The sequence below is a fragment of the Clostridioides sp. ZZV15-6383 genome, from assembly GCF_020657735.1.
In the GTDB taxonomy this organism is placed as follows: domain Bacteria; phylum Bacillota; class Clostridia; order Peptostreptococcales; family Peptostreptococcaceae; genus Clostridioides; species Clostridioides difficile_D.
In genome coordinates, this window is sequence record NZ_JAGWCV010000023.1 from 1 (window position 1) to 53,600 (window position 53,600).

Annotated in this window: 53 protein-coding genes and 1 riboswitch; of the genes, 52 read left to right on the forward strand and 1 reads right to left on the reverse strand. The window is 29.3% G+C overall.

The annotated features are described in order from the left end of the window. Positions 1-140: 140 nt before the first annotated feature. Complete coding sequence (gene murC, locus KGF42_RS10005) at positions 141-1,493, reverse strand: UDP-N-acetylmuramate--L-alanine ligase (protein WP_227826240.1); 1,353 nt, start codon at positions 1,491-1,493, stop codon at positions 141-143. A gap of 218 nt (positions 1,494-1,711) precedes the next feature. Between murC and purR the strand changes: the two genes are divergently transcribed. The 52 genes from purR to atpC all read left to right on the forward strand — a co-directional run bounded on the left by purR (position 1,712) and on the right by atpC (position 53,299). Beyond that, a complete protein-coding gene (gene purR / locus KGF42_RS10010) occupies positions 1,712-2,590 on the forward strand; it encodes a pur operon repressor (protein ID WP_054275364.1) in 879 nt (292 codons plus the stop codon). A gap of 154 nt (positions 2,591-2,744) precedes the next feature. Continuing rightward, on the forward strand, positions 2,745-3,023 hold the full coding sequence (gene spoVG / locus KGF42_RS10015; protein WP_003421453.1) for a septation regulator SpoVG: 279 nt from the start codon (positions 2,745-2,747) through the stop codon (positions 3,021-3,023). Positions 3,024-3,235: 212 nt separating this feature from the next. Next, positions 3,236-4,615, forward strand: a complete 1,380-nt coding sequence (gene glmU, locus KGF42_RS10020) for a bifunctional UDP-N-acetylglucosamine diphosphorylase/glucosamine-1-phosphate N-acetyltransferase GlmU (RefSeq protein ID WP_227822450.1) — start codon at positions 3,236-3,238, stop codon at positions 4,613-4,615. A 94-nt stretch (positions 4,616-4,709) separates the two neighbouring features. Next, positions 4,710-5,660: a ribose-phosphate diphosphokinase gene (locus tag KGF42_RS10025; protein ID WP_003421448.1), complete on the forward strand. Its 951-nt coding sequence runs from the start codon at positions 4,710-4,712 to the stop codon at positions 5,658-5,660. Between the two features lie 363 nt (positions 5,661-6,023). Next, a riboswitch (cyclic di-GMP riboswitch) is annotated at positions 6,024-6,109 on the forward strand. Between the two features lie 157 nt (positions 6,110-6,266). Continuing rightward, positions 6,267-6,791 (forward strand): prepilin-type N-terminal cleavage/methylation domain-containing protein, encoded by a 525-nt coding sequence (locus KGF42_RS10030; RefSeq protein WP_227822449.1) that lies wholly within the window; start codon positions 6,267-6,269, stop codon positions 6,789-6,791. 146 nt (positions 6,792-6,937) lie between these two features. Then, positions 6,938-8,614, forward strand: a complete 1,677-nt coding sequence (locus KGF42_RS10035; RefSeq protein ID WP_227826241.1) for an ATPase, T2SS/T4P/T4SS family — start codon at positions 6,938-6,940, stop codon at positions 8,612-8,614. Between the two features lie 11 nt (positions 8,615-8,625). Further along, the gene (locus tag KGF42_RS10040) at positions 8,626-9,834 is read left to right on the forward strand and encodes a type II secretion system F family protein (protein WP_227822447.1); all 1,209 of its coding nucleotides are present in this window, start codon (positions 8,626-8,628) and stop codon (positions 9,832-9,834) included. Between the two features lie 14 nt (positions 9,835-9,848). After that, on the forward strand, positions 9,849-11,561 hold the full coding sequence (locus KGF42_RS10045) for a PilN domain-containing protein (protein ID WP_227826242.1): 1,713 nt from the start codon (positions 9,849-9,851) through the stop codon (positions 11,559-11,561). Further along, on the forward strand, positions 11,554-12,462 hold the full coding sequence (locus tag KGF42_RS10050) for a type 4a pilus biogenesis protein PilO (protein WP_227822445.1): 909 nt from the start codon (positions 11,554-11,556) through the stop codon (positions 12,460-12,462). The genes KGF42_RS10045 and KGF42_RS10050 overlap by 8 nt, the downstream gene beginning before the upstream one ends. 26 nt (positions 12,463-12,488) lie before the next feature. Continuing rightward, entirely contained in the window at positions 12,489-13,055 is a 567-nt protein-coding gene (locus tag KGF42_RS10055; RefSeq protein WP_227826243.1) for a prepilin-type N-terminal cleavage/methylation domain-containing protein, read from the forward strand. Between the two features lie 36 nt (positions 13,056-13,091). Then, positions 13,092-13,619, forward strand: a complete 528-nt coding sequence (locus KGF42_RS10060) for a prepilin-type N-terminal cleavage/methylation domain-containing protein (RefSeq protein WP_227826244.1) — start codon at positions 13,092-13,094, stop codon at positions 13,617-13,619. A gap of 20 nt (positions 13,620-13,639) precedes the next feature. Further along, a complete protein-coding gene (locus KGF42_RS10065; protein ID WP_227826245.1) occupies positions 13,640-15,178 on the forward strand; it encodes a hypothetical protein in 1,539 nt (512 codons plus the stop codon). A 99-nt stretch (positions 15,179-15,277) separates the two neighbouring features. Continuing rightward, positions 15,278-16,360 carry a type IV pilus twitching motility protein PilT gene (locus KGF42_RS10070; protein WP_227822198.1) on the forward strand — a complete coding sequence of 361 codons (1,083 nt, stop codon included), beginning with the start codon at positions 15,278-15,280 and terminating at the stop codon, positions 16,358-16,360. Further along, complete coding sequence (locus tag KGF42_RS10075) at positions 16,341-17,123, forward strand: A24 family peptidase (RefSeq protein WP_227826246.1); 783 nt, start codon at positions 16,341-16,343, stop codon at positions 17,121-17,123. The genes KGF42_RS10070 and KGF42_RS10075 overlap by 20 nt, the downstream gene beginning before the upstream one ends. Positions 17,124-17,226: 103 nt before the next feature. Beyond that, positions 17,227-17,877 carry a prepilin peptidase gene (locus KGF42_RS10080; RefSeq protein ID WP_227826247.1) on the forward strand — a complete coding sequence of 217 codons (651 nt, stop codon included), beginning with the start codon at positions 17,227-17,229 and terminating at the stop codon, positions 17,875-17,877. A gap of 13 nt (positions 17,878-17,890) precedes the next feature. After that, a complete protein-coding gene (gene pth / locus KGF42_RS10085) occupies positions 17,891-18,451 on the forward strand; it encodes an aminoacyl-tRNA hydrolase (protein WP_054275351.1) in 561 nt (186 codons plus the stop codon). Between the two features lie 16 nt (positions 18,452-18,467). Then, positions 18,468-21,854, forward strand: a complete 3,387-nt coding sequence (mfd, locus tag KGF42_RS10090; protein ID WP_227826248.1) for a transcription-repair coupling factor — start codon at positions 18,468-18,470, stop codon at positions 21,852-21,854. 30 nt (positions 21,855-21,884) lie between these two features. Then, positions 21,885-22,880, forward strand: coding sequence for a peptidylprolyl isomerase (locus tag KGF42_RS10095; RefSeq protein ID WP_227826249.1), 996 nt, complete (start codon positions 21,885-21,887; stop codon positions 22,878-22,880). A 122-nt stretch (positions 22,881-23,002) separates the two neighbouring features. Next, positions 23,003-23,542: a stage V sporulation protein T gene (gene spoVT / locus KGF42_RS10100; protein ID WP_227822203.1), complete on the forward strand. Its 540-nt coding sequence runs from the start codon at positions 23,003-23,005 to the stop codon at positions 23,540-23,542. A gap of 119 nt (positions 23,543-23,661) precedes the next feature. Then, the gene (locus tag KGF42_RS10105) at positions 23,662-25,275 is read left to right on the forward strand and encodes a polysaccharide biosynthesis protein (protein WP_227822204.1); all 1,614 of its coding nucleotides are present in this window, start codon (positions 23,662-23,664) and stop codon (positions 25,273-25,275) included. A 106-nt stretch (positions 25,276-25,381) separates the two neighbouring features. Next, positions 25,382-26,830, forward strand: a complete 1,449-nt coding sequence (gene mazG, locus KGF42_RS10110) for a nucleoside triphosphate pyrophosphohydrolase (RefSeq protein ID WP_227822205.1) — start codon at positions 25,382-25,384, stop codon at positions 26,828-26,830. An 88-nt stretch (positions 26,831-26,918) separates the two neighbouring features. Then, positions 26,919-27,197 carry an HU family DNA-binding protein gene (locus KGF42_RS10115; protein ID WP_003421415.1) on the forward strand — a complete coding sequence of 93 codons (279 nt, stop codon included), beginning with the start codon at positions 26,919-26,921 and terminating at the stop codon, positions 27,195-27,197. 71 nt (positions 27,198-27,268) lie between these two features. Beyond that, on the forward strand, positions 27,269-27,511 hold the full coding sequence (locus tag KGF42_RS10120; RefSeq protein ID WP_003421412.1) for an RNA-binding S4 domain-containing protein: 243 nt from the start codon (positions 27,269-27,271) through the stop codon (positions 27,509-27,511). 61 nt (positions 27,512-27,572) lie between these two features. Beyond that, on the forward strand, positions 27,573-27,827 hold the full coding sequence (locus tag KGF42_RS10125; protein WP_054275346.1) for a YabP/YqfC family sporulation protein: 255 nt from the start codon (positions 27,573-27,575) through the stop codon (positions 27,825-27,827). After that, on the forward strand, positions 27,828-28,361 hold the full coding sequence (gene yabQ, locus KGF42_RS10130; RefSeq protein WP_054275345.1) for a spore cortex biosynthesis protein YabQ: 534 nt from the start codon (positions 27,828-27,830) through the stop codon (positions 28,359-28,361). 5 nt (positions 28,362-28,366) lie between these two features. Beyond that, positions 28,367-28,651: a septum formation initiator family protein gene (locus tag KGF42_RS10135; protein ID WP_227822206.1), complete on the forward strand. Its 285-nt coding sequence runs from the start codon at positions 28,367-28,369 to the stop codon at positions 28,649-28,651. Between the two features lie 111 nt (positions 28,652-28,762). Next, positions 28,763-29,683: a Ppx/GppA phosphatase family protein gene (locus KGF42_RS10140; RefSeq protein ID WP_227826250.1), complete on the forward strand. Its 921-nt coding sequence runs from the start codon at positions 28,763-28,765 to the stop codon at positions 29,681-29,683. A gap of 89 nt (positions 29,684-29,772) precedes the next feature. Next, positions 29,773-32,145 carry a stage II sporulation protein E gene (gene spoIIE / locus KGF42_RS10145; protein ID WP_227822208.1) on the forward strand — a complete coding sequence of 791 codons (2,373 nt, stop codon included), beginning with the start codon at positions 29,773-29,775 and terminating at the stop codon, positions 32,143-32,145. Positions 32,146-32,495: 350 nt separating this feature from the next. Continuing rightward, positions 32,496-34,388 (forward strand): oligoendopeptidase F, encoded by a 1,893-nt coding sequence (pepF, locus tag KGF42_RS10150; RefSeq protein ID WP_227826251.1) that lies wholly within the window; start codon positions 32,496-32,498, stop codon positions 34,386-34,388. A gap of 113 nt (positions 34,389-34,501) precedes the next feature. Continuing rightward, a complete protein-coding gene (galU, locus tag KGF42_RS10155; RefSeq protein ID WP_227822209.1) occupies positions 34,502-35,467 on the forward strand; it encodes a UTP--glucose-1-phosphate uridylyltransferase GalU in 966 nt (321 codons plus the stop codon). 497 nt (positions 35,468-35,964) lie between these two features. Continuing rightward, entirely contained in the window at positions 35,965-37,569 is a 1,605-nt protein-coding gene (gene rho / locus KGF42_RS10160) for a transcription termination factor Rho (protein ID WP_227826252.1), read from the forward strand. Positions 37,570-37,721: 152 nt separating this feature from the next. After that, positions 37,722-37,922: a 50S ribosomal protein L31 gene (gene rpmE, locus KGF42_RS10165; RefSeq protein ID WP_003421397.1), complete on the forward strand. Its 201-nt coding sequence runs from the start codon at positions 37,722-37,724 to the stop codon at positions 37,920-37,922. A gap of 144 nt (positions 37,923-38,066) precedes the next feature. Next, positions 38,067-38,960: a DUF1385 domain-containing protein gene (locus KGF42_RS10170; RefSeq protein WP_227822211.1), complete on the forward strand. Its 894-nt coding sequence runs from the start codon at positions 38,067-38,069 to the stop codon at positions 38,958-38,960. Positions 38,961-38,977: 17 nt separating this feature from the next. Continuing rightward, positions 38,978-39,829 carry a peptide chain release factor N(5)-glutamine methyltransferase gene (prmC, locus tag KGF42_RS10175; protein ID WP_227822212.1) on the forward strand — a complete coding sequence of 284 codons (852 nt, stop codon included), beginning with the start codon at positions 38,978-38,980 and terminating at the stop codon, positions 39,827-39,829. Between the two features lie 43 nt (positions 39,830-39,872). Beyond that, entirely contained in the window at positions 39,873-40,937 is a 1,065-nt protein-coding gene (gene prfA / locus KGF42_RS10180; protein WP_107596175.1) for a peptide chain release factor 1, read from the forward strand. Between the two features lie 128 nt (positions 40,938-41,065). Next, positions 41,066-41,746 (forward strand): ZIP family metal transporter, encoded by a 681-nt coding sequence (locus KGF42_RS10185; RefSeq protein WP_227822213.1) that lies wholly within the window; start codon positions 41,066-41,068, stop codon positions 41,744-41,746. Between the two features lie 28 nt (positions 41,747-41,774). Continuing rightward, on the forward strand, positions 41,775-42,815 hold the full coding sequence (locus KGF42_RS10190; protein ID WP_227826253.1) for an L-threonylcarbamoyladenylate synthase: 1,041 nt from the start codon (positions 41,775-41,777) through the stop codon (positions 42,813-42,815). A gap of 16 nt (positions 42,816-42,831) precedes the next feature. Next, positions 42,832-43,281, forward strand: coding sequence for a low molecular weight protein arginine phosphatase (locus tag KGF42_RS10195; protein ID WP_227822215.1), 450 nt, complete (start codon positions 42,832-42,834; stop codon positions 43,279-43,281). Positions 43,282-43,297: 16 nt separating this feature from the next. Continuing rightward, positions 43,298-43,750, forward strand: a complete 453-nt coding sequence (gene rpiB, locus KGF42_RS10200) for a ribose 5-phosphate isomerase B (protein ID WP_227822216.1) — start codon at positions 43,298-43,300, stop codon at positions 43,748-43,750. Between the two features lie 35 nt (positions 43,751-43,785). Further along, entirely contained in the window at positions 43,786-44,415 is a 630-nt protein-coding gene (upp, locus tag KGF42_RS10205; protein ID WP_003437840.1) for a uracil phosphoribosyltransferase, read from the forward strand. Positions 44,416-44,723: 308 nt separating this feature from the next. Further along, complete coding sequence (gene yqeB, locus KGF42_RS10210) at positions 44,724-45,539, forward strand: selenium-dependent molybdenum cofactor biosynthesis protein YqeB (protein WP_227822217.1); 816 nt, start codon at positions 44,724-44,726, stop codon at positions 45,537-45,539. Between the two features lie 225 nt (positions 45,540-45,764). Beyond that, the gene (locus tag KGF42_RS10215) at positions 45,765-46,202 is read left to right on the forward strand and encodes a deoxycytidylate deaminase (RefSeq protein ID WP_003421374.1); all 438 of its coding nucleotides are present in this window, start codon (positions 45,765-45,767) and stop codon (positions 46,200-46,202) included. 184 nt (positions 46,203-46,386) lie between these two features. After that, entirely contained in the window at positions 46,387-46,614 is a 228-nt protein-coding gene (locus KGF42_RS10220; RefSeq protein ID WP_054275330.1) for an AtpZ/AtpI family protein, read from the forward strand. Positions 46,615-46,690: 76 nt separating this feature from the next. Continuing rightward, entirely contained in the window at positions 46,691-47,005 is a 315-nt protein-coding gene (locus KGF42_RS10225) for an ATP synthase subunit I (protein ID WP_413927008.1), read from the forward strand. A gap of 2 nt (positions 47,006-47,007) precedes the next feature. Continuing rightward, positions 47,008-47,712 (forward strand): F0F1 ATP synthase subunit A, encoded by a 705-nt coding sequence (locus KGF42_RS10230; RefSeq protein WP_054275328.1) that lies wholly within the window; start codon positions 47,008-47,010, stop codon positions 47,710-47,712. 69 nt (positions 47,713-47,781) lie between these two features. Then, on the forward strand, positions 47,782-48,042 hold the full coding sequence (gene atpE / locus KGF42_RS10235; RefSeq protein WP_021386434.1) for an ATP synthase F0 subunit C: 261 nt from the start codon (positions 47,782-47,784) through the stop codon (positions 48,040-48,042). A 122-nt stretch (positions 48,043-48,164) separates the two neighbouring features. Next, positions 48,165-48,662 carry a F0F1 ATP synthase subunit B gene (gene atpF, locus KGF42_RS10240; protein WP_054275327.1) on the forward strand — a complete coding sequence of 166 codons (498 nt, stop codon included), beginning with the start codon at positions 48,165-48,167 and terminating at the stop codon, positions 48,660-48,662. Next, positions 48,659-49,204 carry a F0F1 ATP synthase subunit delta gene (locus KGF42_RS10245; RefSeq protein WP_227822218.1) on the forward strand — a complete coding sequence of 182 codons (546 nt, stop codon included), beginning with the start codon at positions 48,659-48,661 and terminating at the stop codon, positions 49,202-49,204. The genes atpF and KGF42_RS10245 overlap by 4 nt, the downstream gene beginning before the upstream one ends. Positions 49,205-49,220: 16 nt before the next feature. After that, positions 49,221-50,723, forward strand: a complete 1,503-nt coding sequence (gene atpA / locus KGF42_RS10250) for a F0F1 ATP synthase subunit alpha (protein WP_227822219.1) — start codon at positions 49,221-49,223, stop codon at positions 50,721-50,723. 27 nt (positions 50,724-50,750) lie between these two features. Continuing rightward, positions 50,751-51,629: an ATP synthase F1 subunit gamma gene (gene atpG / locus KGF42_RS10255; RefSeq protein ID WP_054275324.1), complete on the forward strand. Its 879-nt coding sequence runs from the start codon at positions 50,751-50,753 to the stop codon at positions 51,627-51,629. A gap of 12 nt (positions 51,630-51,641) precedes the next feature. Next, on the forward strand, positions 51,642-53,036 hold the full coding sequence (gene atpD / locus KGF42_RS10260; protein WP_227822220.1) for a F0F1 ATP synthase subunit beta: 1,395 nt from the start codon (positions 51,642-51,644) through the stop codon (positions 53,034-53,036). A gap of 2 nt (positions 53,037-53,038) precedes the next feature. Continuing rightward, complete coding sequence (gene atpC, locus KGF42_RS10265) at positions 53,039-53,299, forward strand: ATP synthase F1 subunit epsilon (RefSeq protein ID WP_054275322.1); 261 nt, start codon at positions 53,039-53,041, stop codon at positions 53,297-53,299. Positions 53,300-53,600: the final 301 nt, after the last annotated feature.

The window sequence follows — 53,600 nt, forward strand, 5'->3', positions numbered from 1 at the left end:
AATAATGAAAGAATACAATTAAAAAACGGAATGAGTCCGATTGAATATCGAACTCATTCCGAGTAAAGATAGCCTTTTTTAAGTCTGTCTACTTGACAGGGACATATCCAATTTTGAGACAGCCTCTAAATTATTTTATATTATTTTTCAACCAACAAGTCTGCAACTTTATAAATTGGACCAGCACCAGCAGTTATTACTAAATCATTGTCATTAACATTTTCACGTAAATATTTTACTATATCTTCAAATTCTTTTATATAGATAGCATCTACGTTGTTTTGATATAATTTTTCAACCAAGTCTTTAGAATGTATATCTCCTGGGTCATTTTCTCTAGCAGCATATATATCTGTTATGATAACTTTATCAGCTGCATAGAATGCTTCTGAGAATTCACCCAAAAGAGATTTTGTTCTAGTGTAAGTATGTGGTTGGAAGACGCACCATAAAGTAGATTTTTTTAATTTTTTAGCAGCAGCCAAAGTAGCTTTTAGCTCAGTTGGATGATGCGCATAATCATCTATTACTAAAGCATGATTATAATGTCCTTTAGCTTCAAATCTTCTTCCTACACCTTTATAGATTTTTATATTTTTTCTTATAGTCTCTAAATCAATACCAGAAACAAGAGCTGCCATTATAGCAGAAGAAGCATTGTATATGTTATGAAGACCATATACAGAAAGTTCAAATTCTCCTAAATCTTTTCCTTGATATTCTATTTTAAACATTCCATGACCACTATTGTCGAAGTGAATATCTTTTATTATAGCATCATTATCAGAATCCCTACCATATTTTATAATAGTAGCTTTAACATCATACAATATGTCATCAACATTTTCATCATCGCCATTTATTATAAAATAACCTTCTGGAGGTAATAGCTTACCAAATTTGTTAAAAGAAGCCTTGATTTCATCTATTCCAGAGAAATAATCAAGATGGTCTTCCTCAACATTTAAAACTATAGATATTTTTGGATTAAAATTAAGAAAACTATCTACATATTCACATGCTTCAGTTATAAAGTGGTCAGAATTACCTATCTTAACATTACCACCTATCATACTTAAGTTACCACCAACTAGTATAGTTGGGTCTAAGTCTGCATATTCAAAGATTGTAGACAACATAGAGGTTGTAGAAGTTTTTCCATGTGTTCCAGAAACTGCTATAGAATTTTTATATTCTCTCATGATTTGGCCTAAAAAAGTTGCCCTGTTCATTACTAATTTATTTTTTTCTTTAGCAGCTATAAGTTCTTCGTTATCTGGGTGAACTGCTGCTGTATAAACAACCATATTTACATTATCTGATATATTCTCTTTTTTCTGACCGATATAGATAGTTGCCCCTTGGTCCCTAAGTTTGTCTAATAGGTATGATTCGTTTGAATCCGAACCTGAAACTTGATAACCTTTATTGATACATATTTCAGCTAATGCACTCATACTGATGCCGCCAATTCCTATAAAATGTATATTCATAATAAAACCACCTTTCTTTTTAATTAAGTCCTACAATATGAACTATTTCTGTGGTATAATAATATAATGTTCAATATTTTATAATTAATATGCATATAATATTATATGTATTTTATTTTTGAATATAATAAAACATAAGCAATATTATACCACAATAAGGATTGTTATGCATTAGTTAGTTTAACGTTATATAAAGGTACTTGTAGGAGGAAATAGTAATGAAATTTAAAAGAACAGAGAGAATTGGAGCAATAGTCAAAATACTGTCCGATAATCCAAATAAAATATATACATTAAGTTATTTTACGAATCAATTTAATGCAGCAAAATCAACAATAAGTGAAGATTTATTAGTTGTGAAGAATGTATTTGAAAAGCTACATTTAGGTAAAGTTATAACTATCTCAGGAGCAGCAGGAGGAGTAAAATATATACCTAAAACTTCTATAGCAGAAAATGCAGAGTTCTTAATGGAATTATGTGAAAAAATATGTGACAAGTCTAGAATATTATCTGGTGGTTTTTTATATTTGATTGACTTAATTTATGACCCTACAATAGCTGCTAAGATAGGAAAGATATTTGCATCAAATATTGAGTATGTGGATGCAGATTATGTTGTGACAATGGAAACAAAAGGTATACCTATGGCACTTATGACTGCAAAAGCTATGAATTTACCTCTAGTTATAATAAGAAAAGATATAAAAGTGTCAGAAGGTCCTACCCTTAGTATGACATATGTGAGTGGAAACAGCTCTAAGGTTGAAAGTATGAGTTTACCAAGAAAAGCTCTTAAACCAGATAGCAAAGTTATAATTATAGATGACTTTATGAGGGGTGGAGGTACTATAAAAGGAATGGTAGACCTTATGAATGAATTTGGTGCAGAGGTTATAGGTACTGGAGTATTTATATCTACAACTAATCCTTCTGAAAAAATGGTAAAAGATTATATTTCATTAATTCAGTTGGATGTTAATGGAGATAAAATAGTAGTAGAGCCAAACTTAAAGACTTTTAAAGATGAATATAGAAATGAAGATTTAGATGAAGAAGAAGATTCAGAATTTGAATTTGAGATAGATGAAGATTAATAAAAAAATATTTAGAAAAATATGTAAAAATAAAAAGAGGATATCCCTAGTTGCTCATAGAATTATTTAAAAAACAGTTTATATTAATTTATTCCAGCGATAATAATTTTAATATAAATTAATTTCTGTCAAAATCAAAGGGGGATATTTTGGTATGAAGATAACTGACGTAAGAGTAAGAAAATTAACAGAAGAAGGTAAGATGAAATGTATAGTTTCAATAACTTTCGATAATTTGTTTGTAGTACATGATATAAAAGTTATAGAAGGCCATAATGGCCTATTTATAGCAATGCCTAGCAGAAAAGTAGGCGAAGGTAATTTCAGGGATATAGCTCATCCAATAAATGCAGAAATGAGACAAGTTTTAGAAGATGCAGTTTTACAAGCATATCATGAAGCATTAGTTCAATGGGAAGTAGCTGCTGAATAACAATAAATATATATAATGGAGAGAGCCCGAACATTTAGGCTCTTTTTAAATGTAGAATTTCTATTAAAATATGTACTTTTTAGTAAAAAAGTGCTATATTATTAGTGATAACGTATATGTTGTATACAAATTGTTAAATAAATGTATTATAATGTATATTGATTGAGAGAATAATACGAATAAAATTAAATTTGATTGAATGGAGTGTATCAATGAACTTTAAAGCTATAATCCTTGCTGCTGGCAAAGGAACAAGAATGAAGTCTAAATACCCAAAAGTTATACATAAAGTATGCGGAAAAGAAATGGTCAACCATATTATAGATGTTTCAAAAAAATCAGGTGTAAGAGATACTGTTGTGATTTTGGGACATGAAGCTGATGTAGTAAAAGAAAAACTTGCAGAAGAAACTATAATAGCCATGCAAACAGAACAACTTGGAACAGGACATGCTGTAAAGATGGCTAAAGAATATATTAATGATGAAGATACAATTGTTGTACTTTGTGGAGATACTCCACTTATAAAGGAAGAGACACTAAAGAAACTATTTGAATATCATATAGAAAATAAATATCATGCCACAGTTCTTACAACAAGAGTTGGAAATCCAACAGGTTATGGTAGAATAATAAGAGATAAGAAGGGCGACCTCCTTAAAATAGTAGAACAAAAAGATGCAAATTCAGAAGAAAAAATGATAAGTGAGATAAACTCTGGAATTTATTGTTTCAATGGAAAAAGTCTTAGAGAAGCTTTAGATTTGCTAAATAATAACAATGCACAAGGCGAATATTATTTAACTGATACTGCTAAAATAATGAGAGATAAAGGATTAAAAGTGGGTGCATTTGCAGGTTCAACTATTGAAGAACTTATGGGTGTTAACTCAAGAGTAGAATTATCAAAGGCTGAAGAGATTATGAGAAGAAGAATAAATGAATCTCACATGGTAAATGGAGTGACTATAATAGACACTAACTCTACCTATATAGAATCTGACGTTGTGATAGGTAATGATACTATAATATATCCAGGTGTTATGTTACAAGGAAAAACAAAGATAGGTTCAGACTGTATAATTGGAATGAATTCATTTATAACAAATTCAGAAATAGGTGATGGTACAGAAGTAAAAAATTCAACTGTAATTGATAGTAAAGTTGGAGAAAATACTACTGTTGGTCCATATGCATATCTAAGACCAAAGAGTAACTTAGGAAACAATGTGAAAATAGGTGATTTTGTAGAAGTAAAAAATGCTATTATAGAAGATGGTTCAAAAGCATCTCACCTTTCTTATATAGGGGATGCACATGTTGGTAAAAATGTAAATATTGGATGTGGAGTAGTCTTTGTAAACTATGATGGTAAAAATAAATTTAAATCAATAGTAAAAGATAATGCATTTATAGGTTCAAATTCTAATTTAGTTGCTCCAGTAGTTGTGGAAGAAAAAGGATATATAGCAACAGGTTCAACAATAACACATGATGTTCCAGATGGAGCTTTGGCAATAGCTAGAGAAAGGCAAGTTATTAAAGAGGGCTGGGTAGAAAAGAAGAATCAAAAAGATGACCAAAGTAAGTAGTTATATAGTTTATTATTTTGGCTAAAAAATTTAGCTCGAAATTATTATAAATTATATTCATTAGTATTTTAAAATTTTCAGGAGGGTTACATAAATGAATACTAGCGGAAGCGAGATTAAAATTATTGCAGGTAATTCATCGAAAGAGTTAGCACAGAAAATAGCTGACTATATAGGTGTATCAGTGTTAGATTGTGAAGTAGGTACATTTAGTGATGGTGAAATATGTGTAAACATGAATGAAACAGTAAGAGGCTGTGATGTGTTTGTAGTGCAATCTACTAATAGTCCAGTGAATGATAACTTAATGGAGTTATTAATCTTAATTGATGCGTTAAAGAGAGCATCAGCAGGAAGAATAACAGCAGTTATTCCTTATTATGGATACGCAAGACAGGACAGAAAGGCTAAGGCAAGAGATCCAATCACTGCTAAATTAGTTGCAAATTTAATAACTGCTGCTGGAGCAGATAGAGTATTAACAATGGATTTACATGCAGCTCAAATACAAGGATACTTTGATATACCATTAGACCACTTACTAGGTGGAACGATATTAGCAAATTATTTCAATGAAAAGAAAATAGAAGATTTAGTAGTAGTATCTCCTGACTTAGGAAGTGTTACTAGATCAAGAAAATTTGCTAATACTTTAAATGGAGAAGTTCCAATAGCTATAATAGATAAGAGAAGACCAAAAGCTAATGTATGTGAAGTTATGAATTTAATAGGTGATGTTAAAGGTAAAAATGTTATACTATTAGACGATATGATAGACACAGCAGGAACAATAGTTAATGCTGCAAATGCACTAAAAGAGTTTGGAGCAAAGGATGTTTATGCTTGTTGTACTCATGGTGTATTATCAGGACCAGCTATTGAAAGAATTGCTAATTCAGAGATAAGTGAGTTAATAGTTCTTGATACTATACAACTTCCTGAAGAGAAAAGAATAGATAAGATAAAGATAAAAACTGTAGCTCCTTTATTTGGTGATGCTATAAGAATGATATTCTCTAACGAATCAGTAAGCAAATTATTCTAATTTATTAGATTTATAGGAGTTGTTTAAAAGGATAAAAACCTTTTAAGCAACTCTTTTTTAGTATTTGATGATTTTATAAAATACTATATTGTAATAGCTTTTAGCTTTCAAATAAATACTAGCAAAGGATGGAAATGATAATGATAAAACTAAATGATAATTTATAAATATCTCCTTACGATATATGATGATTGTAGGGAGATGTTTCTTTTTGTGGAGTATAGTTATTTTTAGAAATCATGTTTCAATATGTAAATTTTTGGTATATATAAATAATATAACATGTGTTGCTAAAATGTGGTAACTATTATATAATATATGTGGATATGTATATCTATTATGAGTTATATATTATTCTGAATTTAATAAAATAGAAACGTTGATGTATGTTCTGTGATGTGGGCACCTTGGAGCATATTGAGTTAGTGGTGCAACCGGCTATGAAATTGTATTTATTTATAGATACTTCTATTTTCATAGTTTTTTTGTTTAAAAATGGTTATATGCTAGAAATAAATCTGGTTAGTACGTGTAAATAATTTTACTTAGATTTTTAACCAGATATATTATAAATAAATATTAATTAAAAATTGAGGGGGAATAAAAATGAAGTTAAGAAAGAATAAAAAAGGTTTCACTTTAGTGGAATTATTGGTAGTAATTGCAATTATAGGTATATTAGCAGTAGTAGCAGTTCCAGCTTTATTTAGTAATATAAATAAGGCTAAGGTAGCAAGTGTTGAGTCTGATTATAGCTCAGTTAAGAGTGCAGCATTATCTTATTATTCAGATACTAATAAGATACCAGTTACAACAGGAGATAAAACTGGTTTAACTAGCTTAAATGATTATATGGAATCTCTTCCTGATAAAGCAGATATAGGTGGAAAATATGAATTGATTAAAGTTAGTAATAAATTAGTATTACAGATAGGTACAAATGATGATGGAGTTACATTAACAGAAGCACAATCAGCAAAATTATTGAGTGATATAGGCGATAAAAAAATATATACAAGTATTTCAGCTGATAATCTTGGAAGTCCATTAACAAGTGCTACAAAAGTAGATAACAAAGCTCTATATATAGTTCTTATAGATAATACTGTGATGGATTCAAAAAATAATTAAGTCTATATTTTTATAAAAAATATTATGGATTCAATAAAAAGCATCTTAAAAAAACAGGAAGAAAATCTTCCTGTTTTTTTATACTATTTTCTTTAATCTCCAATCATAAATGATGATATAATTGAGATAGTAAAGGAGTGAAATCTGTGGCTAAAAAAGTTAGAATAGGAGATAAACTAGTCGAAAAAGGATACATAACAGAAGACCAGCTTAAATGGGCATTATCAGAACAAAAAAACAGCGGGAAAAGACTAGGAGAAATTCTAGTACAAGAAGGACTTATAGATGGTAACTTATTAATAAGTGTATTAAAAGAACTTTTAGATATAGAAAGTATATTTTTAGAAGGAACAGAAATAGACACCTTAGCTACTAAAATGGTTCCAGAAAATATATGCAAAAGATATACTGTATTTCCATTCAAAATTGATGGAAATAAAATATGTCTAGCCATGTCAGACCCACAAGACAGAGAAGCAGTTCAAGATGTAAGACGTATGTCAGGTAAAGACGTAGAGATATTTATATCAAATGCAGACGATATAAACAAAGCAATAGCTCATGCTTATGCACATTCAGAAATAAATAAAGCAATGACTGAGTACAACAAAAATAGAACTGGTGGAGTAAGAGAAACTGTAATACTTGAAGAAGATGTAAATGCTGCTCCAATAGTAAGATTAGTAAATAACATATTAGAAAATGCTGTTAGAATGGAAGCAAGTGATATACATATAGAACAAAGCGAAAATTATATGCGTGTTAGATTTAGAATAGATGGGATGTTAAGGGAATATATGAGGATGAACTCAGCACCATATAAGGCAGTAATAAGCCGTATCAAAATAATGTCAGATATAAATATATCTGAAAAAAGAATCCCACAAGATGGTAGAATCTATTTGAAAGTAGATAATAAGCCTATAGACTTTAGGGTTTCTACAATGCCAACCAATAGGGATGAAAAGATAGCCATGAGGGTTCTTGATAAGAGTAATTTTATGGTTAGTAAAGAAGTACTAGGAATAGACGAACATGGCTCTAAGATGTATGACGAATTGATAAACACTCCTTATGGGCTTATATTGGTTGTTGGCCCTACTGGAAGTGGAAAGACCACTACATTGTATTCAATGTTAAATCAATTAAATACAGAGAATAGAAACCTATTAACAATAGAAGACCCTATAGAGTATGAATTACCTGGTGTAAATCAATCTCAAATAAATGAAAAGGCAGGACTTACCTTCGCTAGTGGACTTAGAGCTTTTATGCGTCAAGACCCAGATATAATAATGGTTGGAGAGATAAGAGATACTGAAACAGCAGAAATAGCAATTAGAGCTTCTCTTACAGGACATTTAGTTTTAAGTACATTGCATGCAAATACAGCAGTTGGAGCAATTTCACGTCTTTTAGATATGGATGTGGAAAGTTTTTTGATAACTTCATCTGTTTTAGGGGTAATATCTCAAAGACTTACACGAAAAATATGTGAGCATTGTAAGGCTTCATATGAAGCAGATACTGGAGAAAAAAAGGCTCTTGGCATTGATGTAAATGAATCAGTAACTATTTATAAAGGGGAAGGTTGTGAAAGATGCAATAATACTGGATATAAGGGACGTCTAGGTATATTTGAAATGCTTGAAATTACTCCAGAAATAAAAGAGTTAATAGATTCATCTGCAAATCAAAGAGAAATTTTAAAGATGGCTAGAAAACAAGGTATGGTTAGTTTAAAAGAGGATATAGTTAAAAAGGTTTTAAATGGAAAGACAACAGTAGAAGAAATGATTAGAATAATTTTGATGACTGATTAAAGGATGATATTATGAAAAGTTTTAAGTATACAGTAATAAAAGAGGATGGAAAAAAGCAAACTGATGTGATTGAAGCCAATGATTTTAACGAAGCTAGAAGTCTTCTTAGAAAAAGAAATCTTAGAGTTCTTGAAATTAAAGAAAGTAAGAGTAAAAACATAAGTGTATTTAGTAGAAAGAGAAAAAAGGACTTAGGAGCTGACCAGATAAGCCACTTTTGTAGACAATTTGCGATTATAGTATCTTCTGGTATAAATAGTATTTCAGGATTAGAAACATTAGCTAGAAGGTCAACCAATGTTACATTGAGAGAAGAAATTAATCGTGTAGTGGCAGAAATAAAGGTAGGTTCTACTATTGCAGATTCAATGCTTTCACCAAAATCAAAGTTTCCAAAGTTACTTGGTGCTATGGTAGCTACAGGTGAGGCTACAGGTAAATTAGATGAAGTACTAAAAAGTATGGCTTCATTTTATTCAAGTGAACATAGAATTAAGCAAAAGCTTAGAAATGCAGCGACATACCCATTAATAGTTTTGATTTCTTCATTTATAATGATTTTTATATTTACAGCGTTTATGGTGCCTAAGATGATTAATTCAATTACAACAGTAGGTGCAAATCTTCCACTTATAACGAGAATTGTTATGTGGTTTGGTATGTTTATGAAAAAGTTTTGGATAATAGTACTTTTAGCTATTATACTATCTATTTACCAATTTAAGAAGTATCTAAAAACACCAGTTGGGAGAGCACATAAAGATAGAGTCATAAATAAGATACCTGTTTTAGGAAAAGGAATAAACTGCATGGTAGCTACACGATTTTCAAGAGCCTTGTATCTATTTGTATCAACAGGGTACCCATTAATTCAGGGACTTGATTACATTATAGATAGTGTAAATAATACTATGGCAGAAAAGATTTTAGCATCAGCTAAAGATGGAATAACAAGAGGTGAGGGCTTAGCAGAAAATTTACAGAGATATACATATTTTGATTCTGTATTGGTACAGATGATAGCTATAGGTGAGCAGACAGGGGAATTAGAGAATATAAGTAGACAGATAGCCGAATTCTATGAGTATGAATCCGAGATTTATTTAAATAGGATGGCATCAATGATAGAGCCTGTTTTAATAATTGCAGTTGGTATTATAGTTGCGGTACTGGTTGTATCAATATTTATGCCAATGCTTAGTATATATGATGCTATGTAGGAGGGAAAGGACAAATGAACAAGGTTTATGTATCATATTATGGCGATTCTATTTCCATAGTTGAGGGCAGATATAAACATGATAAAGATAAGTTTTATGTAAAAAATCTTAATGTGTTTTCAATAGAGGATATTGTGCAAGATTTTTCTAAGGAAAAGTATGCTCTATTGAGGTACGCATTAGAAAATGTGAAATTAAAATCAAGACATGTAGTTTTTTGTTTAAATACAAGAGATGTAATTCTAAAACCCCAAAAACTTCCTAAGATGGAGAAAAAGGATTTAGATGGATTTATGAAGCTAGAGATGGATGAGATGATGGCTTTGGAATCAGATGAATATGTGTTTTCATATGAAGTATCTAGTGAAACATATGATAATTCAGATGGTGATGAGGCAAGTTTAAATCTTATTATTGGAGCTATACAAAAGGAAGAAGTAAATGCAATTGTAGAGATAATGCATGAATTTGATTTGATATTAGATAGGATAGATACATTATCAACAGCTTATTTAAGAATTCTTAAAAATTTAGATTATAACGATATAATGGTAACCAATATAAGTGACAATAGTACAATTATAAATATATACAAGAAAGATACTTTATTTATCAGTGATAATATACCTATAAAGATAACTGCTAAAGACATGGATATGCAATTATTAAATGTAGTAGAAGAATCAAAAGGTCTTATGAATTACTATTCGTCAAGAAACTTTGGTAAGGTTACAGATACTATATTAATATTAGGAAAAAGATATTCCAATAAATTAATTTATGAAGCTTTTAGTTCTGCATTTTCAAATTATATTTCTCAAGGTCTTACTGAGATAATGGATATATCTGATATGATAACTGGAGATATAGATGAAGATGATATAAATTCAATTGTAGAGCTTTTAGGAAGTATGATAGAGCCTAAAGGTAAAAGGGATTTTGAAAATATAAACTTTTTACCAATAGATATACTTAGAAAACAGATGAAAGCTAAACAGATGAAAAATATATTGAAAATCGCGCCAATAGTTATTTTAGTACTTGCTATTCCTTATTTATGTTTAATTTTCTCAAATAGCTTAGTTAATAAAGAACTTGAAAATGTTAATGGTGAAATAAGAAATATTGAATCTGCATATTATCAGATTGGGAATATAGAAAAAATGATACAAAGCAAAAGCGAAGAAATAAAGGTATATGATATGTTAATTGGAAAAAAGGTAAAATGGGAAAATTTATTGGATGATATAGATAAAAATACTCCAAGCAAAGTTGAACTAACAAGTTTATCGACGACTTATCAAAATCTTGATACTACTAATAAAACTGATAACTCAAACAGCAATAAAACTACAACAGATAAATCAAGTAATAATGAAACAAAATCAAATACGAAAAGTGATAGTAATGGAGATAAAACAAATAATGATTTAAATGAAGGTAAGACTACAAATGTATCAGAAGCATTAACTGGAAATAGTGAGACTAATAATACCGACACAGATAAAGATGATAAAACTCCATTATATGATAAAATACCAAATGTTATAAATATAGAAGGAAATGCTAAAGATTCTTCTTATATAGGTCAATTTTTATATAAATTAAAGGGATTGTATTATTTCGAAGATATTAAATTACATAGCATAAAAAGTAATGAAGAAGATTCTAACTATACATTTAGTATTACATTATACCTGAAAGAAGGTGTATTAACTAATGAATAAAGATATATTTAAAAAAGACATAAAAGATATATTTAAAATGGAAGTTAGTCTAAAAGGAATTCTTATAAAGGTCATAATTTTATTAGCTATTTTATCATATGGGTACTTTGGACTTTATCCTCAATATCAGAAATACGTTGCTACAAAAAATTCTGTAAAACAAGCTACAGAGAAATTAAATACATATAAAGAGAAAACAGCACTTATGCCAAAGTATGAAAAACAACTTAAGGAAGTTGAAAGTAAATTAAGAGAAAAAAGCAAAAATCTTTTGTATGATATGCAAGATGGACTTTTTTTAATAGGTTTAGATAAAAAAATGAAAGCTTATAATATTGACTTAACTAGTTATGATGTTGGAAGCGTTAGAGAATATGAACATTTTTATGGTATATCAACAACAATAAGTGTTAGAGGTGATTATAGAAATGTCAAAAAATTAATGGCTTATTTAGAAGAACAAAAAAATGTTACTCAGATACTAGATTATACAATGACTTCATATATAGAGCCAGAAAAAGAAGAAGAGGAAACGACAAGTAATAGGGATTTAATCAAAAATGTGAACATAAATAAAGATACAAAAATATATTGGGTAGAAGGCGAAGATAAGTGGCACTTATACAATGACTGTCCACTGATAAAAGAGGGAGAAATTCTAAAAAATGATAAACTTTTAGATAGGTCTACTAGTTATTTATGTAATACATGTGTACTTAGAGCTGCAACAGAAAAAGAAACAAAGAAAGAAATCGTAGCTCCAAAAGCAGAAGGTGTAGTAGATGCTACATTTAAATTTATAATGTACACTAAAGATAATACTACAATGATACTTGATACAGATAATCCATCTTTATGGAAACCAGGAAAATATAATCCATTTAAGTCTAGTGTGAAATAAAGTTAAATGGGCTTTAAAGATAGGTGATGAGTTTGTACAAAAATAATGAAAAGGGTCTTACCTTATTAGAAATAATAGTAGCTGTGTTTATACTGACAATAGTTTTAAGCATTTCTTATAAAGTGTTCAATGGTATAACATCAGCAGTAAAAAAGCAACAAATCATTACAGATGCTCAAGTGAATGTTAATCTAATTAATAAGTATCTAAATAGAGATTTGGAGAACTGCAAGGAGATAACTAAAACTAGTTTGGGAAGTAATTATGAATATAGTGTAGAGACTCCAGATAAAACTATAAAATATGAAGTTTCTATAGAAACTAAAAATAATACAGGTGTATACTCTGTAACAAGAATTCAAGAAAATACAAATGATGCTGAAAATGCACTTAGGGAAGAAATAATCTCTAATCAACCACTAGTTCAAAACAATAAAGAAATGAAGAAAACACCATTTAAAATAGAAAAACAAGCTGGTAAATCTATTTATACTATAAGTATATATTATAATGAATCAGTGCAAGAAAGTCAGAAAAATAGTTATTTAAATAACAAGACTTATACATTTGATGTTATGTCGAGAATTGGGTAACGAGAATTTATTTAAAAATAAGTAGGTTGATAAAATATGGGTAAAAAAAGTAGTGAAAAAGGATTTTCCTTAATTGAAGTATTAGTAGCTATGGCTATTATGGGAATTATACTATTTGCATTTTTTTATATTATCAATACTAATAATAAAGTCAATACTAAAAATGAAACAGATATAAGTTCCTTAAACTATGTTCAAAGTGAAATAGAAAATCTAAGAGAAAAAATAAAAAGTGGAGAATTTGATTTTGATAGTCTAGATAAAAGAGAAGATGGAACTGTCATATATGAAAAACTAATAGATAAGTCAAAAAAAGTTGTATATGATAAAGTGCTTAGTGAGGGTAATGTGAGTCTATATGATACTCCATATGAAAAGATTACAACAACAGAAGATGAAGATGGTAATTTAATCGACAAAGAACATATTACAAATAAGATAAAGATTATTGTAGAAGATAAAAATGGTAAGATATATAAAATAACTGTAACTGGAAAAAGCATGAATGACTATTCAAGTAAAAAAGAAGTTAAAATTGTAACTGAAATATTTAAAGATAAATAATTTTACTTGGGGGTGAGATTTTGAGGAAGTGGAATAAATTTAAAAGTGAGAGAGGGGCAGCTTTAGTTTTAGTTTTGGTTGTAGTAGCATTGCTTTCTATTGTTGGATTGACATTTTCGAATCAGATAGCTAATAGAATAAAATCTACAAAGACGACTAATGAGGGTATACAAGCAAAGTATTTAGCAGAAACATGTGTGGAAAATAGTATTGATAAAGCATATGAAAAATTATATGATGAGCTTGAAAAAATGGATAATGAGTTTAAAAGTGAAAATCAAGAAAAATCGATATCTAGGTCAAAATTAAGAAACATATCAGATGAAGATTTTAATAATCAAGATGAGGAAAATCTTGAAGCAGAAAGACTAGGCTATATGAATAATATAAATTTCTATTTGGATAAGGCTTCCTCACATTTAGAAAAAGCTAGTATGGAATTAAAAAAATTACATGATTTAAATATATTAGATGACAGAGATATTGAATATGTAGATGCAAATATTCTCTCACATAGAGATTCTATATTAAACATTTGTAAGAATTATACTTATGGAGATATTAGTAAAATAAATGAAAAAATTTTGGATAGAGATATAGATTCAACTACATTGATTGGGGCAAAGTTAGTAAATAATGATATTCTTTTAAAAATGTTTTTAGAAGAAAATAAAGTCGAAAATGAACATTTAAATTCGGCATTTTCATACACTTATAGGTCGTTAGATAACATTTCTTTGGCGATGCAAAATATGATTGAGTATAGACATACATTTCATGTAGGTGAGCCAAAAGTAGAAGTATCTGATGGAATTCCAAATTCTCAACAATATTATGAATTAATACAAAATCCTATAATAAATAGTACAGAGTATAGTTGGAGTAGTAAATGGGACGCATTAGAAAATCTATTAAAAATTTTACCAAATCAAACTCAAGGATTTAATTCTTTAAGAGTTCATCTGAGAAATAATGTAAGAAAATTTGAGAAGTTAAGCGATAATATATCTAGTGATAAAAAAGATACAGCAGAAGATTTCTTAAAGTATAAAGAGTTATTGTATGAAATATCAGACCAATGTAATAAGTTAAAAAGTATGTCTTATGAGAAAATACCTGTTGAATATGATAATATGGCTTTAATAACAACCTTTGATTATATACAAAATGAGCTTTTAGCAGAGATAAAATGTAGACTGAAAGAATTAAAACCCCAAGAAGTTGATAAAACAGAAGATATTACTATAAAAGTACCTTTTTATAGGGCTGACTACGACATGACAAAAGAAGAATGGCCAAAATTAAAAGAAAATGGTTCAGGGACAGAGTTAAGTTTAATAGTAACTGGTGACAAAGATGGAATAAAAGAAGTAGAACTTACAGATGGCAAAAAAAATATTATTGGTTTAGGTGTTGAAGAAAATTCAGATTCACAATATAAAGTTGAGGCTATTGTAAACTTTAATCTAAATATAGATACAAATGTATCTGGGAATTATGATATAAAAGATAAAATTTTAATTAATCATGATATAAGTTCGTACAAAAAAGTAAACTAAACATAAAAAGTAACTTAGTATAAACAAATAATAAAATAATTTTATTATTTATTACTAAAATAGTAAGCAAACTAATAGAAGATATGGAGAGTAAATATTATGTATATTTATGATTTATTGGAGCAAGGTATAAGACTAAACGCATCAGATATACACATAACAGTTGGAACAAATCCTGTGGCTAGAGTAAAAGGCGGATTTGTAAAACTAAGTGAACAGATACTGACACCAGAGATAACAATGCAAATGGCAAAAGATATAGCAGGGGAATCTATGTTTAAAGTAATAAAAGAACATGGAGAAGCTGATTTTTCAGCTTCACTAAAAACAGGTGAAAGATTTAGGGTAAATGCATATAGACAAAAAGGAAATTATGCAATAGCAATAAGAACTATAACAGCAGAAATACCTACTTTTGAAAAATTGGGTCTTCCAGAAAATATAAAATCATTTACTGAAAAGCACAAAGGATTAGTTTTAGTTACAGGTCCAACAGGAAGTGGTAAAAGTACAACACTTGCGAGTATGATAAATATAATAAATGAAACACAACAAAAACATATAATTACACTTGAAGACCCAATAGAATATGTACACCACCACAAACAAAGTTTAGTAAATCAAAGAGAGGTAGGAACTGATACAGAAAGTTTCCACTCAGCTCTTAGAGCTATTTTACGTCAAGACCCAGATGTAATACTAATAGGAGAAATGAGAGACCCTGAAACTGTATCAATAGCATTAACAGCAGCAGAAACAGGTCATCTAGTATTTTCAACACTACATACAGTTGGGGCAGCCAAGACAATCGATAGAATAGTGGACATGTTCCAACCATCTCAACAACAACAAATAAAAACACAGCTATCTACAGTTTGTGAAGGTGTAGTATCACAGCAACTACTTCCTACAGCAGATGGAAAAGGTAGAATAGCTGCAATTGAATTGATGTTTGCTACTCCAGCAATAAAAAATTTGATAAGAGAAGGCAAAACATATCAAATTCCAAACATGATACAAACTGGAGTTAAAGCTGGTATGAAAACTATGGACCAAGATTTAATGGAACTTTATAAAAATGGAAGGATTACAAAAGATATGGCAATTAGTAGATGTACTGACCAAGAGTTTATGACAAGAATGATAGGTGGAGTAAATTATAATGAACATTATAATCGTTAATTTGTATGTATTTATGGTAGGTCTAGTGTTTGGAAGTTTCTTCAATGTTTGCATATTTAGGATTCCAGAAGGTATATCTATTTCTAGACCTCCATCCCATTGTATGAGTTGCAATACTAGACTAAAGCCGATAGACTTAATACCAGTACTAAGCTATTTAATGAGTGGAAGAAAGTGTAGATATTGTTGTGAGAAAATTTCTAGTAGGTATGCTATAGTAGAATTAATTACAGGAATTTTATTTTTAACAGTATTTATAATATATGGAATATCCACAGCAACCATCTATTATTTAGTTCTTGTATCTTTACTGATTATAATAACATTTATAGATATTGACCACTTTATAATACCAGATAAAATACTGGTTTTTGGAGCTATATTTGCTATAATTTTTAATCTTCTTTTTAAAGAAATCCCAATTAAGAATTCAATTATAGGAGCTTTTATTTGTGGAGGAAGCGTTTGGATTATAGTGCTTCTGATTGAATTTATAATAAAAAAAGAGTGTATGGGCGGAGGAGATATTAAACTATTTGCAATGATAGGTCTTTACATGGGTGCCAAAAATGGTCTTTTTACAGCCCTACTAAGTGTTTATGTGGGAGCAGTATATGGAATTTGTGTGATAATTCTAAGTAAGATAAAGGGAAAGGAATACAATTCTGTTATGCCATATGGTCCGTTTATATCAATTGGAACATTAATAACAATCTTATGTGGAAGACAATTACTTGAACTTTATTTTTCTATGATTATGTAAACAATAGTTAAACTTAAGCAAGTTTTAATTTTTATAAAAGTGAATTAAAGTATTTAATAAGGACAATATTATTATTAACCCTATTACTAAAGTGCTGTAGACTATGGAGTATATAATAATAATTTCCTTATTTTTTGCACATTTGATAAATAAATCTCTATCTATTTTTTGTGATAGAGAAAAGAAAAATCTATATAATATGTTTTTTATTTACATAATAACTGTAGTTTTATCTGTATTAATATATCTAAAATTTGGAATTAGTGTAGAATGTGTACAATATGTGGCATTAATTCCATTTCTAATAATTGTATCCATTATAGATTACTACACAATATATGTATATGATATAACAATAGTTAGTGGTATAATAGTTCAAGGTATAATTTTTTTGGTCTTTTGTAATATTGTGCAATTTGACTATATGAATCATATAATTGGACTAGCGATAGGCTTTATTATACCTTATATTATTGCTAAATTAACAAAAGGATTAGGCTATGGAGATGTAGGTCTCTATAGCTTATGTTGCTTTGCATTGGGAAATAATTATGGGTTTTATGTGATAGTTTTATCATTTATTTTAGCGTTTTTGTTTTTTGTTATTTTATACATAACTAAAATATTTAAAGGTATAAATATAACAAAGCAAATTCCTTTTACACCTTTTATTTCTCTAGCGACAATTATAATAATATTTACAGAGTATAATATATTTAATTTTTATTATAGTTTGTTATACAAATTTATATAACAGGAGGTAAGAAATGTACGTAGTAGTAGGGTTAGGTAATCCAGGGAAGAAGTATGAGAAGACTAGACATAACGTTGGATTTGATGTCATAGATATTCTTGCAAAAGAATACAGCATTAGTGTTACTAAGATAAAGCATAAAGCCTTAATTGGTGAAGGTAGAGTAGGAACTGAAAAAGTACTATTAGTAAAACCACAAACTTATATGAATTTAAGTGGAGAAACATTAATAGATATATATAAATATTACAAGGTTGATTTAAGTAATATAGTAGTAGTATATGATGATATAGATTTAGATGTTGGAAAGATACGCATAAGAAAAAAAGGAAGTGGAGGAACTCATAATGGTATGAAATCCATAACTAAATGCCTAGGTTCAAATGATTTTCCAAGAGTAAGAGTAGGTGTGTCTAAGCCAGAAGTTGGTCAAGACTTAGCAGACTTTGTACTTTCTAGATTTAGAAAAGAAGAATCTGATAATATAAATGAAGCACTAGAAAAAGCGGCATGTGCTATTGACTCAATAATAAGAGAAAATATAGATATGTCTATGAACAAATACAATGGATAGTGAGAGGGAGATTTAAATGAATGATGTTTTTTTATATCCTTTGCAAAATTCAAAAGAGTATAAAGATATAATAAACTGTATAAAAAATACAAAAGGCTCATTATTGGTTAATGGACTTTTACCAGTACAAAAACCTCATATATCGTATTCTATATTTAATGATTTATCACGACAAATGATTTTTATAACTAGTAGTGATTTAGAAGCAAAGAAAGTATATGAAGATTTAAGTTTTTATATTGAAGATAAAGTTGAATATTTAGGATTTCAAGATATTTATTTTTATCACTTAGATGCAAAGGACAGAAACGAAGAAGCAAAGAAATTAAAGGTATTGTTAAAACTAGCAAATAAGGAAAAGATAATTTTAGTAACTTCTATTGAGGCTGTTTTAAGAAAATACATACCAAAACAAGTTTTACTTGATAGTGTATCTCACTATAAAGTGGGAGATAGCTTAGATTTAGAAAAATTAACTGAGAAATTAGTTTCATTAGGATATGAAAGAGTTTCAAAAATAGAGGGGTTTGGTCAATTTAGTATAAGGGGTGGAATTATTGATGTATTTTCACTTGAATATACAAATCCAATTCGTATGGAATTATTTGATAATGAGATAGATTCCATACGAACTTTTGATGTATATTCACAAAAATCAATTGATAAATTGCAACAGTTTTCTATAACTCCATCTAGGGAATTTATTTATCCAGAGAAGACTACAGATGCATTAGTTAAACTAAAAAAAGAAACAACTAAAAGTACTGATGAAGGTACATTTCAACATATAGATTATATATCTAGTAAGACTTATTTTGAAGGTGTAGAGAATTATATAGATTATATTTATCCAGAAGAAAATAAAAGCATATTTACTTATCTATCAGATGATGCAATAGTATTTATCAATGATATAACAAGACTTAAAGAAAGATGCGAAAATTATATAAATGAGTTTAGGGAAAATTATAAACTGAATCTTGAAAGAGGTCTGGCTATTAAAAATCAAGGAAAACTATTGTATCACTATACAGATTTAGAGTATCTAGTAAAAGACAAGTCTGTAGTACTAAACTCACTATTGCCAAAGTCTATAAACAACTTTTCCATAAAATCTATAATCAACTTTGAAAGCAGAGAAGTTCCTACATTTAATGGAAAAGTAGATTTGATTGTAGAAGAATTAAATCGGCTGAAATATAATGGATACAAAATAATTTTAGCAACAAATACATTAGAAAGAGCAAATAAATTAGGAAAAGATTTATTGGATAAAGGTTTAGAAACGACTGTTTCTAAAGATAGAAACATTGAAATTAAATCTTCTCAAGTTGTGATTGTGCCTGCACATATAAATAGTGGCTTCCAATATAAATCTATAAAGTTTGTTGTTATAACAGACAATGAAATGATAGGTGTTTATAAAAGAGCATCTAAGACTAACAATAAAAAGGTTAAAAAAGGAAAGAAGATAGAATCATTTTTAGATTTAAGTGTTGGAGACTATGTAGTACATGAAAATAGTGGTGTAGGTAGATACACAGGAATTGAGCAAATTACAGTCAATGCTATTAAAAAAGATTATATGAAAATAGTATATCAAGGTGGAGATAACCTATATGTGCCAATAGACCAGATGGATAAAGTGCAAAAATATATTGGTGCAGAGGTAGAAAAAGTTAAGTTAAATAAGCTTGGAACAAACGAATGGACAAAGGCAAAAGCAAAAGTTAAAAAAGAAATTGAAGATATGACAAAGGACTTAATCGAACTTTATGCAAAACGTGAAAAAATACAAGGATACAAGTTTTCAAAAGATACACCTTGGCAGGCAGAGTTTGAATCGTTATTTCCATATCAAGAAACAGAAGACCAATTGAAGGCAATAGAAGAAACTAAAAAAGATATGGAATCAAGCAAGGTAATGGATAGACTTGTATGTGGGGATGTTGGTTATGGAAAAACAGAGGTGGCGATTAGAAGTATTTTTAAAGCTTGTATGGATCAAAAACAAGTTGCTGTATTGGTTCCAACAACAATATTAGCCCAACAACATTATAATACGTTTAAAGAGAGGTTTGAAAATTATCCTTTGAGAGTGGAAGTTTTAAGTAGATTTAAAACTCCAAAACAACAAAAACAAATTATTGAAGACGCTAAAAAAGGATTAATAGATATTTTAATTGGAACACATAGGATAATATCCAAAGATATAAATTTACCAAACTTAGGTCTTGTAGTCATTGATGAAGAGCAAAGATTTGGGGTAAAACATAAGGAAGCCCTAAAGAAAATTAAATCTACAGTAGATGTACTTACGCTTTCAGCAACTCCTATACCAAGAACTTTACATATGTCTTTAAGTGGAATAAGAGATATGAGTGTTATAGAAGAACCTCCACAAGAAAGACATCCTGTAATAACATATGTTACAGAGAGTAAGGAAAGTGTAATTCAAGATGAGATAGAGAGAGAGTTAAGTAGAGGTGGACAGGTATTTTTTGTATACAATAGAGTTGAACACATTGAAGAGATGGCAAGTATGATTCAAAAGCTCGTACCAGATGCTAGAGTAGCTGTTGCTCATGGAAGAATGACTTCTAAATCATTAGAAAATATAATCCTAGGATTTTTAAATAAAGATTATGATGTATTAGTCTGTACTACAATAATTGAAACTGGTATGGATATATCCAATGCAAATACAATGATTATATATGATGCAGATAAAATGGGATTAGCTCAACTTTACCAATTAAGAGGTAGGGTTGGAAGAAGCTCAAGACAAGGATATGCATATCTTTTATATGAAAAAGATAAAACTCTAAGTGAGATAGCAGAGAAAAGGTTAAAAGCCATTAGAGAATTTACAGAGTTTGGTTCAGGTTTTAAAATAGCAATGAGAGACCTTGAAATAAGAGGAGCTGGAAATATTTTAGGTTCTCAGCAACATGGTCATATGGCAGTTATAGGTTATGATTTGTATGTTAAAATGCTTAATGATGCAATTAAAAAGGTTAAAGGTGAGCCTATTGTGGAAGAAATTGATGTTGAAATAGATTTAAGTGTAAATGCATACATTCCAGGTAATTATATCAAAGATGAATTGATTAAGATTGAAATGTATAAGAAAATAGCTTCTATTGAAAATAAAGAAGATATGTTGGATATACAGGAAGAACTTGAAGATAGATTCTCTGATATACCTAAACCAGTTCAAACACTTCTTACAATAGCTTATATAAAATCATTGTGTAAGATATTGAAAATAGAAAAAATAAGACAACTAAAAGATGAAATATTATTAGTTCCAATAACAAAGTATAGAACTAAACAGAAAATAGGTTATAATATAGTTACAGAATTGGAAGAATTATTAGAAAAAATGTGCAAGGTAAAATAGCTTGTAAATTTAAGAAGGGATGTTTTAAATTTGAAAAAAGTAATAATATTGGCAATAGCTATGATTTTGGTAGTATCTACGGCTGCCTGTGGTTCTAGTAAAGGAGAGACTGTGGCAACAGTTGAAGGGACAAAGATATCATCAGATGAATTTAAAAAGACTATAGCTCTTTATAAAGATTCTATGGAACAAACTTATGGAAAAGATATATGGGATAAGGAAATTGAAAAGGGTGTAAAGTATAAGGACAAGTTTAAGGATTTAATTCTTGATCAACTTATAACTACAGAAGTAATATATTCTCAAACTAAAAAAGACAACTTACTTCCTAAAAAAGAAGATGTTGAAAAAAGTTTTAAAGATTTAAAAGATGCTATGAGTAAAGATGAAAAATATAAAGAACAGCTTGAAAAGTTAGGAATAGATGATGCGTTTTTAAAAGACCAACAAGAGAAAGATTTAGCAATGCAAAACTATCAAAGTAACTTTACTAAAAAGACTAAAATATCAGACGAAGAAATGAAAAAATACTATAATACACATAAAGATGAATTCAAAAAAGATGAGGTAGAAGCTTCTCATATATTATTGAAAACAGTAGATGATAATAACAAGCTACTTTCAGATAAGGAAAAGGCTGAAGCTAAGAAAAAGGCTGAAGAGGCTCTTAAAGAAGTTAAATCAGGTAAAGATTTTGCAAAAGTGGCAAAAAAATATTCACAAGATGCTTCAGCAAGTGATGGTGGTAAATTAGGATTCTTCTCAAGAGGACAAATGGTTGCTGAGTTTGAAGATGCTGCTTTTTCTATGAAAAAAGGTGAAATATCTAATTTAGTTGAAACTCAATATGGATACCATATAATTAAAGTAACAGACAGGATAAATGAGCAAACATCATTTGAAGATGCTAAAGAAACTATAAAAGACCAATTGTTAAAAAATAAATATCAAGAGCAAATAGAAAAATTAATTAAAGAAGCTAAAGTAGAAAAAGATGAAAAAGTAATAAATAAAATCACAATTTAAAACCTAAAAAAGAGTAATATGCTTAAAAAAGCTATATCTAGATAAGATATAGCTTTTTTTGTATATTTTTCTTAACAATGGTAAAAATAAACTTAAAGTAATTTATGGAGGGATTAAAAAATATGAAAGCAACAGGCATAGTTAGAAGAATAGATGATCTTGGAAGGGTAGTTATCCCAAAAGAGATAAGAAAGACATTAAGAATTAGAGAAGGAGACCCTTTAGAGATATTCACAGCAAAAGATGGAGAAGTCATACTTAAAAAATACTCTCCAATAGGAGAATTAAATGAATTCTCACAAGAATATGCTGAAACATTAGCTGAAGTACTAGGATATGGTGTATTGATAACAGACCTAGATTCTATAATAGCTGTATCTAAACTTCCTAAAAAAGATTATAAAGAAAAAAGTATAAGTGATGAGTTAGAAGCAATAATAAGTGAAAGAACAGTAAAATATTCAAAAGATAAAAACATTTTACCTTTATTCAAAGAAGACCAAAAAGAATATACTAGTCAAGTTATTATGCCTATAATTAGTGCATCTGGCGACTGTATAGGTTCAATTGTAGTTGTTTCGAGAGACAAAGATACAATTGCAGAAAGTGAAGAAAAATCTTTAAAAATTGCTGCTAACTTTTTAGGAAAACAAGTTCAATAATTTTATCATAAAGACCTTTTACATGAAGGTCTTTTGAAGTTTTTGTGTAAAATATTGAATATAGCATTAAAAATATGGTATATTAAAGTTTGTTATATAAACAGTGTGGAGGTTATGTTATGAACAATAACAAAAATAAAGACTCCTTTCTAAAAGGAGCCCTTATACTTGGGCTAGCAGGTGTAATCGTAAAAATAATGGGTGGATTTTTTAGGATTCCACTTGGAAACATGATTGGTTCAGAAGGTATGGGATACTATCAGGCTGCTTATCCTGTGTATACTCTATTTTTAACATTAGCTACTGCTGGATTTCCAACAGCCGTGGCAAAACTGGTTTCGGAAAAAGTTGCCATTGGAAATTTTAAAGGTGCAAACAAGATATTTAAGGTATCACATACAGTTTTATTCATTACTGGAATAATATCATTTTGTATATTATTTTTTGGAGCCGACTACATAGTAACAAACATAATGAAAAATCCAGGTGCATTATACTCTATGAAGGCCATTGCTCCAGCATTATTATTTGTTCCTGCAATGTCTGCATATAGAGGATATTTTCAAGGGAGACAAGATATGACTAAGATTGCTGTGTCTCAAGTTGCAGAGCAATTTTTTAGAGTTGTATTAGGTCTTACTTTGGCTTACTTGCTTATGAAGAGTCTAGGTCAGACTTTTGGGGCAGCTGGTGCTATATCAGGAGCTACAATAGGTTCAATAGCATCTATGCTTTACTTGGTGTTTGCTTATATGCTAGGGAGAAAAGAGCGTCGAGTAGAGATAGATGCAAGTCAAAGATTTAAAGATGAGAGAGTTTCTTATATTTTTAAAAAGCTTTTAACTGTTGCTATTCCTATAACAATAGGAGCATCAGTAATGCCACTTGTCAATATGATAGATAATGTTATTGTAATAAGAAGACTTATGGAAGCAGGCTTTACATACAAAGTAGCAAATTCAATGTTTGGTCAATTAACAGGTATGGCAATGGCCACAATAAATTTACCAGCAGTCATAACAACAGCAATGAGTATGAGCTTAGTTCCAGCAATTTCTAAAGCATATGCATTAGGAAATAAGTCAAAAGCTAGAAAAGATACTAAGAGTGCAGTTAAGGTAACTTTACTTATAGTATTACCTTGTGCGTTTGGAATGGCTTCTTTAGCGACACCAATAATGGGTCTTTTGTTTCCACATGAACCATCTTCTGTAGGAACTATTTTGTTTACTCTTACTCCATGTGTATTATTTTTGGGTTTAATACAGACCTTGACTGGTATAATTCAAGGAATGGGAAAACCAATAGTACCTGTAATTGCTTTATGTATTGGTATGCTATGTAAAATTGTGATAAGTTATACTTTAACAGGTATACCAGACATTAATGTATTGGGTTCAGCCTTTGGTACAGTTACAGCGTACTTTGTAGCAGCCATGATTAACTTATTATATGTTAAAAAACACATGAATGTAAACTTTCCTAAAAAAGAATTTATAATAAAGCCATTTATAACAGTTATGACAATGTTTATAATGGTTAAGTTGAGTTATGGTGCTTTAGTTGGATTCTTGGGAAATAGCATATCTACAATAATTGCAATATGTGTTGGTGGAATTGTATATGTAGTAGTAATACTTGGGATAGGTGGAATTAAAAAAGAAGAAATTTTGACTATGCCAAAAGGTGATAAATTATATAAATTGTTAAAAAAAGTTAAACTTATAAGATAATATAGGAATATATATGCAAATAAAGGAAATACTATACAAATAGTAAATCTCCTTATTTGTATAATAATATAAAAATAAAGTGAAATTTGCTAATAGGAGTGATGTTATGGGTAAGATAAGTATTGTAGGTCTTGGGCCAGGAGATTATTCTCTTATAAGCCAAGGTGTGTTAGAATCTTTAAAAAATAGCCCTAGAGTTTTTTTTAGAACAGAGAAACATCCAATAATTGATAAACTTAAAGAAACTATACAATACACTTCCTTAGACTACTTTTATGAAAAAGAGGAAAATTTTGATAATGTTTATTTAAAAATATCTGAATTTATTATAGAAGAATCTAAAAAGGGTGATTTAGTGTATGCTGTTCCTGGTCATCCAAGAGTCGCAGAAAAGACTGTAAGTATAATAGAGAGATTAGCCAATGAAAAATACATAGCAGTAGAAATATTGCCTTCTATGAGCTTTGTAGACGCTATGTTTAACTATTTGGCTATAGACCCATCTGAGGGATTTAAATTGATAGATGCTTTTGAAATAGAAAATTCATATATAGATTTAGATACGAGCATGATAATAACTCAAGTATATGATAAATTTATAGCATCTAATGTAAAATTAAAGCTTATGGAATACTATGACTATAATCAAGAAGTATGTATAGTAAATGGAGCAGGTGTCAAAGATTTAGAAAGTAAAAAGTTTATAAAGCTTTGCGAATTAGACAGAAATGAAAACTTTTTTGACTATTTAACTAGCTTATATATACCCAAAAGTTCTAAAAAGATGTATAATACAGTACATGACTTAGAAATAATAGTTAATACACTTAGAAGTCCATCTGGATGTGAATGGGATAAAAAACAAACACATCAATCATTAAAAAACTCTGTTATAGAGGAAGCATATGAACTTTGTAATGCAATTGATAATAATGATATAGATGAAATGGTAGAAGAACTAGGAGATGTTCTTTTACAAGTTATATTCCATTGTCAGATAGGAAATGAGGAAGGCTACTTTGATTTAAAAGAAGTAGTAAATGAAATATGTAAAAAATTAATTCATAGACATCCTCATATATTTAGTGGTGTAAAATTAGATATGTCTAAGTTTGAAAAAACTTGGGAAGAATTAAAGAAAGAAGAGAAAGGCGAAAGTACTATAACAGATGGTCTTAGAAGGATACCAAAACATTTACCAGCTCTTATGAAGGCTAGTAAAGTTCAACATAAAGCAGCACTTGTTGGCTTTGATTGGGACAATGTAGAAGATGTATTTAAAAAAATTGAAGAAGAATATCAGGAATTACTTGACGAACACAGGGTCGGGAATATAAAATACATAAAGGAAGAACTAGGCGATTTATTATTTTCGATAGTAAATCTAGCTAGATTTTTAGACATAGACTCAGGAGAAGCCTTGAACTGTACTACAGATAAATTCATAAATAGATTTGAGTTTGTAGAAAAAAGTGCAATGAACTTAAATAAAAAATTAGAAGACATGACACTTGAAGAGATGGATGAATTTTGGAATCAGGCTAAAAAACAATAAAATTGTGGAAGGAAATTTGTCAAAAATCTAGAACTTTTATCACAAAGATAGAAGTCTATATTATAAACATTTTTAGGAGGTAAATATCGTGAATAAAGCTGAATTAGTATCAAAGATGGCAGAAAAAAGTGGATTAACAAAGAAGGAAGCAGAAGCTGCGTTAAACGCATTTATGAGTTCTGTTCAAGATGCACTAGTAAATAATGAAAAAGTTCAATTAGTTGGATTTGGAACATTTGAGACAAGAGAAAGAGCTGCTAGACAAGGAAGAAATCCAAGAGATCCAGAGCAAGTTATAGATATACCAGCTTCTAAAGCACCAGTTTTCAAAGCTGGAAAAGGATTAAAGGATATAATAAATGGATAATTAGAAATCTTGTGAAAAAGTGTGGATAAATTTACCACACTTTTTCTATAGAACTAAGGAAGGTGATAATTATGAGATTAGATAAGTTTTTAAAGGTATCTAGGATTATAAAGAGAAGAACTGTTGCTAAAGATGCATGCGATAAAGGAATTGTCACTATAAATGGAAAAGTTGCTAAATCTTCTTCAGAAGTAAATATTGGAGACACATTAGAAATACAATTTGGAGAGAAGAAGATGAAGTTTAAGATAAATGAAGTAAAAGAGCATGTATTAAAAAATGATGCAAAAGAAATGTACGAAATTTTAGAATAAAATTAATAGTCCTCTAGTATATTAATAGTAGTATTAGTGAAATATTTACTGGGGGGATATTATGGAACAGAACATAACTTTGAAAGATAGATCAAAGCTGGTTATTTCAGGAGTTGAGCACATATATTCTTTTAATGACAAAAGAGTAGAGCTTAAAACTTCTGTAGGTGAGATGGTAATTGAAGGCGAGAACCTAGATATGAGCAAGCTAAGTATAGACGAAAATATAATTAGCATAGATGGAACTATAAATTCTATCGTATATGCAAAGCCTAAAAAGCCACAAGAGAGTTTCTTGAAAAAGGTATTTAGATAGATGATACCTTTCACTCAAGATGTAAGCATTTTTTATGCTACTATTTATGGTGGAATACTCATAGGGGTGTTGTTTGATTTTTATAGAGGGTTAAGAGGAAATTTTAAATCCATCAATTATTTTGCGATAATATTTGATGTATTGTTTTGGTTTCTAGCTACAGTTATAATATTCGTGACAATAAACCTTACAGAGTTTTTTGATTTAAGATATTACCATTTTGTGGCTTTGTTTATTGGTTTTATTTTATACTACAACACCATAAGTAAAATTGTTTTATCAATTATCAATAAAATAATTCGTTTTGTGAGGAATTCTTTTAAAAAAGTTACACACTACATAGTCAGTTTTTTAAACAATTTGTATTACGTTATAATCTATTCACTACACCTACTATTTGATATTATATTTTATATACCAAACATATTTATAGCAACAAGAAAAAGTATAAAAAGAAAATCAAGTAAAAAATCAAAGAACAAGAAAAAATCAAAACCTAAGAAGAAAAAAAATAAAACTAAAAAAAGGGTGTAGGAAAAATGAACTTAAGAAAAAAATTTTCAGGACAGATTGTTGTTATCAGTTTATTTTTAGGAATATCAATTTTTAGTATGATGACAGGGTTTGTATTTGAGTACACAAAAGCTAAGGAATATAAAAAAGAAATAGCAAGTCTAAATAAACAATTAAAAAAGACTGAAATACAAATAAACAGCTTAAAGAAAGATGAAAAATCATATGAAGGAGACTTAGAAGACATAGCAAGAAAAAGATTAAACCTGGTAAAGCCTAATGAAACAGTTTATGTAGATATAAATCGTTGATTAAAACTTGCTAATAAGTTTACAGATGTATTGATTTTAAAATTTAAGATTTAATAAAAAAGTCATTCAGTTAAGGATGGCTTTTTGTTTTTATTGAGGAGGCATTTTATAATGAAAGTAGGAGCTATAGATATTGGGACAAACTCAATGAGATTATTGATAGCAGATTATAAAGAAGGAAGTCTTATAAATAGAAAAAAATTTGTTAATACAACTAGAATTGGTCATGGTGTAGATAGTAAAGGATATATAAGGGAAGATGCTATTCAAAGAAATATAAAAGCATTAAAAGAATTCTCTGATAAGTGTAATGATGAAAAGTGTGAAAAAATTTATTGTATGGGGACATCTGCTCTTAGAGACAGTAAAAATGGAGATTACTTTGTTAAATTAGCTAAAGAAGAAACAGGAATAGATGTTGATATAGTTACGGGAATAGAAGAATCAAATTTGGGATTTAAAGGTGTCTTAGAAGGAATACAAGGTGATGATACTATTATTGTTATAGATATTGGAGGAGGTTCAACAGAATTTATTGTAGGGGACTCAGAGGGAATTAAATTTAATAAAAGTGAAAATGTAGGAGCTCTTAGAATGACAGAGAGATTTTTGAAACATGATATTATTGAAGATGAAGGGTTTAAGGCTATGAGTTCATTTATATATAATGAGATTGATGAAACTTTAAATTATATAAAAGAAAGAGGATTAAAAACTCTTATAGGTATAGGTGGCACGATTACATCATTATCAGCAATGAACCAAGAATTAGAAATTTACTCTATGGAAAAAATACATAATAGTAAAATACACAAAAAAGAAATAGAAGAAATTCTACAAAAATTAATAAAGATGACATTAAGTGATAAAAAGAACTTAAAAGGGCTACAAGAAAAACGTGCGGATATTATAACTGCTGGTGTAAAAATATTGAATATAATAATGGAAAAATTAGAAATAGAAGAAATAACCGTAAGTGAATACGATAATTTGGAAGGCTTAATATGTCAAAAGTCAAAAAAAATGTATTAATATTTTTTGATTTTTAAAACCGATTATGACAAAAAAAATTACTCCTCTTTGTTACAATTCTTAATATAAACAAAAGAGGAGGTTTTTTTATGCAAAGAAGTGTAGCAGTTGTGAAGAATAAGACTGTAAAACCAAATGTCATAAAATTAATAAGCGGATATATTGATTTTACTACGGCGGCATTCGCTGTAATGGGATTTTTACTTAGTAGGTCTATTATAGTAGACTCTGTAGCTCCCTTAGGAATTGCCTTTTTTATATGTGCATCAAAGATTGATAAGTACAAGATACCTGTATTCATATCAACATTATTAGGAATATTGTTATCATCTAATGATTTTGGAAATGTAGCAAAATATGCTGTGTGTCTTACAATATTTATGGCTATGAATAAAAAATTAAAATTATCAGATTCAATTGCTAAGGTTGCATTTATAGGTGCAATAATACTACTTCCAATCTCCATGGGACAGGCTTTCTTTTCAAATAGGTATGTGTATGGTCTTCTTATAGCAGGAGTAGAAGCAATAATAATGTTTATATCTATATATGTGTTTTCTTATGGAATAGGTTTAATGGCCAATGTCAACAATAGGATGTCTGTACGGACAGAAGAAGCTATATCAATAAGCTTACTGCTAACCTTTAGCATAATGGGGATAGGAGATATATCCTTGTTTGGAATATCGATAAGGACCATTTTATCGACCGTATTGATATTACTGACCTCAATAGTAGGTGGAGCTACCATGGGAGCATCTAGTGGTGTAATTATTGGAGTAGCATCCATTTTAAATAATATGACATCAGCTATTTATATGGGGATATATTCTTTTTCAGGATTAATAAGTGGTGCATTTAATAAAATAAATAAATATTTCTGTATACTAGGATATATTCTAAGTTGGACAATAATATACCTATATACTTCTGGTATTGCTTCTAATATGATGCAATTAAGAGATATATTATTGGGTTGTTTAATAGTTATAGTGTTGCCAGAGAGGTTATTTAATAAGATTGAAAAATTAATAAAAAGTAATGTAGCTTCAAATGAAATCGTATACGATTATATTATGAGAAGCAAGAACTTAACTAATAGTCGATTGAACAGTATTTATAAAACTTATGACGACCTTGCAGATACATTTGATAAGATAAGAGAAAAAGATAAGGTGCTAGACCAAAGGGATATAGCTAATGTAATAGATATGATTCATAATGATGAATGTAAAAGTTGTAGTATGAGAAGAATGTGCTGGGAATCAAGATTTAATCATACATACACTATGATATATAACATTCTTGAAAAAATTGAGGAGAAAGGAGAGTTAAGTCTAAACGATATACCTAAAAATTTTAGAAAGGAATGTATGAAACCAGAGTCAATAGTGAAAATATCAAATCACTATTACAAAATGTTTGTATTAGATTATGATTGGAGTGTGAAGTTTTCAGAAAGTAGAAAGTTAATAGCAAATCAGATAAGAAGTATTTCAAAATCAATTAAATCGTTATCTCAGGATTTAGAGGGCGATATAATGTTGGATATAGAAAAAGAAAAAAATATATATGAGCAATTAGAAAGATATGACATAACAGTTGATAAAGTAAGTTATGTAACAAAGAGTAACAGTGAATTTGAAATATCAATAGAAAAGAAAACTTGCCATGATGGATGTATGTGTGAAGATAAAATTGTAAACATAATTTCAGACTTAGTAGGTGAGAGTATGTCTGTTAGAAAAATAGGGTGTCATTGTTTAGGAGGTAAATGTAAAGCAACATTCGTTAAATCCCAAAAATATAAGGCTGTTACAGAAGTTTCAGCAATGTCAAGGGATGGACATATTCTTTGTGGAGATAATTACACATACATGGAGATAAATGATGGTAAATATATGATGGCTATAAGTGATGGTATGGGAAAAGGTAAAAAAGCATATGAAGAATCTTCTGCTACTATTGATATATTGGAAAAAATGATAGATGCAAAAATTAAAGACGAAATAGTTATTGATACCATAAATAATATGTTGTTATTAAAGTCTTCAGAAGAGATGTTTTCAACTCTAGATTTGGGAATTTTAGATTTAAAACGAGGTTGCTTAGAAACTATAAAGATGGGAGCGTGTTCTACCTATATAAAAAGAGAAGATGGAGAAGTTGATTTAATATCATCATCATCATTGCCTGTGGGTATATTATCAGATGTAAAAATTGATAGAAAAAATGTAAAAGTTAAGGAAGGAGACTATGTTATAATGGTTTCTGATGGAATTGTAGATGCAGGAAGAAATAACAATTTAGGAGATAATTGGTTAATATACTTCTTAAAGAATATAGAGACTACAAATCCAAAGGAAATCTCAAATTTAATATTAGATAGAGCATTAGAGTTACAAGCGTTACAAATCGAAGATGACATGACTGTTTTAGTTACGAAAATATGTACAAAATAAAGTTTACAAAATTCTGTGTATAAGATGTGGATAACTTGTGTATAATATGTTAATAGACTTTTGAAAAAAGTATAGTTATTAACAAAAAAAACATATAAATCAACAAAATTTGTTGATAAGTATGGCATAAATGTTAATAAAATGTAAAAAAAGAAAAAACAAAAGCTATTATTAAAAGAGATTCATGTTGAAATAACTAAATTTCTATGTAAATAAAGCCTGTGAATATGTTGATTATTATGTGGATAACTATTAATTCGATATTTATTTATATAGTATGAATAATTGAATAATATATCTAAAAAAAGCCATCCTATTATTAAGTAAATTTATTGAAAGGATGGCTTTTTATGAATAGAAAATTGTGCAAAGCAATAATACCTTTATTTATTTCTATTTTTTGCATGTTAATAATAAGTATAAAAGCTGACCAAGGATATCAAAAGAATAATGATAGAGCAATGACTGTCATGAATAATAATGATACTGAAGATGATGCTGAAAAAAAACAAGAAATAGATTATGAAAAAACATGTTGGAACTTGCAATCTTTGTTTAAAAGTGATGACCAATGGAAAAAAGAACTTAAGAGTTTTGATAAAGATACTAAAGAGTTGAAAAATTACATAGGTAAAGTAACAAAATCACCAACACATTTGTCTTTTGCCTTAAATATTAAAGAAAAACTTGATATAAGACTAAATAAGCTTTCTGCCTATGTAAAACTAAAACAAGATACTAATAAAAATTCATATAAATACTTAGATATGAGTGATAGCATAAGTAAATCTTATGGTAATTATATGGGGATTTGTTCAGACTTAGAATTAGAAATACTAAAATTATCAAACAAAGATTATAAGAAAATTATTTCAAATAAAAATATAAATAGAAAATATGGTGCATATTTAAGAGATATAAGAAGAAATAAAGTACATTACTTAGACGATAAATCAGAGGATATTCTAAGTAAAGTATCTTCAATAAGTAATCTTCCAAGTCAAGTATATGAGTTATTTAGAAATATGGATAGAAAAACTAATTTGACACCAGCTCAATATGCGAGCGAATTAGAATCGCCAGATAGAGAAAATAGAAAAAAAGCTTATCAAGATGAACTTATAACTTACAATGATAATATAAATACAATTGCAGGTTTGATTACTGGTCAAGTTAAAAAAAATATTTTTTATTCTCAGGAGAGAGGTTATGAGTCTTCTTTAGAGATGTATTTGGAATCTGATAATGTAGATGAAAAAGTATATAATAACTTAATAAGGACTGTAAATAGCAATATGGACAGTCTACACAAATATATAGATTTAAGAAAAAAAGTCTTAAAGTTAGACAAGGTTCATTCATATGATATGTTTGTGCCTATAGTTAAGGCTGCTGATAATAATATTAACTATGAAAAGGCACAAAGTATAGTATATTCAGCATTATCACCTTTAGGAAAAGAATACAATGATGTAGTATATAAAGCTTTCAATGAAAAATGGATAGATGTTTATTCACATGAAAATAAAGTAAGTGGTGGATACTGCCTATCTGTTTATGAAAATCATCCATATATACTTTTAAATTATAATAATTCATTAGGTTCAGTTTCAACTTTATCCCATGAACTTGGTCATGCTGTATACGAATACCTAAGCTCTAAGAATCAGAATTATTTGAATTCAAATCCGTCTATATTTACTCACGAGGTTGCATCCACAACTAATGAAGCATTACTTTATGAGATGCTTATAAGAGAGGCTAAAGGTAACGATGAAAAAGCTTATTATATAACACAATATTTAGACTTGATAAAAGACACTCTTTATACACAAACTATGTATGCTGAATTTGAAAAAACTATACATGAGTTAGTAGAAAAAGGAAAAAGTGTAAATGCATTAGTATTAAATGATGTTTGGGGACAACTTCTTAAAAAATATTATGGACAAAGCTATGAATTAGACCAATTATCTAAGGTTGGATGGGCGAGAATCCCACACTTTTATAATAGTTTCTATGTCTATAAATATGCTACAGGTTGTAGTGCAGGAGTAAGTTTTGCCCAAGACATATTAAAAAATGGTTCAGATAACTATATAAGTTTTCTTAAAAAAGGAAGTTCAGATTATCCAATAAATTTGTTAAAATCAAGTGGTATAAATTTAACTAATACAAAACCTATAGAAAATACAATCAAAAAATTTGACAGCTTAGTAGCAGAACTTGAAAAGTTATTATAAAGATTATTATAATCCACATGGTAAATATATCGAATTAATGATAAAATATACTAAAAGTTTAAAGTCCTATCAAGATAGGGCTTTTTATTTATTAATTAGTGGGAGATGATTCTATGCAAGTTAAAGTTAAAAAAGCTGTAATACCAGCAGCAGGTTTAGGGACTAGATTTTTGCCAGCTACAAAGGCACAACCAAAAGAAATGTTACCAATAGTTGATAAACCAACTCTACAATACATAATAGAAGAAGCTGTGGCCTCAGGAATAGAGGAAATACTAATAATAACAGGTAGAAATAAAAAGTCTATTGAAGACCACTTTGATAAATCCGTAGAATTGGAACTTGATTTAGAGAAAAAAGGTAAGAAAGAACTATTAGAGATAGTACAAAATATATCTAACATGATTAACATACATTATATAAGACAGAAAGAGCCAAAGGGGTTGGGAGATGCAATTTATTGTGCTAGGCATTTTATAGGTGATGAGCCTTTTGCAGTAATGTTAGGTGATGATATTGTAGACAATGATGTACCTTGTTTAAAGCAACTAACAGATGCATATGAAGAGTATAGAACTACAATATTAGGTGTTCAAAAAGTGAATCAAGAAGATACTAATAAATATGGTATAATAGAAGCAAAAAATATAGAAGGTAGAGTTTATAAGGTCAAAGATATGGTAGAAAAGCCAGAATCAGGAAAAGCTCCTTCAAATATTGCTATTTTAGGTAGATATATAATAACCCCTGAAATCTTTGACATTCTTAAGGATTTACCACCAGGTAAAGGTGGAGAGGTGCAACTGACAGATGCTTTAAAAATATTATCTAAGAAAGAAGCTATGTATGCGTATAATTTTGAAGGTAAGAGATATGATGTTGGTAATAAGCTAGGATTTTTAGAAGCTACTGTTGATTTCGCTCTAAAGAAAGAAGACCTTAAGGAAGATTTTATAAAGTATTTAAAACATGTTTGTAATGAATTTGATAAAGATAACGATGTGTTATACAATAATATAGGTGAAAAAATGAATTTAGATGAAGTCAATGAAGTTAGAGAACTTGAAATTCAAAAATAATTAATGAAAGGTGATGTATGGTGGCAAAATCAAGTCAGAAAAAAATTAATAGAATAATAGCTGTTGGAATCGTGGGAATTCTTGTATTAACTAGCATAACAGCTGTTTTGAGTATGATTGCAACTATGTAATATGGATAAATAACTGAAGTTGATATACATAAATATAAAAACCATATATAACTTAATGTATTTAAAAACTTACAACATTTTAGTTATATATGGTTTTTAGAATTTATAAATGTAAAAAAAATTTTATAATAGTTGCATATTTTGATGGAAAATATTATTATAAAATATAATATAGTAATAAATTTATAAAAACGTGCTAAGATTGGACTTGAGATACAGTAATATAATAGTTAATAATGTTTTAAATTTTATTTATTGACCATAATGTATAAATAGTGATATTATTAGACTTAACTGTTTAAATAAAACTTTTCTTTTTCATGCCTTCAATTTTCAAAATAAGTATGTATATAAATGAATATATAGATGAGGAGGATTTTTTTGATTTTAGATGATAAAGTATTAGAAGGATTAGGTAGTAAGACCTTAGTTGAGCTACGAGAGATAGCTAAAGAATTAAAAATAAAATCAATTACTACATATAAGAAAAATGAGTTAATTGAGATTATAAATTCTAAAAGTAAAAATAAGGAAAAAATAAGTGAAGATAGTAAAGAAAAAAATGAAGATATTAAAGAAGACATAAAAGATAGAAAAGAAAATATAGAGCGTGAAAGTATAGAAAAAGAAGTTGAATATAAGAGCCCTACCAAATCATACAACAAGAAAGAAATAGATACTCAAAATATTTCCCAAAACCAAGAAAACAGAAGCCAAAGAAGTGATTATAGTAAGACAACAAATGTGAATGATTGTAATAAGGCATCAAATATATCTAATAGAATGGTCAGAAATAATAATAAAAATTATTATATGCCTAAACAAGTTGATGAGTCTAAGATAGTAGATGAATTCAATACATCAAAAGAAGATGAAGTAGTAGGTGTGCTTGAAATTTTGCCAGATGGATTTGGTTTTTTAAGAGGTTCAAATTATTTATCTACTGAAGGTGATGTTTACGTTTCACCATCTCAAATAAGAAGATTTAATATGAAGACAGGAGATAAGATTAAGGGGATAACTAGACATCCAAAAAGTGGAGAGAAATTTAGAGCACTTTTATATGTTCAAAAAATAAATGACGAAAATCCTGACACAGCTATACAAAGAAATGCTTTTGAGACACTGACACCAATATTTCCAGAAGAACGACTTACATTGGAAACTAATAGAAATGAAATAGCTACAAGAATTATAGATTTAATTTCTCCTATAGGAAAAGGACAAAGGGGATTGATAGTAGCACCTCCAAAAGCTGGGAAAACAATTCTTTTAAAAAGTGTTGCAAATAGCATAGCCAAAAATCATCCAAATGTTGAACTTATAGTACTCCTTATAGATGAAAGACCAGAGGAAGTTACTGATATGAAAGAATCGATTGAAGGAGATGTTATATATTCTACTTTTGACCAAGTATCAAGTCATCATGTCAAAGTTGCAGAGATGGTGTTAAATAGAGCTCAAAGATTAGTTGAACATGGTAAAGATGTAGTAATCTTACTAGATAGTATAACTAGACTAGCAAGGGCGTATAACCTTACAATATCTCCTACAGGTAGAACTTTATCTGGAGGTATTGACCCTGGTGCACTTCATGGACCTAAAAAGTTCTTTGGGGCAGCTAGAAACATTAGACAAGGTGGCTCTTTAACAATACTAGGAACAGCACTAGTTGAAACTGGTTCTAGGATGGATGATGTAATATTTGAGGAGTTTAAAGGTACAGGAAATATGGAATTACACCTAGATAGAAAATTAGCTGAAAAAAGAATATTCCCTGCAATTGATATTTATAAGTCTGGTACAAGAAGAGATGACCTATTGCTTGATGACGAAGAAAAGACAGCTCTTTGGAGATTAAGAAGAGAAATGAGTAATAATTCAGTAATGGAAATTACAGACAAAGTCATTGAGCTTATAAAAAGAACTAAGGACAATAAAGAGTTTGTAAAATCAATAAAGAATTTGTAAAATCAGTAATATAAATGTAAATATAGATTATATAAAGTAATAGAAAAATCACTTGAATGGCATAATAAGTTATGCTATAATAATGTAGTTGATAATGTAAAAAGAAAGTTAATATAATTAATTTTTTTAAATAAAGAGAAGAGGTGACTATAATGCAAAAGGAAATACAACCAAAATACAATCCAGTTGAAGTGCGTTGTGCTTGTGGGAACACATTTGTTGCTGGTTCAACTAAGGACGAAATAAAAGTTGAAATATGTTCAGAATGCCATCCATTCTATACAGGAAAACAAAAGAACATAGAAAAAGGTGGAAGAATCGACAAATTCAAGAAAAGATTCAAAATGGACTAATTTTTATAAAAGTGGAGTTGGAGGAAGCCAACTCCTATTTTATTACAAAAAAACATTCATATTCTACTTTAAACTGTCTTTTTGTATTATAATAATAAATATGTAAAATTGAGTATTTTAAATACAATAAAATGAGGTGAGTGGATGGCAAAACAAGCTGTAGGTGGGCAAGCTGTTATTGAAGGTGTAATGATGCAGTCAAAAGACAAAAGAGCAGTAGCTGTTAGAAAAAGTGATGGAGAAATAGCACTAAAAGAAGATAGAATAAAAAGTTGGGTAAGAGATAAGAATATAGATAAGATACCTTTTGTTAGGGGTTCTTTTGTTATGATAGATACAATGATTCAAGGTATAAAAAGCTTAAATTTTTCTTCAGAGTTTTTTATGGAAGAGGCTGAAGAGGATAAATTTGATTTATTCATAAAGAAAATTTTTAAAGATAAGGCAAATGATATAATTATAATATTTTCATTAGTCATAGCAATGCTACTTTCTGCTGGATTATTTATTTTTATACCTACATTGGTAGGAGGAGCTTTTTCTAAGGTAATGCCTAATGACTTTATGCTTAATTTAATAGAAGGAATCATAAGAATTGCTATATTATTTGCATATATAGTACTGATTTCACGAAGTAAGGATATAGAAAGAGTATTTCAATATCATGGAGCAGAACATAAATCTATATATTGTTATGAAAATGATTTAGAACTTACAGTAGAGAATGCTAGAAAATTTAAAAGGCTACATCCTAGATGTGGTACAAATTTTTTATTTATAGTTATGGCTGTATCAATAATATTGTTTGCATTTTTCGGCTGGCCAAATCCAATCCTTAGAATATTTATGAGAATTATATGTGTGCCTATAGTAGCAGGTTTATCTTATGAAGTAATTAGAATTCTTGGAAGATATGATAATGGATTTACTAAAGTTATTGCATATCCAGGAATGATGTTGCAATATTTTACAACAAAAGAACCTGATGATGAGCAATTAGAGGTTGCCTTAGAAGCATTAAAGGCAGTAGTAGATTAAAGAAAAGGATATTTATTATGACAATAAAAGATATAATTATTAAATATTCAGATACATTTAAAGATATAAGTGACACTCCAAGATTAGATACAGAGTTATTGTTACAAAAAGCATTAGGAGATGTTGACAGACTATATATTCACTTAAATCTGGATAAAGAGCTAACTGAAGAACAAGAAATAAAATTTATAGGTTTTGCAAAGGAAAGATTAAATGGAAGACCAATAGCATATATAGTTGAAAATAGAGAGTTTATGGGATTAGACTTTTTTGTTAAGGAAGGTGTATTGATTCCAAGACCCGATACAGAAAATTTAGTAGAAGAAATAATTGAAATATGTAAAGGAAGAAAAGAAGTAAGTATACTAGACATAGGTACTGGTTCTGGTGCTATTACAGTAAGTTTGGCGAAGTACATTGAAAATTCTAAAATCATGTCTTTTGATATATCAGAAATAGCCTTAGAAATAGCTAAAAAAAATGCTATTATAAATGAAGTTGGTGAAAAAATAAAGTATATCAATTCCGATTTATTTACAGCAATAAGTGATAGTAATATAAAATTTGATATAATAGTTTCAAATCCTCCATATATTAAAAAACAAGATATAGAAACGCTGCACACACAAGTTAAAGATTATGAGCCATATAATGCTCTTGAAGGTGGAGAAGATGGATTGGATTTTTATAGAAAAATAACAGAACAAGGGAAGAAATATTTAAATAGGTGTGGAATATTAGCATATGAAGTTGGTCATAATCAAGCTGAAGATGTAATTAATATTATGAAAAGTAATGGATATAAAAAAATATATACAAAGAAGGATATTCAAGGCATTGATAGAGTTGTTATAGGTTACAATATATGATATAATCAACAATTGATATGTTACATTTAATCGAGGTGAAAGTATGTTAAAAAAATTAGAAGTATTGGAAGATACATATAAAGACTTAAGTGAAAAAATAGGTGATCCTGATGTAATAAATGATCAAAAAGTTTGGCAAAAGTATATAAAAGAGCATGCTGACTTAGAGCCTATTGTTATGAAATACAGAGAGTATAAAAGTGTTTTAGATAGTATAAAAGAATCAAAAGAAATTTTACAAGAAGAGTCAGATGAGGAATTAAGAGAATTAGCTAAGATGGAGTTAGCTGAGATGGAAGAAAAAGTAGCACCTCTAGAGGACGAAATAAAAATACTATTATTACCTAAAGACCCTAATGATGACAAGAACGTTATAGTTGAAATTAGAGGTGGAGCTGGAGGAGATGAAGCAGCTCTGTTTGCGGGTGATTTATTTAGAATGTATTCAAGATATGCTGAAAGAAGAAGATGGAAAATAGAATTATTAAGTGCAAGTGATACTGGAGTTGGTGGATATAAAGAAGTATCTTTTATGATAAAAGGTAAAGGTGCTTACTCAAGATTAAAGTATGAATCTGGAGTTCATAGAGTTCAAAGAATACCATCAACTGAATCTGGTGGAAGAATACACACATCAACTTCTACTGTTGCAGTATTACCAGAAGTTGAAGATGTAGAAGTTGAAATAAATCCAAATGATTTAAGAATAGACGTTTTCCGTTCTTCAGGTAATGGAGGGCAAAGTGTCAACACTACTGACTCTGCGGTTAGGGTAACACATATACCTACAGGTGAGGTAGTATCTTGTCAAGATGGAAAATCACAATTAAAAAATAAAGAGCAAGCTTTAAAAATATTAAAAGCTAGACTTTACGATAAAGCATTGGCAGAACAACACAAAGATATAGCAGCAGAAAGAAAAAGCCAAGTTGGAACAGGAGACAGATCGGAAAGAATAAGAACATATAATTTCCCTCAAGGTAGAATAAGTGACCATAGAATAAATTTAACTTTATATAAGCTAGATGCATTCTTAGATGGAGATATAGATGAAATGATAGATGCTTTAATTACTGTTGACCAAACAGAAAAAATGACTGCAATATAAGTAATGTTTTAAAGAAGCTGTTTCTTTCTAGAAATTATTTTCTATTTTGAAACAGCTATTTTGCATTTTAGGTCATGTTATCATATTCTACTGTATATAATTGTTATATACAAGTATAGGAGGGTTATATGATACTAAAAGTAACAATGATTGGTCTTTTGGCAGGTGTTATAGGGACAGGATTAGGAGGAGTAATATCAGCTATTTTTAAAAGAGAAGTTGATAAATATCTAAATTTCTTTATGGGATTATCTGGCGGAATAATGTTGGCTGTAGTGGTGTTTGATTTGATGAAAGAATCAATGGACAAAATGGGGATAATCAACACAGTTATATTTACATTTGTTGGAGCTCTTATAACTATGTACATAAAAACAAAATTAGATGCATCTGGAAGTATGGCATCTGGGTATCTTATATTCATAAGTATATTACTACATAATTTACCAGAAGGACTAGCCATTGGTTCTTCTTTTATGTCAACTGAAAGTTTGGGTATTACTCTTGCTATAGTTATAGGTCTACATAACATACCAGAAGGATTGGCTATGGCATTGGGCTTAGTTTGTAATAAAATGAAACTAAGTAAAGTTATTTTATTTACTGTAATAGCTGGATTGCCTATGGGCTTAGGAAGTTTTTTAGGTGTTTATTTTGGAGGAGTATTTACTTCTCTTATAGGAGTATTTCTTGCTACAGCAGGAGGTACTATGATGTATGTTGTATTGGAAGAAATTTTTCCACATTCTAAAAGTGTGTATTGTATAATTGGTTTTTTGTTAGGTACAATGATTGTAAACTATATATAAAATTAAAATGAAAGCAGGCATACAAAAGATGAAAACTATTATAAGTAATATTGATATAAATAATATTGATTATGAGGAAATAAAAATACAAGCAAAACTTCTTAGAGAGGGCAAAACAGTTATTTTTCCAACTGAGACAGTGTATGGTCTAGGTGCAAATGCGTTAGATGAAAATGCAGTAAAGAAGATTTATGAAGCTAAAGGGAGACCAAGTGATAATCCATTAATAGTCCATATATATGAAAAAGAAGAGGTCTATAATTTAGCCAAAGATATAAGTGATAAAGCTAAGCTTGTTATAGAAAAGCTTTGGCCAGGACCTATAACAATCATATTAAATAAGAAATATATAATTCCATATAGAACTAGTGGTGGGCTTGATACAGTTGCAATAAGGATGCCTTCTAATGTTATTGCCAGGGAAATAATAAAAGAATCTGGTATACCTATTGCAGCTCCTTCTGCAAATATATCAGGTCGACCATCTCCAACAAAAGCAAAACACGTATATGAAGAAATGAATGGAAGAGTAGATGGAATAGTTTTAGGAGGAGATTGTAATTTTGGCTTGGAGTCAACTGTATTAGACCTAACAGAAGAAACTCCTATGATACTGAGACCAGGAAGTATAACCAAGGAAGTTTTAGAGGAACTTCTTGGAGAAGTAAAGCTTGACCCATCATTAAGTAAAAAAGAAGATAATCAAAAAGCTAAAGCTCCTGGAATGAAATATAAACACTATTCTCCAAATGCAGATGTATATATTATATCTGGAAAAAGAGAAAATGTAGCAACAAAGATTAATGATATGATAAAATCTAATAAAGAAAAAAGTCTAAAGACAGGTGTAATGTGTATTAGTAGAAACAGAGAGTTTTATGATGGAGAAGTAATAGATTTAGGAAGCTCTCTTGAGGAAGTTGCAAGTAATCTGTTTGATGCCCTTATAGAAATGGATAAAAAGGGTATTGATGTCATATACTCAGAGGAGTTCCCTAAGACTGGTGTTGGACAAGCAATTATGAATAGACTACTGAAGGCAGCAGGATACAGAGTAATAAAGGCATAAAAGGGAGTTGTAAAATATGAATATACTTATTGTATGTACAGGGAATACTTGTAGAAGTCCTATGGCTGAGGCTATATTAAAGAAAGCAATTAAAGAATCTGGAAAAAATATTGAAGAATATTCTATATCATCAGCAGGTATATCTACAGTAGATGGAATGGCTGCTTCTAAAAATTCTATAGACGCATTAAAAGAAATTGGTATAGACTTATCAAATCATAGAAGTAAAGTAATTACCAAAGAATTAATCGATAAATCAGATATAATACTAACAATGACTAAATCACATAAAGAAATTTTAGTACAAGCAGTTCCAAAATGCAGAGAAAAAGTGTATACTTTTAAAGGGTTTGTAAATAAAAATGAGTCAGATATTTCTGACCCATTTGGAGGAAATTTAGATACTTATAGAAATACTATGAGAGAAATAATATATTCTGTCAACGAAATAGTAAAAAAAATATAAAACGGAGGATAAACAAATGAAGATAGGATTAGGTTGTGACCATGGAGGATATAATTTAAAACAGGAAATAATAAACTATTTAGAAGGTAAAGGTATAAAATGTGTAGATTATGGAACTAATAATGCGACAGATTCTGTTGATTATCCTGTTTATGGAGAAGTAGTTGCAAATGCAGTTATAAATAAAGAAGTAGATTATGGAATATTATGTTGTGGTACAGGAATAGGAATATCTCTAGCTGCTAATAAGGTTCCTGGGATAAGATGTGCAGTTGTATCAGATGTATTTTCTGCAAAAATGTCAAAAGCACATAATGATGCAAACATGTTATCATTAGGTGAAAGAGTTTTAGGAAAAGGTCTAGCACTTGAAATAGTTGAAGCATGGATTAATACAGATTTTGAAGGTGATAGACATGCTAGAAGAGTAAATATGATTAAATCAATAGAAGAAAAACACAATAAATAATAAAAATTACAGTTTTATCAGGAGGAATTATCAAAATGAGTAAAGTGGTAGAGACAAACCATCCATTAATACAACATAAATTAACTTTAATGAGAGATAAAAATACTGGTTCTAAAGATTTTAGAGAACTTTTAACTGAAATTGCAATGTTAATGGGATATGAAATAACAAAAGATATACCATTAAAAGATGTAGAAATAGAAACTCCTATTCAAAAAACATCATCTAAAGTAGTTGCAGGTAAAAAGTTAGCAATAATTCCAATTTTAAGAGCAGGTCTTGGAATGGTAGATGGATTAGTAAGCTTAATGCCAGCAGCAAAAGTTGGACATGTAGGACTATATAGAGACCCAGAAACATTAAAACCAGTTGAATATTATTGTAAGCTTCCTCAAGACATTGGAGAAAGAGATATAATAGTAGTTGACCCTATGCTTGCAACAGGAGGGTCTGCTGTAGCAGCTATAGATTTACTTAAATCTAAAGGAGCTAAAAGTATAAAATTAGCTAATTTAGTAGCTGCACCAGAAGGTATAGCAGAAGTACAAAAATATCATGATGATGTTGATATATATGTTGCATCAGTTGATGAAAGATTAAATGAACATGGATATATAATTCCTGGTCTTGGTGATGCTGGAGATAGATTATTTGGAACTAAATAAAAATAAATAACCATAAATATTTATTAGGGACTTTCTTATGTAGTGTATATAATTTTATGTAAGAAGGTTCCTTTTTATGTATTTTTCTCAAAATAGGAATTCTTGAATTGATAAATTTCTCGAATTGAGAATAAAAAGTTTTTACCAATTCAAAAAGAATAGCTATTTTATAGAATTCTACAAAATATTAGTTCTTTTTAATGTGGCATGTTAGTTGCTTACGATTAAATTGATATGTATTAAATGTGTTAAATGTATTAATTGAATTAAGAATGAAATATTAATAATATTATTGGGAGTGGTAATACATGAAAAATTGTATAGTGGTAAGAGGAGCTGGAGATTTAGCAACAGCAGTTATTCATAAATTACACAACAGTGGTTTTAAAGTAGTTGCTTTAGAAATAGAAGAGCCATTAGCTATAAGAAGACAAATTTCTTTTTGTGAGGCTGTTTATGAAAAAAAAGTAACCATTGAAGGCGTAGAGTGTATACTTTGCTATACTGAAAAAGAAATAGAAGAAACATTATCTCAAGGTAAGGTAGCATTGATTATAGACCCCAAAGGAGAAAAATTATCTGAGCTAAATCCAATTGTTTTGGTTGATGGGATATTAGCTAAGAAAAACTTAGGTACTACTAAAGATATGGCACCACTTACAATAGCCTTAGGTCCTGGGTTTTGTGCAGGAGAAGATGTAGATATTGTTATAGAGACAATGAGAGGTCATAATCTAGGAAGAATAATAACTAATGGAAGAGCAGAAGAAAATACAGGAGTACCAGGAGCAATAAAAGGTTTTTCAAAAGAGAGGGTAATGCATTCACAGTACAATGGAATAATAGAAAATGTATGTAAGATAGGTGATGTAGTTGAAAAGGGAGACTTACTTTGTTATATTAATGATTATGAAAAAAAACATGAAGTTAGAGCGACAATATCTGGAGTTCTTAGAGGATTACTAAAAGATGGAGCAAAGGTAAATAAAAATTTAAAAATACTAGACATAGACCCTAGAAAAGAAGAAGTTAAGAATGCTTTTACAATATCAGATAAAGCTAGATGCATAGCTGGAGGGGTTTTAGAAGCAATATTAAACAGTAGGATTTATCCAAAAAATTAATTTATATTAGATAAAGCTATTAATATTTTATTAAGATGATATAATAAATTTAATAGATTAAAGAGAGCATATAACGGGTATTTAAAATTTAAATGGTAAAAATGCTCTTTTTTTATTGGACATTCAATTAACATGTGTATATAATATAAAAATAAGTATTTGTTTAGGTTGAAATCTAATAAATATATAAGACTAGTACATAAGCAAAGAGGAGAAAAGTAAATTATGAGACCATCATGGGATGAATACTTCATGGAAATTGCAGAGGTAGTGAAAAAGCGTTCAACTTGTATTAGAAGACAAGTAGGAGCTGTCATTGTAAGAGACAAACAAATATTAACAACTGGATATAATGGCTCCCCAAGAAATCTTGAACACTGTGAAAATATTGGATGTAAAAGGCAGGAATTAAATATTCCCTCAGGAGAAAGACATGAATTGTGTAGAGCATTACATGCTGAACAAAATGCCATAATACAAGCTGCTCATAATGGTATTAGTGTGGATGGGGCAACTTTGTATGTTACTACAAGACCTTGTGTTTTGTGTGCAAAAATGTGCATAAATGCAGGGATATTAAAAATTGTTTATGAAGGTGATTATCCAGATGATATGTCTACAGAATTATTAAAAGAAGCAGGGATAGAACTCATAAAATTTTAGTAGATAAAATTAGCGTGACAATAAATGTCAAATTATGACGCTGAAATACACTGAAATAAAATGGTTAAAAGAAAGTATTTGAAAAATCATCAAATTAGTAGTAAGATATATTTTATAATTAAATAAATTTATGAGATAGATTAATTACATGTTATTTATTTTGTAATAATGAGGGATACTATTTATGAGTAAAAAAAATACACATATGGAAATTGCAAAGTTGTTTAGTTTAATAAGTCAAATAGGATTGATGATTGTGATATCAATATTAGGATGTACTTTCTTAGGAAAATTTTTAGATAGTAAATTAAATACTACTCCAGTTCTGACAATAATATTTTTATTGCTAGGTGTTGGAGGTGCTTTTAGTGGTGTTTATAAAACTCTAATAGTATATACACGAAGGAAGTGATATATTGGATATAAAATTACTTAACCAGGTAAGGTCAGTAACAAAGGGTATAGTAATATTTGATGTAGTTTTAATTGTGCTAATGTTGATAACATCAACATTAAGTAAACCAGTATTATTAGGACTTATATTTGGCTCTATAATAGCTATGTTAAATTTTAGGTTATTGGCGATATCACTGGAAAAATCAGTGACATTTCCTGCTGGAAAGGCACAAGCTTATGCGTCAGCACAGTATACCATTAGGTTATTTATAATGGCAGTTGTTCTAATTGCTTCAGCTAAGGTACCACATTTAAATATAATCGGAACAGCATTGGGATTATTGAGTACAAAGTTTGTCATATTATCAAAAAACTTTATAAATAAATTAAAGAGGAAGGAGGCATAAGTATGAATCAAGCGCATTATTATCTCATAGGAAACTTTAAGATTAGTGAAACAATACTAGTAAGTTGGGGAATAATGGCCTTTTTAGCGATAGCATCTTATTTTTTAACTAGAAACTTAAAAAAAGTTCCAACTAGTAAAGTCCAAATATTTTTAGAATTTGCAATAGGTGGTCTTGCTAAAATGGTTACAAATGTTATGGGCAAGAATACAATAAAAAGAATGCCATATATGATACCATACATAGGAAGTTTGTTTTTATTTTTCGCATGCTCAAATTTAAGCCCATTACTTGGATTAAGATCACCAACAACTGACCTAGATACAACTGCTGCATGGGCAATGATTACATTTTTTATGATTTATTTTGCAGGAGTTAAATTTAAAGGGTTATCATACTTTAAAGAATTGGCTCAACCACTTGCCATAATGTTGCCAATTAATATTATAGGTGAGCTAGCTAGACCAATATCATTAAGTTTCCGTCCATTTGGAAATATTTTAGGGGGAACAATTATAATGGGTCTGTTTTATCAACTTTTAGGTTTTATATCTAGTTTAATACCAGGGTTATCAATACCAATTGGACAGATATTAATACCAGTTCCATTACACTTGTATTTTGACTTATTTGCAGGATTGTTACAGGCATATATATTTATAATGTTAACAATGGTGTTTATATCAAGTGCAGGAGAACTAGATTAAGAAATCAACTTATATTAAGATAAAAAATAAAATAATTTAAAAATTTAAAGTTTTAAGGAGGAAATAATTATGGAAACAGCAATAGTAGCGGCAGCATCAGCAATAGGAGCAGGAATAGCAGTTGCAACAGGTATAGGTGCAGGTATAGGTCAAGGTGTAGCAGCAGGTAAAGCTGCAGAAGCAGTAGGAAACCAACCAGAAGCTAAAGGTGATATAACTTCAACTTTATTACTAGGTGTTGCTATAGCAGAGTCTTCAGCAATATATGGTTTGGTTGTATCAATAATACTTCTATTCGTAAATCCATTCTTTAAATACTTAGGAATGTAGATTTAGTCCTTAAATATTTTGAGATAGGTTTATAGGTAAATCATCTCAAACTTATAATCATGAGATGAACTTTATCATCTCGTGATTATAAGTAGTTATGATTTATGGAAAGGAGGATAATTATGGAAAAAGCACTAGTAGGTATAACATGGGAATTTGTGTTCCAAATTGTTAATACTTTTATAATATTTTTACTTCTGAGAAAGCTTTTATTCAAGCCAGTATTAAATATAATTGAATCAAGAGAAAATGATATTAAAAATGATTTGGCAGAAGGCGAAAAAGCAAAAAATGAAGGTTTAGCTTTGAAAAAAGAATATGAGTCAAAAATCAATTTTGCTAAAGATGAAGGTCAAGAAATCATAAAACAAGCAACTATAAGAGCAGAGCAGAAATCAGATGATATAGTAAATACTGCAAAGAAAGATGCTCTTGATATAAAAAATAAAGCAAACAAAGATATAGAACAAGAAAGACAAAAGGTTATAAATGAAATCAAGAATGATATATCTAACATAGCACTACTTGCAGCATCTAAGGTTATTGAAAAAGATTTAGATAAATCTAAACATGAGGAATTGATAGAAAACTTTATAAAAGAGGTAGGGGAAGCTAAATGATAAATGTAATAGCAAACAGATATGCCGAAGCCCTATTTCAATTAGGAGAAGAAGAAAATTCAACTGATGTATTATTTAAAGAATTAGAAAAAGTAGTAGATATGATGACTAAAGTTAGTAAAGATTTCTACAAAGTTTTAAAATCACCATTAGTTTCAAAATCAGAGAAGAAAAACTTGGTAGAAATTATTTTTAGTAAAGAAGTAAGTCTTAATATGAAAAACTTTTTAAAAGTTTTAGTAGACAAAGATAGAGTATCATATTTAGAAGATATAGAATTAGCCTATAAAGAATTATTAAATAAGAAAAATAATGTAATTGATGGTGTAGCAATAAGTGCTATTCCAATGAGTGAAACAGATATTAAAGAACTTGAAGTTAAACTTTCAAATCAATACAACAAAAATGTTACTATAGAAAATGTCGTTGACAAGACTATACTAGGGGGAGTTCTAGTTAGAATTGGAAATGAGCAGATAGATGGCACTGTAAAAACTCGTCTAGATAAGATGAAAGAAAAGCTATCTGAAGTAATATCTTAAGAATGGTGGTGAACCCATGAACTTAAAACCTGAAGAAATAAGTTCTATAATTAAACAGCAAATAAAAAATTATGAGAATAAAGTTGAGTTGACAGATACAGGTAGTGTTTTAACAGTTGGGGACGGTATAGCGAGTGTATATGGACTAGAAAAAGCTATGTCTGGTGAGTTACTAGAGTTCCCTGGTGAAATATATGGTATGGCACTTAACTTAGAAGAAGAAGTAGTTGGAGCTGTTATACTTGGAGATGACAGTACAATAAAAGAAGGCGATATAGTTAAGAGAACTGGAAGAATAGTTGAAGTTCCAGTTGGAGAAGCTTTAATAGGTAGAGTTGTAAACTCTCTAGGTCAACCAATAGATGGAAAAGGACCTATAACATATACAAAAACTAGACCAGTTGAATCTGAGGCACCTGGTATAATAGATAGAAGGTCTGTTTATGAACCATTACAAACAGGAATTAAATCAATAGATTCAATGATACCAATTGGTAGAGGTCAAAGAGAGTTAATAATAGGTGACAGACAAACTGGTAAAACATCTATAGTTATTGACACTATATTAAATCAAAAAGGAAAAGATGTTATCTGTATATATGTAGCAATTGGTCAAAAACGTTCTACTATAGCTCAATTAGTTAGTTCTTTAGAAAAAGGTGGAGCTTTAGACTATACAATAGTAGTTTCAGCAACAGCATCTGAATCAGCACCACTTCAATATATAGCACCATATGCTGGAGCAGCTATGGGTGAAGAATTTATGTACAATGGAAAACATGTACTTATAGTGTATGATGATTTAAGTAAACAAGCTGTTGCATATAGAGAAATGTCATTATTACTTAGAAGACCACCAGGACGTGAGGCATACCCTGGAGATGTATTCTATTTACATTCAAGATTACTTGAAAGAGCAGCTAAGTTATCTGATGAATTGGGTGGAGGTTCAATGACTGCCTTACCTATAATAGAAACTCAAGCTGGTGACGTTTCTGCATATATACCAACTAATGTTATATCTATAACAGATGGTCAAATATACTTACAACCAGAGTTATTCTATTCAGGTGTAAGACCAGCAGTTGACCCTGGTATATCAGTATCAAGGGTTGGTGGTTCTGCGCAAATTAAAGCAATGAAAAAAGTTGCAGGTACATTAAAACTTGCATATTCACAATATAGAGAACTTGCAGCATTCTCACAATTTGGTTCTGACTTAGATGAAGATACTAAAAAGAGACTTGCTCAAGGTGAAAGAATCGTTGAGATATTAAAACAAGGTGAGCATCAACCAATAAAAGTTGAAAATCAAGTTATGATAATATACGCTGTTATAAATAATCATCTAGAGGATATTCCAATAGATAATATAGCTAGATTTGAATCAGAATTGTATGCATTTGTAGATAATAATTATCCAGAAATATCAAGAAAAATATTAAGTGGAGATGACTTCACTCATGATTTAACAGATGCAATAAATGAATTTAAAGAAAAGTTTGTTGTTGAAGTATAATCCTTTTTAAAAAAGGAGGTAAATTAATTGGCAGGAGCTGGAATTAAAGCAATCAAAACACGTATGGGAAGTGTTGAAAGTACAAAGCAAATAACTAAAGCGATGGAACTAGTTGCATCTTCTAAGCTTAGAAAAGCAAAAGAAAAAGCTGAAAATTCAAGAGAATATTTTAATACTTTGTACGATACAGTAAAAGATATTGCCCAAACAACACGTGGAGTTAGAAATGAATTTTTAAAAGAAAGAGAAGTAAAAAACAAATGCTATATAGTAGTAGCTGGAGATAGAGGACTTGCAGGTGGATACAATTCCAATGTATTAAAGGAATCTGTGTCTCATATGGAAGGTAAAAAGGAAACAGTTATTACTGTTGGAAAGAAAGCTCATGAATTTTTTAATAAAAGAAACTACAATATAGCAAAAGATATAAATAGTGTTGAAGCTTGTGGATATGAAGATGCGATAGAAATTTCACAAACTATTATTGACCTGTATAAAAAAGGTGAAGTAGATGAGGTTTATATTGCTTATACAAAATTTAAGTCAGCTTTATCACAGGAAGTTGAAATTTTAAAATTGCTTCCATTAGTTTTTGAAAAAGATACAGATGAACAAGGCGTTGTAATAAAAGAAGAAAAACAAAGTAAATCAAAAGTACAATATATACCATCAGCAGAAGCAGTTTTAAGTTATATTGTACCTCAGTTTATATCAGGTACAGTATATGGTGGAATTTTGGAATCTTTTGCTTCAGAGCAAGGTGCTAGAAGAACTGCGATGGAATCGGCCACAGACAATGCAAATGAAATGCTATCTAATTTAGAGTTAAGTTATAACAGAGCAAGACAGTCAGCTGTAACTCAAGAAATAACAGAGATAGTTGGCGGAGTTGAAGCTCTAAAATAGGGAGGTTAGGAAATGGCAAATGTAGGTAAAGTAGTACAGATTGTAGGAGCTGTACTAGATGTTAAGTTTGATAGTGAACAAAGCCTACCTAACTTATTAAATGCGTTAGTGATAAAGTTAGGAGATAAAGAAATAGTTGCAGAAGTTGCTCAACATATAGGTGATGATACTGTAAGATGTATAGCTATGAGTGCAACTGATGGACTTGTAAGAGGTATGGAAGTTGTAGATACAGGAGAACCAATAAGTGTTCCTGTTGGAGATGAAACTTTAGGTAGAATATTCAATGTTCTTGGAAAACCAGTTGATGGAAAACCAGCTCCAAAATCTGCACCTAAATTACCTATACATAGACCAGCACCAGCATATGATGAACTAGAAACTACAGCTGAAATACTAGAAACTGGTATTAAGGTAGTTGACTTACTAGCGCCATATTTGAAAGGTGGAAAAATAGGTCTGTTTGGAGGAGCAGGAGTAGGAAAGACAGTTTTAATACAAGAACTTATAAACAATATCGCTAAACAACATGGTGGTATTTCTGTATTCTCAGGAGTAGGAGAAAGAACAAGAGAAGGTAATGACCTTTATGGAGAAATGAGTGAGTCTGGCGTTATAAATAAAACTGCTCTAGTATTTGGTCAGATGAATGAACCACCTGGAGCGAGAATGAGAGTTGCCTTAACTGGACTTACAATGGCAGAACATTTTAGAGATGAGCAAGGACAAGACGTTTTACTTTTTGTTGATAATATATTCCGTTTCACACAAGCTGGTTCAGAAGTTTCAGCACTTCTAGGACGTATGCCATCAGCTGTTGGTTATCAACCAACATTAGCTACTGAAATGGGTGCACTTCAAGAGAGAATAACGTCAACTAAAAAAGGCTCAATAACATCTGTTCAAGCAGTATATGTACCAGCAGATGACTTAACTGACCCAGCACCAGCTACAACATTCTCTCACTTAGATGCAAAAACAGTTTTATCAAGACAAATATCATCATTGGGTATATATCCGGCAGTTGACCCTCTTGAATCTACATCAAGAATTCTTGACCCTAGTATAGTAGGAAAAGAACATTATGAAGTAGCCAGAGGTGTACAATCGATACTTCAAAGATATAAAGAACTTCAAGATATAATTGCTATACTTGGTATGGATGAACTATCTGATGAAGATAAGTTAATAGTTGCACGTGCTAGAAAGATACAAAGATTCTTATCTCAATCATTTACAGTTGCTGAGCAATTTACAGGAAATCCAGGTCAATATGTTCCTGTTAAAGAGACTGTAAGAGGATTTAAAGAAATTCTTGAAGGTAAACATGATGACTTACCAGAGTCAGCATTCCTATTTGTAGGGACAATAGAAGACGCTGTTAAAAAAGCGAAGGGAAGTATGTAGTCATGGCTAGTGAATTTTCATTGAAGGTTGTAACTCCAAATAATACTTTTTATGATGGAGACGTTGAAATGATAGTAGTTAGAACTACAAAAGGAGACAAAGGGGTATTGAAAGGTCATATACCATTTGTTTCAGGTATAACTGTAGGAACTTTAAAGATAAAAAAAGATGGAAGCTTTAAAGAGGCGAAAATAGCAGAAGGATTCGTTAATGTGGCTCAAGATAAAACTGTCATATTGACAGAATCTGCTGAGTGGATTTAGTAATTTAATTTAGAATGTAAAAAGTCATTTTGACCAAAAATATTTTGGGTGAAATGACTTTTTGCGTTTCGGCGTTAATAAAATAACAATAAGATTGTAATCTTTTAGTGATAATAAATTCACAAAATGTTTGAATTTACTGCAAAATTATGTTGTAATTAATAAGATAAAGAAGATTTAGATAGCTTTTATACAAGTGAAAATATCCTCATATAAGAAATACATATAAAATTTTTATAAAATTTAAAAAATTTGCTTAGTTGTGTAGTATAATAAATAATATAATAGATTTGTATATAAT

Coding starts and splice junctions, on each gene's coding strand:
- murC (WP_227826240.1), bottom strand. CDS start 1,493: ATGAATATACATTTTATAGGAATTGGCGGCATCAGTATGAGTGCATTA.
- purR (WP_054275364.1), top strand. CDS start 1,712: ATGAAATTTAAAAGAACAGAGAGAATTGGAGCAATAGTCAAAATACTG.
- spoVG (WP_003421453.1), top strand. CDS start 2,745: ATGAAGATAACTGACGTAAGAGTAAGAAAATTAACAGAAGAAGGTAAG.
- glmU (WP_227822450.1), top strand. CDS start 3,236: ATGAACTTTAAAGCTATAATCCTTGCTGCTGGCAAAGGAACAAGAATG.
- KGF42_RS10025 (WP_003421448.1), top strand. CDS start 4,710: ATGAATACTAGCGGAAGCGAGATTAAAATTATTGCAGGTAATTCATCG.
- KGF42_RS10030 (WP_227822449.1), top strand. CDS start 6,267: ATGAAGTTAAGAAAGAATAAAAAAGGTTTCACTTTAGTGGAATTATTG.
- KGF42_RS10040 (WP_227822447.1), top strand. CDS start 8,626: ATGAAAAGTTTTAAGTATACAGTAATAAAAGAGGATGGAAAAAAGCAA.
- KGF42_RS10045 (WP_227826242.1), top strand. CDS start 9,849: ATGAACAAGGTTTATGTATCATATTATGGCGATTCTATTTCCATAGTT.
- KGF42_RS10050 (WP_227822445.1), top strand. CDS start 11,554: ATGAATAAAGATATATTTAAAAAAGACATAAAAGATATATTTAAAATG.
- KGF42_RS10055 (WP_227826243.1), top strand. CDS start 12,489: ATGAGTTTGTACAAAAATAATGAAAAGGGTCTTACCTTATTAGAAATA.
- KGF42_RS10060 (WP_227826244.1), top strand. CDS start 13,092: ATGGGTAAAAAAAGTAGTGAAAAAGGATTTTCCTTAATTGAAGTATTA.
- KGF42_RS10070 (WP_227822198.1), top strand. CDS start 15,278: ATGTATATTTATGATTTATTGGAGCAAGGTATAAGACTAAACGCATCA.
- KGF42_RS10075 (WP_227826246.1), top strand. CDS start 16,341: ATGAACATTATAATCGTTAATTTGTATGTATTTATGGTAGGTCTAGTG.
- KGF42_RS10080 (WP_227826247.1), top strand. CDS start 17,227: ATGGAGTATATAATAATAATTTCCTTATTTTTTGCACATTTGATAAAT.
- pth (WP_054275351.1), top strand. CDS start 17,891: ATGTACGTAGTAGTAGGGTTAGGTAATCCAGGGAAGAAGTATGAGAAG.
- mfd (WP_227826248.1), top strand. CDS start 18,468: ATGAATGATGTTTTTTTATATCCTTTGCAAAATTCAAAAGAGTATAAA.
- spoVT (WP_227822203.1), top strand. CDS start 23,003: ATGAAAGCAACAGGCATAGTTAGAAGAATAGATGATCTTGGAAGGGTA.
- KGF42_RS10105 (WP_227822204.1), top strand. CDS start 23,662: ATGAACAATAACAAAAATAAAGACTCCTTTCTAAAAGGAGCCCTTATA.
- mazG (WP_227822205.1), top strand. CDS start 25,382: ATGGGTAAGATAAGTATTGTAGGTCTTGGGCCAGGAGATTATTCTCTT.
- KGF42_RS10120 (WP_003421412.1), top strand. CDS start 27,269: ATGAGATTAGATAAGTTTTTAAAGGTATCTAGGATTATAAAGAGAAGA.
- KGF42_RS10125 (WP_054275346.1), top strand. CDS start 27,573: ATGGAACAGAACATAACTTTGAAAGATAGATCAAAGCTGGTTATTTCA.
- yabQ (WP_054275345.1), top strand. CDS start 27,828: ATGATACCTTTCACTCAAGATGTAAGCATTTTTTATGCTACTATTTAT.
- KGF42_RS10135 (WP_227822206.1), top strand. CDS start 28,367: ATGAACTTAAGAAAAAAATTTTCAGGACAGATTGTTGTTATCAGTTTA.
- KGF42_RS10140 (WP_227826250.1), top strand. CDS start 28,763: ATGAAAGTAGGAGCTATAGATATTGGGACAAACTCAATGAGATTATTG.
- spoIIE (WP_227822208.1), top strand. CDS start 29,773: ATGCAAAGAAGTGTAGCAGTTGTGAAGAATAAGACTGTAAAACCAAAT.
- pepF (WP_227826251.1), top strand. CDS start 32,496: ATGAATAGAAAATTGTGCAAAGCAATAATACCTTTATTTATTTCTATT.
- galU (WP_227822209.1), top strand. CDS start 34,502: ATGCAAGTTAAAGTTAAAAAAGCTGTAATACCAGCAGCAGGTTTAGGG.
- rho (WP_227826252.1), top strand. CDS start 35,965: ATGAGGAGGATTTTTTTGATTTTAGATGATAAAGTATTAGAAGGATTA.
- rpmE (WP_003421397.1), top strand. CDS start 37,722: ATGCAAAAGGAAATACAACCAAAATACAATCCAGTTGAAGTGCGTTGT.
- KGF42_RS10170 (WP_227822211.1), top strand. CDS start 38,067: ATGGCAAAACAAGCTGTAGGTGGGCAAGCTGTTATTGAAGGTGTAATG.
- prmC (WP_227822212.1), top strand. CDS start 38,978: ATGACAATAAAAGATATAATTATTAAATATTCAGATACATTTAAAGAT.
- prfA (WP_107596175.1), top strand. CDS start 39,873: ATGTTAAAAAAATTAGAAGTATTGGAAGATACATATAAAGACTTAAGT.
- KGF42_RS10185 (WP_227822213.1), top strand. CDS start 41,066: ATGATACTAAAAGTAACAATGATTGGTCTTTTGGCAGGTGTTATAGGG.
- KGF42_RS10190 (WP_227826253.1), top strand. CDS start 41,775: ATGAAAACTATTATAAGTAATATTGATATAAATAATATTGATTATGAG.
- KGF42_RS10195 (WP_227822215.1), top strand. CDS start 42,832: ATGAATATACTTATTGTATGTACAGGGAATACTTGTAGAAGTCCTATG.
- rpiB (WP_227822216.1), top strand. CDS start 43,298: ATGAAGATAGGATTAGGTTGTGACCATGGAGGATATAATTTAAAACAG.
- upp (WP_003437840.1), top strand. CDS start 43,786: ATGAGTAAAGTGGTAGAGACAAACCATCCATTAATACAACATAAATTA.
- yqeB (WP_227822217.1), top strand. CDS start 44,724: ATGAAAAATTGTATAGTGGTAAGAGGAGCTGGAGATTTAGCAACAGCA.
- KGF42_RS10215 (WP_003421374.1), top strand. CDS start 45,765: ATGAGACCATCATGGGATGAATACTTCATGGAAATTGCAGAGGTAGTG.
- KGF42_RS10220 (WP_054275330.1), top strand. CDS start 46,387: ATGAGTAAAAAAAATACACATATGGAAATTGCAAAGTTGTTTAGTTTA.
- KGF42_RS10230 (WP_054275328.1), top strand. CDS start 47,008: ATGAATCAAGCGCATTATTATCTCATAGGAAACTTTAAGATTAGTGAA.
- atpE (WP_021386434.1), top strand. CDS start 47,782: ATGGAAACAGCAATAGTAGCGGCAGCATCAGCAATAGGAGCAGGAATA.
- atpF (WP_054275327.1), top strand. CDS start 48,165: ATGGAAAAAGCACTAGTAGGTATAACATGGGAATTTGTGTTCCAAATT.
- KGF42_RS10245 (WP_227822218.1), top strand. CDS start 48,659: ATGATAAATGTAATAGCAAACAGATATGCCGAAGCCCTATTTCAATTA.
- atpA (WP_227822219.1), top strand. CDS start 49,221: ATGAACTTAAAACCTGAAGAAATAAGTTCTATAATTAAACAGCAAATA.
- atpD (WP_227822220.1), top strand. CDS start 51,642: ATGGCAAATGTAGGTAAAGTAGTACAGATTGTAGGAGCTGTACTAGAT.
- atpC (WP_054275322.1), top strand. CDS start 53,039: ATGGCTAGTGAATTTTCATTGAAGGTTGTAACTCCAAATAATACTTTT.